General features: G+C 68.5%; 52 protein-coding genes, 2 pseudogenes and 1 riboswitch (1 of these 55 running past the window's edge). Of the genes and pseudogenes, 30 read left to right on the top strand and 24 right to left on the bottom strand.

The window, feature by feature from the left end:
* Nucleotides 1-732 precede the first annotated feature (732 nt).
* Nucleotides 733-1131: a RidA family protein gene (locus DK427_RS23715; protein ID WP_204165230.1), complete on the top strand. Its 399-nt coding sequence runs from the start codon at nucleotides 733-735 to the stop codon at nucleotides 1129-1131.
* Between the two features lie 63 nt (nucleotides 1132-1194).
* Here DK427_RS23715 and DK427_RS23710 read toward each other — a convergent pair whose 3' ends face one another.
* Nucleotides 1195-2508 (bottom strand): dicarboxylate/amino acid:cation symporter, encoded by a 1314-nt coding sequence (locus DK427_RS23710; RefSeq protein ID WP_109953527.1) that lies wholly within the window; start codon nucleotides 2506-2508, stop codon nucleotides 1195-1197.
* 180 nt (nucleotides 2509-2688) lie between these two features.
* On the opposite strand from DK427_RS23710, the gene DK427_RS23705 reads away from it, so the two are divergent.
* From DK427_RS23705 to DK427_RS23690, 4 genes are all read left to right on the top strand, one after another.
* Nucleotides 2689-3834: a threonine synthase gene (locus DK427_RS23705; protein ID WP_109953526.1), complete on the top strand. Its 1146-nt coding sequence runs from the start codon at nucleotides 2689-2691 to the stop codon at nucleotides 3832-3834.
* A complete protein-coding gene (locus tag DK427_RS23700) occupies nucleotides 3831-4505 on the top strand; it encodes a helix-turn-helix transcriptional regulator (protein WP_109953525.1) in 675 nt (224 codons plus the stop codon). Before DK427_RS23705 ends, DK427_RS23700 begins: the two co-directional genes overlap by 4 nt.
* A complete protein-coding gene (locus DK427_RS23695) occupies nucleotides 4505-5476 on the top strand; it encodes an ornithine cyclodeaminase family protein (protein WP_109953524.1) in 972 nt (323 codons plus the stop codon). Before DK427_RS23700 ends, DK427_RS23695 begins: the two co-directional genes overlap by 1 nt.
* Nucleotides 5477-5558: 82 nt before the next feature.
* Nucleotides 5559-6269 carry an HAD family hydrolase gene (locus DK427_RS23690; protein WP_281276968.1) on the top strand — a complete coding sequence of 237 codons (711 nt, stop codon included), beginning with the start codon at nucleotides 5559-5561 and terminating at the stop codon, nucleotides 6267-6269.
* On the opposite strand, the gene DK427_RS23685 is transcribed toward DK427_RS23690, so the two are convergent.
* The 3 genes from DK427_RS23685 to DK427_RS23675 form a co-directional block, all read right to left on the bottom strand.
* Nucleotides 6263-7390, bottom strand: coding sequence for an asparaginase (locus tag DK427_RS23685; RefSeq protein ID WP_245930691.1), 1128 nt, complete (start codon nucleotides 7388-7390; stop codon nucleotides 6263-6265). The two genes, DK427_RS23690 and DK427_RS23685, sit on opposite strands and share 7 nt — an antisense overlap.
* A 68-nt stretch (nucleotides 7391-7458) precedes the next feature.
* Entirely contained in the window at nucleotides 7459-7821 is a 363-nt protein-coding gene (locus DK427_RS23680; RefSeq protein ID WP_109953523.1) for a Rid family hydrolase, read from the bottom strand.
* 29 nt (nucleotides 7822-7850) lie between these two features.
* Nucleotides 7851-9026 (bottom strand): DSD1 family PLP-dependent enzyme, encoded by a 1176-nt coding sequence (locus DK427_RS23675; protein ID WP_204165348.1) that lies wholly within the window; start codon nucleotides 9024-9026, stop codon nucleotides 7851-7853.
* A 104-nt stretch (nucleotides 9027-9130) separates the two neighbouring features.
* On the opposite strand from DK427_RS23675, the gene DK427_RS23670 reads away from it, so the two are divergent.
* From DK427_RS23670 to DK427_RS27260, 5 genes are all read left to right on the top strand, one after another.
* Nucleotides 9131-10096, top strand: coding sequence for a LysR family transcriptional regulator (locus DK427_RS23670; RefSeq protein WP_109954348.1), 966 nt, complete (start codon nucleotides 9131-9133; stop codon nucleotides 10094-10096).
* Between the two features lie 339 nt (nucleotides 10097-10435).
* Nucleotides 10436-10525, top strand: a riboswitch (glycine riboswitch).
* A 307-nt stretch (nucleotides 10526-10832) separates the two neighbouring features.
* Nucleotides 10833-11567 (top strand): L,D-transpeptidase, encoded by a 735-nt coding sequence (locus tag DK427_RS23665; RefSeq protein WP_109953521.1) that lies wholly within the window; start codon nucleotides 10833-10835, stop codon nucleotides 11565-11567.
* A 12-nt stretch (nucleotides 11568-11579) separates the two neighbouring features.
* A complete protein-coding gene (locus tag DK427_RS23660) occupies nucleotides 11580-12203 on the top strand; it encodes a trimeric intracellular cation channel family protein (RefSeq protein WP_109953520.1) in 624 nt (207 codons plus the stop codon).
* A 125-nt stretch (nucleotides 12204-12328) separates the two neighbouring features.
* Complete coding sequence (locus DK427_RS27265; protein WP_245930690.1) at nucleotides 12329-13147, top strand: amidohydrolase; 819 nt, start codon at nucleotides 12329-12331, stop codon at nucleotides 13145-13147.
* On the top strand, nucleotides 13087-13743 hold the full coding sequence (locus tag DK427_RS27260) for a zinc-binding metallopeptidase family protein (protein ID WP_245930689.1): 657 nt from the start codon (nucleotides 13087-13089) through the stop codon (nucleotides 13741-13743). Before DK427_RS27265 ends, DK427_RS27260 begins: the two co-directional genes overlap by 61 nt.
* Here the strand turns inward: DK427_RS27260 and DK427_RS23650 are convergent.
* Nucleotides 13689-14010: pseudogene (locus DK427_RS23650) on the bottom strand (Ros/MucR family transcriptional regulator); the annotation flags it as partial. The gene DK427_RS27260 and the pseudogene DK427_RS23650 overlap by 55 nt on opposite strands.
* A 185-nt stretch (nucleotides 14011-14195) precedes the next feature.
* A complete protein-coding gene (locus DK427_RS23645) occupies nucleotides 14196-14639 on the bottom strand; it encodes a DUF6894 family protein (protein WP_109953519.1) in 444 nt (147 codons plus the stop codon).
* Between the two features lie 121 nt (nucleotides 14640-14760).
* Between DK427_RS23645 and DK427_RS23640 the strand changes: the two genes are divergently transcribed.
* Nucleotides 14761-15720, top strand: coding sequence for an AraC-like ligand-binding domain-containing protein (locus tag DK427_RS23640; RefSeq protein WP_109953518.1), 960 nt, complete (start codon nucleotides 14761-14763; stop codon nucleotides 15718-15720).
* Here the strand turns inward: DK427_RS23640 and DK427_RS23635 are convergent.
* From DK427_RS23635 to DK427_RS23625, 4 genes are all read right to left on the bottom strand, one after another.
* The gene (locus DK427_RS23635; RefSeq protein ID WP_245930688.1) at nucleotides 15631-16635 is read right to left on the bottom strand and encodes a VOC family protein; all 1005 of its coding nucleotides are present in this window, start codon (nucleotides 16633-16635) and stop codon (nucleotides 15631-15633) included. The two genes, DK427_RS23640 and DK427_RS23635, sit on opposite strands and share 90 nt — an antisense overlap.
* Before the next feature lie 39 nt (nucleotides 16636-16674).
* A complete protein-coding gene (locus DK427_RS26830; RefSeq protein ID WP_204165229.1) occupies nucleotides 16675-16833 on the bottom strand; it encodes a hypothetical protein in 159 nt (52 codons plus the stop codon).
* 126 nt (nucleotides 16834-16959) lie between these two features.
* On the bottom strand, nucleotides 16960-17889 hold the full coding sequence (locus DK427_RS23630) for a universal stress protein (protein ID WP_109953517.1): 930 nt from the start codon (nucleotides 17887-17889) through the stop codon (nucleotides 16960-16962).
* 118 nt (nucleotides 17890-18007) lie between these two features.
* The gene (locus DK427_RS23625; RefSeq protein WP_109953516.1) at nucleotides 18008-18454 is read right to left on the bottom strand and encodes a GreA/GreB family elongation factor; all 447 of its coding nucleotides are present in this window, start codon (nucleotides 18452-18454) and stop codon (nucleotides 18008-18010) included.
* 615 nt (nucleotides 18455-19069) lie between these two features.
* Between DK427_RS23625 and DK427_RS26825 the strand changes: the two genes are divergently transcribed.
* Genes DK427_RS26825 through rnk (DK427_RS23615) form a run of 3 tightly spaced genes read left to right on the top strand, consistent with a single transcriptional unit; the run spans nucleotide 19070 to nucleotide 20184 of the window.
* Nucleotides 19070-19222 (top strand): hypothetical protein, encoded by a 153-nt coding sequence (locus DK427_RS26825; protein WP_204165228.1) that lies wholly within the window; start codon nucleotides 19070-19072, stop codon nucleotides 19220-19222.
* A 15-nt stretch (nucleotides 19223-19237) separates the two neighbouring features.
* Nucleotides 19238-19660, top strand: a complete 423-nt coding sequence (gene rnk, locus DK427_RS23620) for a nucleoside diphosphate kinase regulator (protein ID WP_425452501.1) — start codon at nucleotides 19238-19240, stop codon at nucleotides 19658-19660.
* 5 nt (nucleotides 19661-19665) lie between these two features.
* Nucleotides 19666-20184, top strand: coding sequence for a nucleoside diphosphate kinase regulator (rnk, locus tag DK427_RS23615; RefSeq protein WP_425452500.1), 519 nt, complete (start codon nucleotides 19666-19668; stop codon nucleotides 20182-20184).
* A 330-nt stretch (nucleotides 20185-20514) separates the two neighbouring features.
* Here rnk (DK427_RS23615) and DK427_RS23610 read toward each other — a convergent pair whose 3' ends face one another.
* From DK427_RS23610 to attM, 6 genes are all read right to left on the bottom strand, one after another.
* Nucleotides 20515-22674, bottom strand: coding sequence for a tyrosine-type recombinase/integrase (locus DK427_RS23610; protein ID WP_109953515.1), 2160 nt, complete (start codon nucleotides 22672-22674; stop codon nucleotides 20515-20517).
* Nucleotides 22675-23433: 759 nt separating this feature from the next.
* On the bottom strand, nucleotides 23434-24186 hold the full coding sequence (locus DK427_RS23605; RefSeq protein WP_109953514.1) for an SDR family NAD(P)-dependent oxidoreductase: 753 nt from the start codon (nucleotides 24184-24186) through the stop codon (nucleotides 23434-23436).
* 3 nt (nucleotides 24187-24189) lie between these two features.
* Entirely contained in the window at nucleotides 24190-24621 is a 432-nt protein-coding gene (locus DK427_RS23600; protein ID WP_109953513.1) for a cupin domain-containing protein, read from the bottom strand.
* Between the two features lie 125 nt (nucleotides 24622-24746).
* Entirely contained in the window at nucleotides 24747-25532 is a 786-nt protein-coding gene (locus DK427_RS23595; protein WP_109953512.1) for an SDR family NAD(P)-dependent oxidoreductase, read from the bottom strand.
* A gap of 1 nt (nucleotide 25533) precedes the next feature.
* Nucleotides 25534-26379 (bottom strand): fumarylacetoacetate hydrolase family protein, encoded by an 846-nt coding sequence (locus DK427_RS23590; RefSeq protein ID WP_109953511.1) that lies wholly within the window; start codon nucleotides 26377-26379, stop codon nucleotides 25534-25536.
* A gap of 16 nt (nucleotides 26380-26395) precedes the next feature.
* A complete protein-coding gene (gene attM, locus DK427_RS23585) occupies nucleotides 26396-27181 on the bottom strand; it encodes an AttM family quorum-quenching N-acyl homoserine lactonase (protein WP_109953510.1) in 786 nt (261 codons plus the stop codon).
* 173 nt (nucleotides 27182-27354) lie between these two features.
* Here attM and DK427_RS23580 point away from each other — a divergent pair, with 173 nt between their 5' ends.
* Nucleotides 27355-27753 (top strand): acyl-CoA thioesterase, encoded by a 399-nt coding sequence (locus DK427_RS23580; RefSeq protein ID WP_245930686.1) that lies wholly within the window; start codon nucleotides 27355-27357, stop codon nucleotides 27751-27753.
* A gap of 111 nt (nucleotides 27754-27864) precedes the next feature.
* On the opposite strand, the gene DK427_RS23575 is transcribed toward DK427_RS23580, so the two are convergent.
* Together DK427_RS23575 and DK427_RS23570 are read right to left on the bottom strand one after the other, a co-directional pair.
* Complete coding sequence (locus DK427_RS23575) at nucleotides 27865-28380, bottom strand: MarR family winged helix-turn-helix transcriptional regulator (RefSeq protein WP_245931098.1); 516 nt, start codon at nucleotides 28378-28380, stop codon at nucleotides 27865-27867.
* Nucleotides 28381-28466: 86 nt separating this feature from the next.
* A complete protein-coding gene (locus DK427_RS23570; protein WP_109954343.1) occupies nucleotides 28467-30809 on the bottom strand; it encodes a bifunctional salicylyl-CoA 5-hydroxylase/oxidoreductase in 2343 nt (780 codons plus the stop codon).
* A 224-nt stretch (nucleotides 30810-31033) separates the two neighbouring features.
* On the opposite strand from DK427_RS23570, the gene DK427_RS23565 reads away from it, so the two are divergent.
* The 5 genes from DK427_RS23565 (at nucleotide 31034) to DK427_RS23545 (ending at nucleotide 36478) form a co-directional block, all read left to right on the top strand.
* Nucleotides 31034-32686, top strand: coding sequence for a benzoate-CoA ligase family protein (locus DK427_RS23565; protein WP_109953509.1), 1653 nt, complete (start codon nucleotides 31034-31036; stop codon nucleotides 32684-32686).
* Nucleotides 32683-33174: an acyl-CoA thioesterase gene (locus DK427_RS23560; RefSeq protein ID WP_109953508.1), complete on the top strand. Its 492-nt coding sequence runs from the start codon at nucleotides 32683-32685 to the stop codon at nucleotides 33172-33174. The genes DK427_RS23565 and DK427_RS23560 overlap by 4 nt, the downstream gene beginning before the upstream one ends.
* A 5-nt stretch (nucleotides 33175-33179) precedes the next feature.
* Nucleotides 33180-33593: a RidA family protein gene (locus DK427_RS23555; RefSeq protein ID WP_109954342.1), complete on the top strand. Its 414-nt coding sequence runs from the start codon at nucleotides 33180-33182 to the stop codon at nucleotides 33591-33593.
* Between the two features lie 2 nt (nucleotides 33594-33595).
* Entirely contained in the window at nucleotides 33596-34438 is an 843-nt protein-coding gene (locus tag DK427_RS23550) for an alpha/beta hydrolase (RefSeq protein WP_109953507.1), read from the top strand.
* Nucleotides 34439-34942: 504 nt separating this feature from the next.
* Nucleotides 34943-36478, top strand: coding sequence for a flavin-containing monooxygenase (locus tag DK427_RS23545; protein ID WP_109953506.1), 1536 nt, complete (start codon nucleotides 34943-34945; stop codon nucleotides 36476-36478).
* Nucleotides 36479-36501: 23 nt separating this feature from the next.
* Here DK427_RS23545 and DK427_RS23540 read toward each other — a convergent pair whose 3' ends face one another.
* Entirely contained in the window at nucleotides 36502-37536 is a 1035-nt protein-coding gene (locus DK427_RS23540; RefSeq protein WP_109953505.1) for an AraC family transcriptional regulator, read from the bottom strand.
* A gap of 217 nt (nucleotides 37537-37753) precedes the next feature.
* On the opposite strand from DK427_RS23540, the gene DK427_RS23535 reads away from it, so the two are divergent.
* From DK427_RS23535 to DK427_RS23495, 9 genes are all read left to right on the top strand, one after another.
* Nucleotides 37754-38218 (top strand): cupin domain-containing protein, encoded by a 465-nt coding sequence (locus tag DK427_RS23535; protein WP_109953504.1) that lies wholly within the window; start codon nucleotides 37754-37756, stop codon nucleotides 38216-38218.
* A 75-nt stretch (nucleotides 38219-38293) separates the two neighbouring features.
* Complete coding sequence (locus DK427_RS23530; protein ID WP_109953503.1) at nucleotides 38294-39277, top strand: SphA family protein; 984 nt, start codon at nucleotides 38294-38296, stop codon at nucleotides 39275-39277.
* A gap of 58 nt (nucleotides 39278-39335) precedes the next feature.
* Nucleotides 39336-40661: a methyl-accepting chemotaxis protein gene (locus DK427_RS23525; RefSeq protein ID WP_109953502.1), complete on the top strand. Its 1326-nt coding sequence runs from the start codon at nucleotides 39336-39338 to the stop codon at nucleotides 40659-40661.
* 32 nt (nucleotides 40662-40693) lie between these two features.
* Complete coding sequence (locus tag DK427_RS23520) at nucleotides 40694-40933, top strand: Lrp/AsnC ligand binding domain-containing protein (protein ID WP_109953501.1); 240 nt, start codon at nucleotides 40694-40696, stop codon at nucleotides 40931-40933.
* An 894-nt stretch (nucleotides 40934-41827) separates the two neighbouring features.
* On the top strand, nucleotides 41828-43156 hold the full coding sequence (locus DK427_RS23515; protein WP_109953500.1) for an MFS family transporter: 1329 nt from the start codon (nucleotides 41828-41830) through the stop codon (nucleotides 43154-43156).
* 209 nt (nucleotides 43157-43365) lie between these two features.
* Nucleotides 43366-45018, top strand: a complete 1653-nt coding sequence (locus DK427_RS23510; protein ID WP_109953499.1) for an acetolactate synthase large subunit — start codon at nucleotides 43366-43368, stop codon at nucleotides 45016-45018.
* 60 nt (nucleotides 45019-45078) lie between these two features.
* The gene (locus tag DK427_RS23505) at nucleotides 45079-46551 is read left to right on the top strand and encodes an NAD-dependent succinate-semialdehyde dehydrogenase (RefSeq protein ID WP_109953498.1); all 1473 of its coding nucleotides are present in this window, start codon (nucleotides 45079-45081) and stop codon (nucleotides 46549-46551) included.
* A gap of 109 nt (nucleotides 46552-46660) precedes the next feature.
* Entirely contained in the window at nucleotides 46661-48514 is a 1854-nt protein-coding gene (locus tag DK427_RS23500; RefSeq protein WP_109953497.1) for an ATP-binding protein, read from the top strand.
* A gap of 5 nt (nucleotides 48515-48519) precedes the next feature.
* Nucleotides 48520-49863, top strand: coding sequence for a sigma-54-dependent transcriptional regulator (locus DK427_RS23495; protein WP_204165226.1), 1344 nt, complete (start codon nucleotides 48520-48522; stop codon nucleotides 49861-49863).
* A gap of 248 nt (nucleotides 49864-50111) precedes the next feature.
* On the opposite strand, the pseudogene DK427_RS23490 reads toward DK427_RS23495, so the two are convergent.
* The 5 genes and pseudogenes from DK427_RS23490 to DK427_RS23470 form a co-directional block, all read right to left on the bottom strand.
* Nucleotides 50112-51117, bottom strand: a pseudogene (locus tag DK427_RS23490) (LLM class flavin-dependent oxidoreductase).
* 20 nt (nucleotides 51118-51137) lie between these two features.
* Entirely contained in the window at nucleotides 51138-51683 is a 546-nt protein-coding gene (locus DK427_RS23485; protein WP_109953496.1) for a cupin domain-containing protein, read from the bottom strand.
* Nucleotides 51684-51703: 20 nt separating this feature from the next.
* A complete protein-coding gene (locus tag DK427_RS23480; RefSeq protein ID WP_204165225.1) occupies nucleotides 51704-52642 on the bottom strand; it encodes an ABC transporter substrate-binding protein in 939 nt (312 codons plus the stop codon).
* The gene (locus DK427_RS23475) at nucleotides 52642-53739 is read right to left on the bottom strand and encodes an LLM class flavin-dependent oxidoreductase (RefSeq protein ID WP_109953495.1); all 1098 of its coding nucleotides are present in this window, start codon (nucleotides 53737-53739) and stop codon (nucleotides 52642-52644) included. Before DK427_RS23475 ends, DK427_RS23480 begins: the two co-directional genes overlap by 1 nt.
* 56 nt (nucleotides 53740-53795) lie before the next feature.
* Nucleotides 53796-54941 (bottom strand): acyl-CoA dehydrogenase family protein, encoded by a 1146-nt coding sequence (locus DK427_RS23470; RefSeq protein WP_109953494.1) that lies wholly within the window; start codon nucleotides 54939-54941, stop codon nucleotides 53796-53798.
* A gap of 611 nt (nucleotides 54942-55552) precedes the next feature.
* Between DK427_RS23470 and DK427_RS23465 the strand changes: the two genes are divergently transcribed.
* Nucleotides 55553-56357 carry the 5' portion of an ABC transporter substrate-binding protein gene (locus DK427_RS23465; protein WP_109953493.1) on the top strand. 287 nt of this gene lie beyond the right edge of the window, so 805 of the gene's 1092 nt are visible here — the first part of the coding sequence; it begins with the start codon at nucleotides 55553-55555; its stop codon lies off the right edge, out of view.

Genomic DNA, 56357 nt, shown 5'->3' with positions numbered 1-56357 from the left:
ACAGAGGCACCAAGCGGTCGGGTCCGCTCATCGCAACGGAATCGCCTACGCCACCAGCATACCGCACCACGACGGTACACGTTAGAACAAATCGTCAACGGCCTGCCGCTGTGGACAAGTGCGTGCAACAGCTCTGTGTACAATCGGCGCAGCCGCGGGAGCAGCCGAGCATGGATCGCAATCAGATCAATGACTTAGCTGAGGCTTGGCTGGGGCGCCAGGATTCTCACCCAGAACGACCTCAGCAAAAGACATCTACTAAATCATTGCAATTGCAGGCACTTTAGCTTTGTGCGCACACGCAGTGGATACGATCCTGCGCTCATTGCCAAGGGCGCGCTCTTGCAATCCACAGGCAGCTGAACGGCATCGCTTTCTTACTCACTCGGATTGATCTGAGGCATGTCGAGGATCAGCTGCGCGCCACGAGCTGAAGTTGGCTCGTCGCCCGGTAGCGGACATTCAGCTGCGCGAAGCTGCCCGTCCGATATCGACCCAAAGCGGGCCCTCAATACCTCCATTCCGGGCAGCCGCTAAGTCCAAGCCGTCCAACCTCAGTCCCAATGCCACCATCGGTCTCATTGGGCCCGCGTGTCACGGCATTCTAGCACGCACCGATTGGTTTGCAAAAAGTCCAGTTTCATACAATTAGTCAAGCCGCGGGAGAGTATAGCCGATGCGGTTGCTGCCTCCTGCTCGTGCCGTCGATCAGTCCCTCAGGTGGAGGCCACCATGAACCGTATGACAGCTCTTTCGACTCCGGCGGCACCCACGCCACTCGGTCACTACAGACAGGGGATGCGGGTTGCGGGGTTGGTGTATATGTCAGGGCAACTCCCAATCGTCCCTGGGATGCAGCCCGACAACCAGGCTGCCAGCTTCGAGCAGCAGGCCGAGCTCGTGCTCAGGAATTTTCTGGCGGTCGTCGCTGCGGCGGGCGCATGCCGCGAGGATGTGGTGAAAGTCACTGCCTACGTCGTCGGCTCGATGAACTGGCCGACTTTCAACCGCGTGTTCGCCGAGGCGTTCGGCGAGCACCGGCCAGCCCGATCAGTAGTACCGGTTCCCGAGCTACATCACGGCTACCTGATCGAGATCGACGGGGTTGCTCTGGAGCCGGCGGCGGCTTGAACCAACGCGTCGGGCGGAGGCCGCGCCGGCCTCCGCCCATGGCTCTCAGTAGTGCGTCGGTGATCAGGCAGCGACTGCCTGCTCGGTCACAGTCCCTTCGACTGCCAGCGTCGGCTCGCTCCCGGCCGGAACCAGTTCGTTCTCCCATTTGGCCACCGCAGCCGTGGCGATGCCGTTGCCGATGACGTTCGTCATGGTACGGCCCATGTCGAGGAACTGGTCGATACCGAGGATCAGGAGCAGACCTCCGGCCGGCAGGTCAAACATCGGCAAAGTCGCCGCGACGACGACGAGCGACGCGCGCGGCACGCCGGCAATTCCCTTGCTGGTGACCATCATGACCAGCAGCAGAGTCGCCTGCGTGGCGAAGCTCATCTCGATGCCGTAAGCCTGCGCGATGAACAGCGCTGCAAAGGCTTGGTACATCATCGAGCCGTCGAGGTTGAACGAATAGCCGAGCGGCAGCACGAAGCCGCTGATGCGCTCCTTGACCCCGAACCGCATCAGCTGCTCCAGCGTCTTCGGAAAGGCCGCCTCGCTGCTCGCGGTCGAGAAGGCGAGCAGCATCGGCTGACGCAGAAGCTTCAGCAGGTGGAACACCGGACGGCCGAGAACCACCATGCCCGCCCCGATCAGAACCAGCCAGAGTACGGCAAGCCCGAGGTAGAAGCTTGCGATGAAGTAGCCGTAGCTCACCAGGACTCCGATACCCTGGGTCGTGATCACGGCGGCGATGGCGGCGAAGACGCCGAGCGGCGCGAAGCGCATCACAAAGTCGGTGATGCGCAGCATGAGGTGCACCATTTCGTCGATCAGGGCCGCGGTGTTTCTCGCAAGCGAGTTCTTGAAGGCTGCCAGCGCGGATCCGAAGAAGATCGAGAAGATCAAGATCTGTAGGATCTCGTTGGTAGCCATTGCCTGCACGATGCTCGTCGGAAAGACGTGCGTGATGAAGTCCTTCAGATTGAGGCTGGAGGCCGCCAAGTTGGTCGTCGCGCCCGCACTCGGCAAAGGCAGGGTCAGCGACCGGCCCGGAGCGAACAGGTTGGCAAACAGCATCCCGAGGCCGAGCGAGATCAGCGAGGCTGAGATGAACCACGCCATCGAGCGGGCGGCGATTCGGCCGACGGCCCCGCCGGACGCGCCCAGGCTGGCGATTCCGGAGACGATCGTGGCGAATACGAGCGGGGCGATGATCATCTTGATCATGCGCAGGAAGATGTCCGTGACGATCGAGAAGTAGCCGGCGATGGCTTTCGCCTGCTCCGGCGAGGCGGCGAACCGATTGCACGCGTAGCCGACGGCGATGCCGGCGACGAGACTGATCATGATGAGATTTGTGAGCTTGTTCGTGCTCGCGGATGGACCGGCGTGCATGGATGTTTCTCCCTGTGGTCGCGAACTCCGGCGATCGGGATCTCGAGCCGGAAGACGGGAGGCGCAGCGTGCGTCCAGGTGGAACCCCGGACGGTCTGTCTGATTTACCCGTCATCTGGACATATCGTCCAATTATGGATATTTTGGCAAGAACATTTCCGATCCGCTCAGGAGGCCCGCATGATCCCCGCCAGCTACGTCGATCCCCGGGATGGGCGCCGTTATCCGCTGGACGTTCCGCGCTGGTGTTCGGACGAGCGCATGCCGCTCCTCGTCACCCCGGGTGCCGGCATCTCGCGGGACGACATCGAGAGTCGGACCCGCTCGCTCTGGCGCTACCGCGCATCCCTCCCGGTCGGCATCGCCGACCCGATCACGATCGGCGAGGGCTGCACCCCACTGGTGCAGCGGCCGTGGGGCGATCTGCGTCCCCTGTTCAAGCTGGAGTGGTTCAACCCTACCGGCAGCTTCAAGGACCGCGGTTCGTCGGTGATGCTCTCCTTCCTCCGCCAGATCGGCGTCGATGCCGTGCTGGAGGACAGTTCGGGCAACGGCGGCTCCTCGGTCGCGGGCTTCGGAGCCGCGGGCGGCCTGCGGGTGAAGATCCTGGCGCCGGCCTCCACGTCGCCGGCCAAGATCGCGCAGGTGCGCGCATACGGCGCCGAGGTGCAACTGGTCGAAGGACCCCGCGAGGAGTCGGAAGCCGAGGCTATCCGCCAGTCGGACCGAACCTTCTATGCCAGCCACAACTGGCAGCCGTTCTTCCTGGAGGGCACCAAGACGCTGGCCTACGAGATCTGGGAGGATCTCGGTTTCAAGGCACCCGACAACGTTGTCATGCCGGTCGGGGCGGGCAGCAGCCTGCTCGGCTGCGCCTTCGGTTTCCGAGAGCTCCTGAAGGCCGGCCAGATCGCGAAGCTGCCGCGCCTGTTCGCGGCGCAGCCGCTGAACTGTTCGCCGATTGACGCTAGCTTCCAGGCCGGCATGGATACTCCTGTCGCGCGCGCGGTGCATAAGACCATCGCCGAAGGCACGGCCATCAAGCGTCCGATGCGACTGGGCGAGATCATCGCGGCGATTCGCGAGAGCGAAGGCGGCACCGTCGCGCTGAGCGAGGAGGAGATCGTATGCGCCCTCGGCCGGCTCGCCCGGCAGGGCTTGTTCGCCGAGCCGACCTGTGCGAGCGCTGCCGCAGCTCTGGACAAACTGTCCAGCGCCGGCTCCATCAAGGCCGGGGAGACCACCGTGGTGATCGTCACGGGCACCGGACTGAAGGCCGCCTCCACTGTCGCCGACCTCGTGCAGCAGGACGAAAGCCGATCGTGACCAGGAAGAAGCCGGGACCGCCACGTTCAGTCGCCGCGGATCAGGAGGTCCTGTTCGCGCAACTCAGGCAGATCGCCCAAGGGCTTGGGGCGACCTTCGCGCCGTTCTGCGAGGTCGTGGTGCATGACCTGACCGATCCCAAGAACGCGATCGTCGCCATCCACAACAACCTGTCCGGCCGCAGGGTCGGTCAGCCGGCGACCGAACTCGGGCTCGCGCGCATCGCCGACCCGGACTATCCCCAGGTCGTTGCCAACTACGCCAACGCCTTCGCGGACGGGCGACAGGCCAAGAGCACGTCGATCGGCATCAAGGACGCAGAGGGCAACTACGTTGCCGCGCTCTGCCTGAACATCGACCTGACGCTGTTCCAGAGCCTCCAGGCGGCCATCGGGCAATTCACCCGGATCGACGCTCCGACTTCCGTCGAGGAGTCACTGAACCCGACCGGCGCCGACGCCATCCGGGCGCGCATCGACCAGTTCGCCGCCCGACTGGCCACCACGCCGCGCACCCTGAAGACCGACGAGCGGCGGGTCCTTCTTCGTGAGCTCAAGGACGCCGGCTGCATGGACGTGCGCCGGTCCTCGGAGGTCATTGCCGCCCATCTCGGGGTGTCGCGCGCTACCGTCTACGCCGATACCAAGCACCTCACGGACACGACCAGTTGATGCCGAGCGACGCAGAACTTTTGATCCTGTCCGGTCCGCAGGTCGAGCCGCTTCTGAACCCCACCGAGGTGCTTGAGGCCGTGCGCGCAGCCTTCGTACTGCACAGCGAGCGGCAGGGCCGAGTGTTCCCAGTCGTGCGCGAACACCTCGATACGGGCGGTGTGTTCGGCATCAAATCAGGCGACGTTCAGGCACGGGGCCTGCTTGGATTCAAGGCGGCCGGCTTCTGGCCGACGAACCGGGACCGGGGCAGCGAACCCCACCAAGCCACGATCATGCTGTTCGATCCGGCAACAGGCCGACCGACCTGCCTGATCGACGGCAACGCCGTCACCACGGCGCGCACGGGTGCGGCCGGCGCGCTCGGGATGCGGCATCTCGCGCGGCCCGACAGTGCCAGGCTCTGTATCTTCGGGACGGGCGTCCAGGCCCGGGTTCAACTGACACGGACGCTCGAGGTGCTTCCGGCGATCCGCGAGGTCCGCTACCTCACGGCCCAGGGTGAGCCGGACGCGGACTTCGAGGCGGCGTTCGCGCAGAGCCGGACGATACGGCATGTGACCAATGCGAGTGCCGCTGTCGCGGCCAGCAACGTCGTCATCACAGCCACCCCTGGGAACGGCCCTCTGTTCGCCGCAGAGGCCGTGCAACCCGGCACCCATATCAACGCGGTCGGCGCGGACACCAAGGGCAAGCGCGAACTGCCCCCCGGCCTTCTCGACAAGGCTCGCGTGGTGGTCGACGACCAGGAACAGGCCCACCGGATCGGCGAGAGCCAATGGTACGACCACCTCGACGTGACGGAGATCGGCGACGTGCTGACAGGCCGGGTACGTTTTGTGCGGGCAGCGACAGACATCACCGTTTTCGACATGACTGGTCTCGCCCTGCAGGACCTGACGGTCGCCGGAATGCTTGAGAGCCGTGCCCGCGACGGCGGTCACGGCACACGCACGCCATGGCCCTGGTAAAAAAGGGATGCTGTCGGCGGTCCGGATCGTGGGTTGATAGTTCGTGGCCCCGCTACTGATCCCAAGGAGGCCTGCTGCCGTCGTGTTCGACATGGACGGCCTGCTCTTCGACACGGAGCGCCTCTACCTCCAAGCGATGATCGAGAGCGTGGCCGCCCACGGCCATGAGATGACGGACGCCTTCTACAAGTCCATGCTGGGGCAGCCCGGGTGGGCGATGCGCGAGCGGATCCTGGCACACTATGGAGCTGCCTTCCCGTTGGATGGCGTGAGAGCGATGTGGCGCACCCGCTTCGGGGCGTTATGCGAGGACCACCTCGCCTTGAAGCCGGGTGTACCGGAACTGCTCGACTTGCTGCAGCGCCTGGATATCCCCTGCGCTATCGCAACCTCCTCGCGGCGCTATCGGGTCATGGAACACCTGCGTCGCCATGCGCTCGCCGACCGTTTCCGGCACGTCGTCGCGCAGGAGGACTACGCCCTCGGGAAGCCGCATCCGGCTCCCTATCTGACCGCCGCCCACCATCTCGGCGCCGAGACGTCGTACTGCCTGGCCTTGGAGGACTCGCACAACGGCGTCCGCGCCGCGGCCGCGGCCGGCATGATGACGATCATGGTGCCGGATCTGCTGACCGCGACCGAGGAGATCAGGGCGCTTTGCCTCGGCGTTGCGCGCGATCTCATCGAGGTCGCATCTGCCCTCGCTCGGTTTCCGGATGCGTCCGGTCGGGGCCGCACACTTGATGATGGGACGGCGAGGGTCGATTTCGAATCTGGACCCGTCTCTCAGTAAGTCGCGGCAAAGGCCTGCTGGACTTGGTCGGCGCCCGTAATGCCGTTGGCGACGAGCAGTTGCACGAGCACTCGGGCCTTCTGCGGGTTGAGATCGTAGGACACCACGAAGCCGCTCCTGTCGTCATCGACTTCGACGTTGCGGTTGACGAAGCCCGCTCCGACCCGGGTCGAGCGGACGACGATGACCCCCTTCTTAACGGCACGAGCGAGGGCGTCGAGCGCCGCCTTCGAGGCGCTGCCGTCGCCCTCGCCCGCGACGACGATGGCTTTGGCCCCGTTGCGGACGGCGTTATCGATCTGCAAGCCGTCCATGTTGCTGTGCGCATAGACGATCTCGACACGCGGCAGTTGCTCTCCAGTCGGCAGGTCGTAACTCGTTCCTGTCCGCATGGCGGGCGCGAGGAAACGGATGTGCGCCGGGTCGACATAGCCGAGCGGTGCGGCGTTCGGAGAGCGGAAGGTTTGGACGGAGGTCGTGTTGGTCTTGGTGACCCACCGGGCGCCGTGGATCTCGTCGTTCAGCACAACCATGACGTGACGGCCCCCGGCCTGCGGGCTCGCTGCGACCTGGACTGCTTGATAGAGATTGGATGGGCCGTCGGCACCGGTGGATCCACCCGGCCGCATCGCGCCGACGAGGACGACCGGCTTTGCCGAGCGGACCACGTTCTCGAGGAAGAAGGCCGTCTCCTCCATCGTATCGGTGCCGTGGGTGACCACGACGGCGTCGGCCTCGTCGCGGTCGAAGATCTCGTTGATCCGGCGCGCCAACTGGAACCAGATTTTGTCGTTCATGTCCTGCGAGCCGACGTTGGAGATCTGCTCGGAGCTGAGGTTGGCCAACTTCTCGATGCCGGGTACCCCCTTTAGGAGTTGCAGCCCGGTTACCGTCCCCGAGTTGTAGCCGATTGCCGAGCGCGGGTCGGCCGTGCCCGCGATGGTCCCGCCGGTGGCGAGAACGACGACGCGCGGCTGGGCCGCCGTCTGAGCAGCCTGATCCATGGCGGGCTTGGCTGCGGGAGCGTCCATCGCGAACCCGGCCGCGGGCAGGGTCAACGAAACCCCGAGCATCAGTCCGAGATGGATCTTGCCGCGCTTCGTCGTGGCTACGTTCGGCATGATCGTTTCCTCCCTAGAATGGACGAGGGTAAAAATTCCGCTCGCGTTGGCGTTGCAGGAGCCGCTTGTCAGGCCGCTGGGACTGCAGCGACGATGGCGATTTCGACCTTCGCGTTGCCCTGCAGGGCCGCCTGAACGCAGACGCGGGCCGGGAGCCGGCCCGGTACGACCCAGGCGTTCCAGACCTGATTGAACGCTGCGACGTCTCCGTCGACGTCCGCCAGCCAGATCGCAGCCGAGAGAATGTTCGACTTCTCGGTACCCACCCGGCGAAGTCTCGCATCCAGTTGTGAGAGAACCTGCGCTGCCTGATCCGCCACCGCGGCCGATACATCGTGCGGAAGAGCTCCAGAGATGTAAGCCAACCCATTGAAGACCACGGCGTCGGAGCGATGCTTAAGATCGTCGGGGTTATCGTAAGCGATTTGCATTTCGGTATTTCCCCCTGATGATTTCGTAACTACCAGCCATTGATGCGGTGCCAGATCGCGCCGACGCCGCCGGAGCCGTCGAGGACATGGTAACGGTCGTGCTGCGCTCCCGTCGCGCAGGCGTGGTTCGGCAGGATGCGCAGGCGCGCGCCGATCGCTAGATCCGGCAGGTCCGCCGCCGAGCCGGGGCGCAGCGCCACGATACCGTGCTCCTGGTTGGCGTCGCGGACGATCAGGTCGGGATAGGGACGCCGGTCGAGGTCGCAAACCACGCCGTAACCCTGGTCGACCCGCTGGCGCGCGGTGCCGCGGTCGCGCGACAGCGCCATCCAGCCGGCATCAGTGACGATCCAGCCCTTGGCGCGCTGGTGGCCGATCACGGTCGCGAGCACGCTGAGCGCGATGTCGTCCACGGCGTGCGAGCCGATCCCGGCCTGGAACAGGTCGCCGATCATGAAGACGCCGGCCCGCACCTCGGTCACGCCCGTCAGGTCGCGCGCATAGCGGGCAGTTGGCGTCGAGCCGACGCTGACCACCGGGCAGGGGAGGCCTGCTGAGCGCAGGGTCTGGGCCGCCAGCACGGCTGCGCGGCGCTCGGTCTCGGCGGCCTGCGCGAGCGCCTCGGGATCCTGCTCGATGGCGTAGCTGTCGCCGGCATGCAGCAGCACGCCGCGCAGGGCGCCGGCCTCGTGCAGGATTGTCCCGATCGCCCGCAAGGCCTCTGCGTCCCCCGGTGCCACGCCGGCGCGGTGCCCGTCGGCATCGACCTCGATCAGCGCGGGGATCGGATCGCCGGTCGCCCGGGAGCAGGCGGCGACCGCCAGGGCCTGCTCGGCGGAGTCAAGCACCACCGTGAGGTTGGCGCCCTCGGCTCGGATCCCCTGGACTCGGCCGAGCTTGGCTGGAGCGATGCCGACGCCGTAGATCAAGTCGCGCACGCCGCCCGCTGCTAAGTGCTCTGCCTCGCGCAGGGTCGAGACCATGGCGGGCCCCTCTGGCGCGGACATGGCGACGCGGGCGACGTCGAGCGACTTGGCAGTCTTGAGGTGCGGCCGGAACGCGACGCCGAGTCCGGCGAGATGCGCCTTCATCCGATCGACATTCGCCCGGAGCCGCGCCTCATCGAGGAGCAGGCAGGGCGTCTGAAGCGCGTCCAGCGTGACGGTGGACTTGGACGTCCCGCCGGCCCCTGTGGTTTCCGTCATCGACATGGTGCTTATTCCGGCGCGCCTCTCGGCCGGACAGGAACCACAGAACAGCCGCATCTGGCCATTAACGGCTTCTATGTTCTGCCTTAAGGTTGGGCTTAATGCTGACGACCGACGATCTTCGTTTCTTCGCCGCCATCGTTTGCGCGCCTTCGCTGGCTGCGGCCGCGCGCGACCTCAACGTCTCCGCGCCGGCTGTCACGCAGCGGCTGCGCGCGCTGGAGGAACGACTGGGCGCGCACCTCATCGTCCGGGCCGGGAGACAGCTCACGCTGACGGACGAGGGCGAACTGCTCGCGGAGCGCGGGCGCCGTGTTCTTGCAGAACTGAACGACCTCGACGAGGCCCTGGCCGAGCGGCAGGGGCACGTGAGCGGGCACCTGCGCATCATCGCGCCCCTCGGGTTCGGACGCCGCCACGTGGCTCCAGTGGTTGCGGCTTTCCAAGAGGCACATCCACGGATCAAGATTGATCTGGCCCTCTCTGATCGCATCGGAGGCGTGCCTTCGAGCACATGGGACATCGCCGTCCATGTCGGCGAGATCCAGGCGGCTACGCCGAGCCTGATCGTGCGAGGCCTCGCACCCAACGAGCGTTGGGTATGCGCGGCACCAAGCTATCTGGCCCGGCAGGGCGCGCCAACCGATCCGCACGATCTGCGTACCCATAGCTGCATCGCATTGCGCGAGAACGACGAGGACGTGACGCTATGGCGTTTCCGCTCCATTGACAGCGGCGCCGAGGAACGCGTCCGCGTCGCGCCCTCTCTGGCCAGCAACGATGGCGAGGTGGCGCGCATCTGGGCAATAGCCGGGCGTGGTATCGTCATGCGATCGGAATGGGACGTGGCGGACGACATCCGGGGAGGCCGACTGGTTCGGCTTCTGAAGAACCACACGCTGCCGTCGGCACCGATCGTCGTTCTTCTGAGCGCGCGGCAGGAGGCGCGAGCCGCCCGGATCGGTCGGTTCATCGATGCGCTCAAACAAACGTTGGACCCGACACCGTGGAGGAACATGGTTACGGACGTCCCTTGCATGAGCGTTGCCGCTCCTCAGTGCCGTTGAGATTTCTGGCAGTAGCTGCGCCTCGTCATTGTCCTCATGACAGGCACGCTGTCGGTCCGATCAGCGAGGTCTGCTTCTGTCGCAGGGACCGGAGCAAAGTTGGAGGCCAGCTTTCGGGCAGCGATCTGATGACAGCTAATGACCCCAACCGGACATTCGCTGGTGGCGCTGCGAAGGTCGGCTGGGCAGGAAATGCCGGACGTCGGACCGTGGACATACGCTGCGCCAGCGGCTCAGGCGCACTTGACCTTCGTGCCGCGGCACACATTTTCGATAGCAAGCTATCGAAAGATTGGCCCGATCCCACAGTTTGGCCATAAATCAACGGTCAAGGTGGGGCATAGACGAGCGGGAGAGAGCCGGTGCGAACCGGCCGCCGAAGGAGCAACCGCCCCGGAAACTCTCAGGCACCCGGACCGCTCGTTCGTTCAACACTCTGGAAAGCGGAGCTCGCGCTCCCGCCGATGGTGTAAGCCGAATCCTCGTCCGAGGCGCCGGCGAAACTCTCAGGCCGATGACAGAGGGGGCTCGCGCATGGCGCGCGAAGCGACCTCGGAGGCCTGCGCGATGACATCCCCATAGCCTGACACGCTGCGAGCCCATCGGCTCGCGCTGGCCTCACCGCATAGGGACCCGGCTCGCCCGCGAGCCGCAACGACGCTGCGCGCCCTGTTCGCATCGCGCAGGCGTGCCCGATCCCGTGCCGTCCTTCGAATACCAATCGGGATGTCGTCCCATGCTGCCCACACGCCGCTCCCTACTGCTGGCCGCCACCCTCCTGGCGCCCGCCCGCGCCCACGCCTTCTTCTGGGATACCGAGCCCGAAGCGCCGAAGGCCCCGCAGCCCGTCCACGCGCCGCGGAGCCGCGACACCTGGTATGTCGGCACGATCCCGGACGAGCCCTTCGACATCCCGAGGGTCGACCTCGCCCTCGTGCCACCGGAGTTCCGACGGCAGCTTGTGGACTACGACGGACTGGAGCGGGGTGGCACGGTCGTCATCGACACGCACCAGCGTTTCCTCTTCCTCGTCCGCGAGGACCGAACCGCTATCCGCTACGGCATCGGCGTCGGTCGAGCCGGCTTCACCTGGTCAGGCATCGCGGTGATCAAGCGCAAGGCGAAGTGGCCGGGCTGGCGGCCCACCGCGGCCATGCTGAAGCGCCGACCCGACATCCCGCGATACGTCGAGCCGGGGGTGAACAACCCGCTCGGATGCCGCGCCCTCTACCTCTACCAGGGCGAGCGGGACACGCTGTACCGCATCCACGGCACGAACGAACCTTGGACGGTGGGCGGTACGGATTCCTCGGGCTGCATCCGGCTCCTGAACGAGGACGTCCTCGACCTGTACGGCCGTGTCCCGCTCGGCACGACCGTGGTGGTGAAGACCACCCAACCCGAGATCCTGGTGCAGAGCGAGTGGGACGACCGTCCCCGCTCCGACAACCAGGTCCTGCTCTTCAAGTGACGGGCCAAGCCGATGTTCGAAACCGTTGCCGCGACCCTGGACTGGTTGGGCGTGATCGTCTTCACGGTCACCGGCGCCCTCGCGGCCTCCCGCAAGGAGATGGACTTCGTCGGCTTCGCCGTGCTCGGCACGGCGACCGGCATCGGCGGTGGCACCCTACGGGACCTGCTGCTTGGGCTGCCGGTGTTCTGGACGGGCCAGCCGGCGTACCTGCTGGCCTGCCTCGCCGTCTCGGGCGCGGTGTTCTTCACCGCCCACATCCCGCAATCCCGGTACCGATCCGTCCTGTGGCTCGACGCGCTCGGCCTAGCGCTGTTCGCCGTGGCCGGCGCGGAGCGGGCCTGGCAGGCCGGCGCGAGCGCGACGGTCGCCGTGGTCATGGGCGTAGTCACCGCGACCTTCGGTGGCGTGATCCGCGACCTGCTCGGCGGCGAGAGTCCCGTGATCCTCAGCCGGGAGATCTACGCCTCCGCGGCGCTTGCGGGGGCGGCGACCTTCGTCGGGCTGACGGCCTTCGGCGTGCCGCGGGAGGTCGCGCTCGGGGCCGGCTTCGGGGTCTGCCTCGCCGTGCGTGCCGCCTCGCTCCGCTTCGGCTGGGCGCTCCCGCGCTATCGTCCCCGGACCGCGGGCCCCTAGAACGGGACGTGATAAGCCCTCTCTCGACGAGGAGCAGCCAGGAGGCCGTTCCGGGAACGCTTCCGAAGCCTCGCCGTCGCGGCGCTGCTCGTCCTCTCCGGTCCCCATCTTGCGGGACAGGCGCGTTGCCCGGTCCCTCGGACGACCAGCTCACGAAGCTGGAGGCCATCTACCGGGACATCCACGCCAACCCCGAGCTGTCGATGCAGGAGCGGCGCACCGCCGGCATCGCCGCGCGCTGGCTGCGGGAGCAGGGCTTCGAGGTCACGGAGGGCGTGGGCGGCACCGGCGTCGTCGGGCTCCTGCACAATGGCGAGGGCCCGACGGTTCTCCTGCGTGCCGACATGGACGCGCTTCCGATGAAGGAGGACACGGGGCTTCCCTACGCGAGCGTGAAGACCGGCACCGATCCGGCGTCCGGCCGCGAGACCGCGATCGCGCATTCCTGCGGACACGATCTGCACGTGACCTGGCTGATGGGCGCGACGCAAATCCTCGCCGCGAACAAGGCCGGGTGGCGCTGCACCATCATGGCCGTGTTCCAGCCCGGCGAGGAGATCGGCGAAGGCGCTCGCGCGATGGTCGGCGATGGGATGATGAAGCGCTTCCCGAAGCCGTTCGTCACCCTCGGGCAGCACGTGCTGCCGTTCCCGGCCGGGCAGGTACGCCTCAAGAGCGGTCCCGTCCTCTCCCGCAGCGACAGCCTGAAGATGACGCTGTACGGCCGCGGCGGCCACGGCTCCGGCCCTGAATCCACCGTGGACCCGGTCGTGATGGCGGCGGCAACCGTGATGCGGCTGCAGACCATCGTCTCGCGCGAGGTCGCCACGACCGACGGTGCGGTGGTCACGGTCGGGTCCCTGCACTCCCGGATCAGTCCGACTTGCAGCTCAACATCCGCACCTTCGACGATCAGGTGCGGGACACGGTCCTCTCGTCGGTGAAGCGGATCGTCACCGGCGAGGCGTCGATGTCGGGTGCCCCGAAGCCGCCGCTCATCACCATGTTCGGGCCGTTCCCGCTGACGGTGAACGACGAAGACGCGACCGCCAAGGTGGCGGCCGCCCTGAAACGGCGTCTCGGCGACGAGCGGGTGCAGCCTTCCGGTAATGCCGCGGCCAGCGAGGATTTTACCGAGTTCGCCCGGGCCTGGGACGTGCCGTCCGTGTTCTGGTTCGTCGGCGGTACCGATCCGAAGCGCTACGCCGAGGCCGAGAAGGCCGGCACCCTGAACGAGCTTCCCTCCAACCACTCACCCGAGTTCGCCCCGGTCCTGAACCCAACCCTGCGCACGGGCGTCGAGACGATGCTCGCGGCGGCCGGCGCCTGGCTGGCTCCCACGGCCGCAAGCCCGCGCGCGCTGATGCCCCTGAAGGGGCGCACGCCTCGGGCTCAAGTGGATGCGCCGAGGAGCCCCTGGCGCAAGGTCGCGGTCAACCGGTCTTCTGACCGCGCTCCTTCGGCTTGCCGTCCTCAGCCCATCGCGCCTGGCCGTCCGAGGCCGATGGCCTTGGCCAGTGCGGAGCGCTGGGCCGCGTAGTTCGCCGCCACCATAGGGTAGTCCTTGGGCAGCTCGTAGCGCGCTCGATAGCCTTTGGGATCGAGCTCGTGGGCTGCGATGTGGCGCTTGAGGTTCTTGTAGGGCCTGCCGTCGATGAAGGAGATCAAAAACGTCCGGGGTGATGGATTTCCTGATCTGAGCCGGCGTCGGCTTCTCAAACGTCTCGACAGGCGCTGCGCACGCGGCCGATGCGACATCGCCCAACCCTCGCAGGGCGAGATGCACGTTCGCGATCAGGGACGGCATTGCGGCGGCGGGAAGGGAGTTGTTCGACACGTCGGCCGAGACAATCCCGCCGGCGAGTCGAGCAGCGCGGATGCCCGGTCGTGGTTGAAGTCCATCGAAGAATACTTCAAAAGCTCCTCTTGCATTCAGTCGCGTTGTCTCCGGATCCGGAAGTACAAGGCTGTAATACCGGGCGCCTGCGCCCGTTAAAGCCTGGGATGGGTCTTCGGGGCGAGGCGCCGCATCATCATTCGCCCGATAGCCCACCTCAGCATCTCGGCATGGTGCCGGAGGGAGGTGTCCCCATCCTCTTGGATGGCACCCTGCGCCGCGACGGCGTGGTTCGCAGCCCGGACCAGCGGGCTCGGCGTGCAGCCGTCCGCTTGGGGAAGACGCTCACCGGCAGACGCTTCCGTCATCTCGTCGATCGACACCTCGCCGCGCCCGACGAGCGTCGCGACGCGCTCCCCGGCTTCGTCTCGCACGTGGACTCCGATCAGGGCTGATCCGCCCCGGCGCAGCTCGTGCGCGAGCAGAGTGCCGAGGACACGTCGAACGTGACGTCGCGCGGCATCCAGGTCCGCAAGTTCGTGGCCCTCGTCATCGCGGACGGTCCCGACAACCTCGATGTCGAAATAGAAGCGCGGCACGCGTCCTCCGCCCGTCGTCGCGGGCGCCTCTATTCCCGCTGTCGATGGGCCATATTAGCCAGCAGGCAGGGTGCGGGATCGGCTTCCTCGGAATGGATTCTCGGCCGCACGAGAAGGCGTCATGCGAAAAATCTTTACGACGGTCGGCCTCCACCCGCGCGACCGCTTCGACTACTGGATGAGCGTCATCCGCCGAGACATCATCGAGAACGATGCTGTCCCGGCCCGGAGGAGAGCTTTCAGGGCGGAACTTCGCGCCGGCGCGATCGGCGGGATCAAGCTTGCGCTCGCACGCAGTTCGGAGCTTCGGATCTCGCACACGAAGCGCCACAGCGGCCAGCCCAGCGACGAGCAGCTCTTCGTCTTCATGCCCCTGTCGGGAACGAAGACCCTCCGTCAGAATGGCCGGCAGGCCGTGCTGGAGCCCGGGCAAGTCGCGCTGGTCGACCCGCGGCTGCCGCACGAGGGATGCTTCTCCGAGGATTCCGAGGTCCTCACGGTGATCATGGAGCGACGGGCGCTGGAGAGCCGCCTCGGGGCGATCCACGACCTGACGGCGCGTCCGCTCACCTCGGGCACCGCCGAGGGGAGGCTGGCGGCCGGATATCTGGCAATGCTGCCCCCTCAGGCCGGCCGATTGCGTTCGGCGGCCGAGGACATGGTCGAGACGCACCTGCTCGACCTCCTCGCGCTCGCGTTGGGCAAGGCCGCGGAACGGCGGGTATCGCCCGGCTCTTCGACCCGCTCGCTTGTCCGCATGAGGCTGCACGCGGCGATCGAGGAGATGTTGGCCGACCCCGGCCTGGACACGGAAGCGGTCGCGGCCGCCGCCGGCGTGAGCACGCGCCACGCCAACGCCATCCTGGCCGATGAGGACACGTCGCTGGGCCGGCTCATCCAGGCCCGGCGCCTCGCCCGCTGTCGGGACGCGCTTGAGGACCCGAGCCAGATGCACCGGACGGTGAGCGAGATCGCCTACGGCTGGGGGTTCTCAGACATGACGCATTTCGGCCGTCGCTTCAGGGCCGCCTACGGAATATTGCCCAGCGCGTGCCGTCGGCAGGCGCGCGCCCGGAGCTGAGAGCAGCGCCGAGCCCGGACCGTCGTCCCGGGCATGGGGGTGAGGCGCGAGCGCGTTCCCCACGGGTCCGCCACGAGGAGCGCGTCCCCGTCCTCGACCAGGGGCAGGCCGCCGTCCCGCCAGCACGTCCGCGCAGCCATCAGGATCGGCGCCTCGGCGCGCAGCTCGACCTCGGCGAGGCCGGTTCGTCGCGCCGTCGCGCACGGGGGCGCCGCGGCTGTTCCAGACGTTGCAAGCCAGCTGGTGATGATGGCCGCCAGCGCCGAGGAACAGGGCACCCGGATAGCGACACATGACGTCGAAGCCGAGGAGACCCGTGTGGAAGCCTTCCGCCACGTCGAGGCCCCCGACCTGCAGGTGGACGTGCCCCACTCTGCTGCCGGCCGGCATCCTGTCCCAGGGACCGGCGGCCGCATCGACGATGCCGGCACGGTCGAGCCGGTCGTTGCGCATCACGACCGTGCCGTTCGATGCCCATGTCCAGGCTTCGGCCGGGCGGTCAACGTAGATCTCGATGCCGTTGCCCTCCGGATCGTCGAGGTAGACGGCCTCGCTGACGAGATGGTCGGCGGCGCCCGTGAGCGTGATGCCGAGCTCGCCGGCGTGCAGGAGCCAGGCGCCGAGGTCGCCGCGGCCCGGCAGCAGGAAGGCGGTGTGGAACAGCCCCGCCTCCCGGGATGTCCACGGACGGGCCGCCGGATCCCGCCTAAGCGTGACTAGGACGGTATCGCCGACGCCGAAGCGCACCGTGCCGGCATCCCGCGAGACGGGAGCGAGCCCGAGGACGTCCTGGTAGAAGCGCGCGAGGGCGCTCGCGTCGCGCGCGATCAAGGTCACCGTGCCGATCCGGTAGGGCGCCTTGGCGAAACCGGTATCGAACCCGGCGTTGGCCGGTTCAGGTGTCGGGTTTCCCATGGTCGCCCTCCAGGATCGTTCGGGCCGCAGCTTCGCGTCTCACCGACGGGCGAAGAGCAGGACCACGGTGGCCGCCGCCGCGGCGACGAGGCCGGCCTCGATCGCGGCGGGCGTGCCGAACTGCCCGAGCCGGCGTGCCAGGCCCAGCACCAGGAGCATGAGGGCGATGGCCGTCGCCCGGGCGGCGATGATCCTCATCGAGCCTTCCTCGCCGAACCACGTGGTCCCGACGTTCGCGGATTGAACCGTGCCGCGTCGCGGTTTGCCAAGCCCGCCCACACGTGCGGCGGCGGCCGGCCTTTGAGGGGCGAGTCGCGTGGTCGCTCACGCGGTCACGACCCTCAAGGCCGGACGTTCGGCCCGGCCCGCCGAGGCGTGCGCGGATGGTCCTGACCCGCGCCCGGCACCGGACCGAGGCGGGGGGACCACCAGCACGTCCATGCCGCCTGCGGCGAGGACGTCCTCGGTGACGCTTCCCAGAAAGGCCTTCCGGATTCCGGCTCGGGCATGCGTGCCCATTACGAGGAGCTCCGAGGGCCTCCGCGCGGCAAGGCGAACGATGACCTCGTCCGGGGGCCCTTCCTCCACCCGCCTCGACCAGTTCCACCCTGCAAGACCGTCGGATTCGAGGAAGGCCTCGACCTCCTCGGCGAACGAGGACCGCCAGCTCTCGACGTAGCCCTCAATGTGCTCGCGCGCGATGCCAAACGCGGACAGCTTCGGCTTGCCCAGGGCCTCGAAGGCGTGGACGACCGTGACGTCGGCGTCGTCCGCGAGCCGGAGCGACGCCACGCTGCGCAGCGCCCGCGCCGAAGCTTCGGAGAAGTCGACCGGGACCACGATCCCGGTGTAGGGGCCCGCGGCGGACCGGCCGACGACGAGGACCGGGCATGCCGCGGCGCGGATCAGGCTGCGGACCGTCCGCCCGGAATCGCGCGCAGCCGTCCTATGGGGGACACCCACGACGATCAGGTCGGCCCCGTGAGCCGTTGCCGCGTCGAGGATCGCCTCGGGAGGACATCCTGCAATGACGAGCGGGCGGCACGCGACGCGAAAGAGCTCCGGCACGACCGCGATCTGCTCGATGGCCATGCGTTGCGCCTCGCGGAGGTCGCGCGCGACCTCCCGCGGGCGCGCGCCGTCCACCACGTGGACCAGGATGACGTCGCCCCCGCGCTGACCGGCGAGGATGCCGGCGCGTCGCACGGCCCGCTGCGAGCGAGGCGAGAAGTCGGTGGCGACGAGGATACGCATGGTCTCTCTTCTGCTCGGGTCGGCCGGCGCCGACGACGTGCACGATCCCTCCCGGGGCGGGCTGCCCCGGGTGTGGATATGTCATGACGGGCTCCTGTCTGGGACCGCGGGACCGGGGCTAGGCCTTGCGCGGGGCGAGCGTGCGGCCGGGGACCGGCTCGTCGACGAAGCGCCAGCCGATGCCCTCCACGGTCACCACGTGCTGGGTGCCGAGGCGGTTGTCGCAGAAGGGCATGCGGTCCCCCACGCGCAGGCCGAGCAGCGCCGTCCCGAGCGGGCACGCGGCCGAGAGCTCGTCGGGCAAGCTGGTGAGGTCGTGGGGGTGCACGAGGAGGTGGCCCCGCACGCCCGGCTCGTCGTCGAGCCGGTAGAGCACCCGGCAGTTCACCGAGACCACCTCGCCCGGCAGCGCGCGAGGCGGGCACAGGGTCGCGCGCTTCAGCTCCCAGAGCAGAAAGTCGGCGTGGCTCTCGCCGCGCAGGTAGGCGTCGAGGCCGAAGGTCACGAGCCGGTCGAAGTCGCGGGTCGTGACGGTGATGGGCGGAAGTTCATGGACCGCGTGCATCCTGGCACCTCACAGCATGACCGGCCGGCGCGGCCGGTGCGCGCACGGACGGCCCCGGCGGCGTCCGGGAGGGCGCCGCGCGAGCGAGCGGAAGGGTTGCTGGAGATCGTCCCTGGCCTCGGCCGCAGCCCGTGAAAGGGCCGGCGGAGCGCCAGGGCTACGAGCCTGCTTGCAGGCTGCCCGAGCGCGCCAGGAGGCGGATGCTCTGGAGGCGGTTCGACATGACACCCCTAACGTCGGGACCGCACCGCGCGGTGTCAAGCCGGGCCGAGGCACCCCGTCCGGGACTGGCGGGCGAGTTTGACAAGCGCTGCCGCTTGACCAATCCTGAAGGGGTCATGCCGTTCGACGCGACCCTCAACCGTGGCCTGCTCCGGGCAGGTAACCTGATCGCGGGCAAGTAGCCCCGAGCCGACGGTGCGTCTCCGCCCGTCCCGCTCGGGGTAGCCGGGACAGCTTCCGCGAAGCGCCCGAGGGTCGGCCGAGAGGCTCGACGGTACCCATTCCAGACCATGAGGCGCAGGCCAGTGGCACCCGATGCCGCCGGGTCCGCGTTCGCGCGACCGCGACGCCAGGACCCCGGCGTCGCGGCCTCGACTCGCGCAGGAGGCCCCCATGACCGACGACATGCCTGAGCCGTCCCCCGCTCCGGAACCTACCACCGACGATACCCGCGACCGAACGGTCGTTCCCCTGCTGCGGCCGCAGTTGAACCAGCCGCCTGTCCCGGCGGGCGAGGACGACGACCCCGGCCCGCGCGCCGCCTGAGCTAGGATTTGCGAGATGGATATGACGAGGAAGGCCGCCGGCGGCAGGAGCTTGCCGAAGATCAAGGTGACGGCGGAGGACCATGAGCGGTTGGCTGGGCTGGCGACGGCAGCCATGGACCGCATGCCGGAGGTGGCTGGCTACCTGGCGGACGAGCTCGACCGGGCGCAGGTCGTGCGGTCTGGAAAGGCCGCCGTCGGGTTCGTCCGGATGGGCTGCGAGGTCGAGTTCCGGGACGACACCACGGGCAAGGTCCAGGCGGTGACCCTCGTCTATCCCGGCGAGGCCGACATCGGCGAGGGCAGGATCTCGGTGCTGACGCCGGTCGGCGCGGCCCTGCTCGGCCTGGGCACGGGACAGTCGATCGACTGGGTGACGCGCACCGGCGCGGCGAAGCGCCTGACGGTGCTGGACGTGCGTGAGCCTGCCTTTGCCTGAACCGTATGCGAGGCCGCCGTGCCCGCAAACCGTCCTCTCCTGACGAGATCTCGATGTCCGTACCCGCCAGCTTTGAGGAACGACCGTCTCTGATCATCCCGATGACGGACCTGCGCTCGCTGCGCGCGGTGGTGGTCGCCGCGCGGCCGCCGCATCCGCGGGCGGAAGTGGCCGCCTGGCTGGCGGAGGAACTCGACCGCGCCACGGTGGTGCCTCCGGAGGCTGTACCGGCGAAGGTCGTGACCATGCACGCGCGGGTCGCGTACCGGGACGACGTCACCGACCACGTCGGGTGTGTGACGCTCGTCTATCCCGGCGAGGAGGATGCGGAGGTTCCGGCGGTCTCCGTCCTCTCGCCCGTCGGGGCCGCGCTCCTCGGCTTGTCTGAGGGGCAGTCGATCCGCTGGCGCACCGCATCGGGTGGATTACGGGGCCTGACCGCTGTGCGGGTCCTGTTCCAGCCCTACGAGGTCGCCGTGACGGGCGATCGCTTTCACGAGGCCGTCCGATTCCGGAGCCCGTAGTCCCGGTTGAGGCAGGCCCCCGGACCGGCCGGCCGTGGTCTCGACCGTGCGCCGCGCTCATTCAGGCTGGTGCACACGCCGCGTCCAGCTAGTAACTCAGCCTCCTCGTGCATGCCGTCGCCCGGAAGTGGCTGCTCCTAGATCATAAGCGGACAGTAAGCCGCGCAAGTTCGAAAGTCGTCTCCTGGCGCGTCTGAGACCTATGATCCGATCTGCGCCGATGTCCGTTTCTGAGATGCCGGAAGGCTACTGAATGGCCGATACTGAGCGCAAAACGGCACGTCGGCTTCAGCGAGCTTGATCACCGAAGCTGACGTGGCGCATGGGTCTTCAAGGCAGGTGAAGCGGCTTCTCGTTTCGGCGTGGACACGCTCTCGTATGCGGGGAGGAACGTCCAGCTCCTTTCGCAGCGTCCTTGCGCGCAGAGTGAGGAGACGATGACGAGAGGCATCGGCGGCGCGACCAACGTCCCTTTGCCGGTACTTGGTCCCCCAAAGAGCCGAGCATCAGCGATGGCCCAATGAGCGTCCAGTCATATGCGCGTAAATCCCGCGTAACTTCGGGAATGGCGGCAATGGCCGTTCGCAGATCTTCGGGCTTGAGCGTCTTCTTGTAGTTCCGTGAGTTCACGGTGGCGCCCTCATAGCCCATCATCGACTCGCGGATCGGATCGAGCACCAGCTTCCGGATCATCTCCGTATTGCCGAAATGCCGGAAGGAATGGAATGTCTTGTGCTCCTCACGGGCCGAGGGAACGGCTTCGTCCAGAACGACCGTCCAGCGCTTGTCGAACAGGTTCGACAAGGGCGTGTTCTCGCCAAACTGCGCGATCTCCGCGAAGATCAGATCGCTTCGTGCACCGGATCTGCCCCGCACATATTCCAGGAAGCCGAGGCGGATCAGCTCTGGATGGAGCGGCAGCGTCCGACGCGACACCGCGTTCTTGAGGCGCCGTCTGGGTGTCGGCCGGATCTTGAGCGTGGCCTGCTCCACATCGACGTCGCCGAGCTCGAGGTAGACCAGTTCGGACAGGCGCGCGCAGGTGTAGTAGCCCAGGAGCGGCAGCCAGTAGACGGCAGCGAAGATCTGCTGCCCCCGTGCGACCCGCAGCATATCCTCTTCCGAGGCCGTCGAGGTCCAAACGGGATGCGCGAACAGCGTCTCCACCTCGTCGACCTCAAAGGCCGGTCGCTTCTCTCCATCCCGTTCCGGGTCGATCAGCCGGAAGTCGCTCAGGAGCTCGACCTGCCCGATCGGGCGTTGCTTGGCGCGGCAGTACTTCGCGATCGTCGAGAGCTGGGTGATATGCCGGTTGACCGTCGCGGGACTGAGCCCAACCTTCTCGGCCTGACCCGCGGCCCTCATCGTTCGTCCACGCTCGACGAGATCTGCGATCGACAGATCCGCATCGCGTGAACTCTTGCCGTAGGATTTAGGCAGGTTCGAAAGGTTCTGGACGTAGGCAGCGAGATGCGCGTGCGTGATCCGCCGCAGGTCGTCGGTGCCGGCGATATCGCCCAGCATCGCCGCGACCGACCGATGCTGACGCTGGGTTTTCGCATCCCAGGTGGTGCCCTTGTGCGTGATGAGCTGTTCGACCACCTTAGTCAGCGAGTTCGTGACCGAACCGGAATCGGCTTCGCTTCCCTCACGCGCATCGTCCAGACCCGGTTGATCGACATCTGGGCTGTAATCGGTGGCGGCTGAAACGCGATCCTCCCCATCAAGCTCAGAAGCTCCAGACGATGGTCTTGCCGCTTCTTCCTGTGCGACGGGATCCGTTTTTAGAGGGTACGACGCAGGAATTGATGCCACGGGTGGATGGTTGCGGTCGGCCATGGGGTCTTGGTCGGGTGCCGGCTGGCCGACGGGCGCGGATTTGGGACTTGCCGGATCTGCATCGCTGCCCTCTGACTGAGGCGGCGTTGCCGGGGCCTGGACCTCGAAGTCGCCCCACTCGAAGCTGTCGGCCCCGTCGAACTCGGATGTGGCCCAGCCCAGCGTGCCACACGGCATCTCACCCCTGGCATGCGTCGCCGAGAGGTTGGCCCAGGCCTCCCGCGGATCGCGGCGAGCCTCGGCATAGGTCGTGGCGAACTCGCGCGAGACGTACCCCAAGACGGCCGCGAGGCCGCGCAGGCACTTTGTCAGTCCGGTTTCGGTCACGGGCTCGCCCATGCTGATCAGCATTGCCTGTAGATAGGCGCGAGGTGGCGTGAGCCGGCCGGTCTCGTCAGGACGTCCGAGATCGCGCAGGTAGCCGTTCACGATGCGGCGGCGGATCGCTCCGCGTTCCGTCAGGCTGAAGCCTTCCTGCTTCAGGCGCGCATCGAGTTCGCTGTCGTACCCCGCATCGAAACCGTCTTCGCCGGCGAGCGCCTGCAGACGCCCGAAGATGCGGTACTCTCGCGCACGCCTCTCCATCAGCGCCGGCCAGTCGCCGACGAGCGGATCACGCGGCGGATCGAGGTCGCGCCGCAGGCGCGTCAAGTGCGCGCTTCGCTCCCGGTCGACATAGGCGCGGAGATGGTCGTGGATCTGGCTGGTGGTGCGCCTGGCGGGATCGTCCCGAACGCGGAGGCTTTCCGCGTTGAGCGCCCAGCCGAGCGTGCGCGCACTGGATGGGTCGGTCGTGCCCAGGCTCAGAGCGACCGTGGCGGAACTCCCCTTAACAGAGGCACCAGTCGGTCGTGTCCGCTCATCGCAACGGAATCGCCTACGCCACCAGTATACCGCTCCGCGACGGTAGACGTTAGAACAAATCGTCAACGGCCTGCCCCTGTGGACAAGCGCGTGCAACAGCTCTGCGTACAATCGGCGCAGCCGCGGGAGCAGCTGAGCATGGATCGAAATTAGATCAATGACTTAGCTGAGGCTTGGCTGGGGCGCCAGGATTCTCAGCCCTACGCAGCAGGGTGCGACGGCAAGGGCTTGGACCCTCGATCGCCCGCCTCAGGCAGGGTTCGGACCTGCACAGTGGACCATCCGTGTGGACTTGGGTCAACGGCATGGCCTAGATGCCTCACAGCCTGACCCGGCCCGATCGCGCACCGGCGCCAACTCGTGAGATCCCGGACGCGAGCCAGGCGCCGGGACTGCATCAGCGGTCGGATCGCGCCATTTGGAGACCTTGAACTGTGGCTGGAAAGCTGACCTTGCGGGTCATGCTCGGTGAGATCGCAGCGCCGGCCGATGGGTCCGTCCCAGAATGGTGGTGCTCGACCCGTTCCTCAGATTTTGAAGCTCAGGTCAGACCTCGCCACCGGCCACCGCGATCGTCTGTCCCGTGATGGCGCTCGATGCCGCGCCGCACAGCCACGCGACCGCGTCGGCGACTTCCTCGGGGCGGACGAGGCGCCCTTGCGGGTTGTGGCGCACGAGCGAGGCCAGGGCCGCGTCGCGGTCCCGGCCGGTCGTTGCCACGATCCGCTCCAGGCTGTCGCCGACGATGTCGGTGTCGGTGAAGCCGGGGCAGACCGCGTTGACGGTGACGCCGCTGCGGGCGGTCTCCTGGGCGAGCGAGCGGACGAGGCCGACCACCGCGTGCTTGGCCGCGCAATAGGCCGAGACGTAGGGGTAGCCCTTCTGCCCGGCGGTCGAGGCGACCGCGACGATCCGGCCGAACCCCCGCGCCGACATGCCCGGCAGCACGGCTCGCGCGGCGTGGACGGTGCCGAACAGGTTCACGTCGAGCATCCGCTGGAACAGAGCCGGCTCGCTGCGGCCGAAGGGAGCAGACTCCGCCGCCCCGGCATTGGCCACGAGGATGTCGATGGGCGTGCGCGCGGCGATCTCCGCGAAGGCGCGGGCGACCGCCAGCCCGTCCGTCACGTCGAGGGCGAGCGCATGATGCGCGGCACCTTCGGTGACGGCCCGCCCCAGCGCCTCGGCATTGCGGCCGAGGATCGTCACGGTTGCCCCGTCGCGGACGAGGCGCTCGGCGATGGCGCGGCCGATGCCGCGGGCGCCACCGGTGACGACCGCGTGGCGAACGTTGTCCACAGCTCAGGCTCCGGGCCGGACGTAGCCGGGCAGGCTCGCATCCGTCACGTCGTCGAGGTTGACCACGATGTTCTCCGGCGTGCGCGCCGTCAGCCAGACGAGTTCGACGTCTCGGCTCATGTTCGCCTCCACGTGGGGCATGAAGGGTGGCACGAACACGAAGTCCCCCTCGCTCATGTCGATGTACTCGGCGTAGTCCGCGCCGAAATAGATCCGCGCCTGGCCTTTCAGCACGTAGCCGCCGGTCTCGGCCTCGCCGTGATGGTGCGGCAGCGAGCGGTAGCCCGGCTCGTTGCTGACCTTGCCGTACCAGATGCGCGTGGCGGGCGTGTGCTGCGGGCTGACGCCGGAGACGCGCACGGCGCCGCCGGACTGGCCCGTCCGGGTGTCCTCCTGGCCGGCACGGGTGACGATGGGTTTTACGTGATCGGACATGCGTATTTCCTCCGTTAGTGCGCATTCCGACGAAGTGGAAACCGGTTCGTCGCGAGAATGCGCGGCAAAACAAGAACCGAGAGACGCCGGCCTGATGCAATCAGGTCGGATACGGCTCTAGATGATCACAGAAGGCTGGTCTCAACGGCGACGCGGCGATAGGCGGCGCCCGCGGTGAAGCCGCCGTCAATCACGAAATCCTCCCCGGTGATGAAGCTCGCCTCCTCGCTCGCCAGGAAGCGGACGAGGCGAGCGACCTCGTCGGGCTCGCCCGCGCGACCCATCGGTGTCAGGCCGATCATCGGGGCGAGGTGTGGCGAGCCGGCGTTGAGGCCGGTCACGACGAGGCCGGGGCAGACCGCGTTGACGCGGATGCGGTCGGCCACGAGTTCCATCGCCGCGGTCTTGGTGAGCCCGCGCAGGCCCCACTTGCTCGCGGTGTAGGCCGGGTCGGCATGGCCCGAGAAGGCCGAGTTCGAGGCGATGTTGACGATGCTGCCGCCGCCCGCGTCGCGCATCGCGGGCGCGACCGCGCGGATGCCGAGGAAGGCGCCGGTGAGGTTGACGGCGAGCACCCGGTTCCAGGCGGTGAGATCGGTCGCCGCCACGCCGGTGCGGTTGATGATGCCGGCATTGTTGACGAGGATGTCGAGGCGCGAGCGCCACGCGAGCGCGCCCGCCACGAGCGCGTCCCAGCCCTCCGGCGCCGTGACGTCGGCGGCCTGGAAGCGAACCTCCAGCCCCTCGTCCCGAAGGCTCGTGGCATAGGTCTCGCCCACGTCGGCCAGCACGTCGCAGATCGTGACCGCGACGCCGGATTGCGCCAGCAGCCGCGCCTGCGCGGCGCCCTGGCCGCGGCTGCCGCCGGTGACGAGGGCGGCCTTGCCCCTGAGATCGGAAAAGGCGTCCATCTCACTCCACCTGGATCACGGCCTGATGCTGCTCGCCGAGCCCGTCGATGCCGAGCCGCATGGTCTGGCCGGGCCGCAGGAAGACCGGCGGCTTCTGGCCGAGGCCGACGCCGGGCGGGGTGCCGGTGGCGATCACGTCGCCCGGATGGAGGGTCATGAACCCGCTGATGTAGCTGATGAGTTCGGCGACGCCGAAGATCATTCGCGCGGTGGTGCCGGTCTGGCGGCGCACGCCGTCGACATCGAGCCAGAGGCCGAGGGCCTGCGGATCGGGCACCTCGTCCCGCGTCACCAGCCAGGGGCCGAGCGGGCCGAAGGTGTCGGCGCTCTTACCCTTGGTCCACTGGCCGCCGCGCTCGGACTGGAAGGCGCGCTCGGACACGTCGTTGACGACGCAGTAGCCGGCAACGTGATCCAGCGCCTCCGCCCGCGCGACGTGCTTGGCGCGGCGGCCGATGACGATGCCGAGTTCGACCTCCCAGTCGGTCTTCTGGGAGCCGCGCGGAATCTCGACAGCGTCGTTCGGGCCGCAGACGGCGCTCGTCGCCTTCATGAACAGCACCGGCTCGTCGGGGGCGGGCTTGCCGGTCTCGGCGGCGTGGTCGGCGTAGTTCAGGCCGACGCAGACGAATTTGCCGATGGCGCCGACGCAGGCGCCGATGCGGGGCGTGCCTTCCGCCAGCGGCAGGCGGGCGGGATCGAGGGCGCGCAGGCGCGCGAGGCTCTCGTCCGTGAGGAACGGCCCGGCGATGTCGGTCACGTGGTCGCGAAGGTCGCGGATGCGGCCCTCGGCGTCGAGGAGGCCGGGGCGCTCGGCACCGGGCTCTCCGTATCGCAGCAGCTTCATGCCGTGTCTCCGAGTGTCAGGTGAAGGCAGGGTATTGGGCCAGCCTCGGCCACAGGGCGGGGTCGTGCCCCGGCACCACGCGGGCCTGCGCCCGCTCGGCCACCGCGCGCAGCTTGGCGACGGAGCGCACCGCCTCGGTCACGGAGGTGACGGCGCCGGGCAGCGCCCGGTCCTCCCAGTGGTCCATCGTGTCGGCGGCATCGATCGCCAGCAGCGTCGCGCCGCGCGGGGTGCGCACGAGGAAGGATTGATGCCCGAAAGTGTGGCCAGGGGAGCGGATGCAGGTGATCACGCCGTCGCCGTAGAGATCGAAGAAATCGCCCCACGCCTCGTCGAGCAGGCACCAGTCGAGGCCCGGCCGGTCGAAATCGGCCCGAACGAAGGCGCCGGCGCAGAACCAGTCGGGCGCGAGCGCGTAGTCGAGCGCCGCGCGCTGGACGACGTGGCGGGCGTTCGGGAAGACGCCGATCGCGCCGGTATGGTCGAGATGGAGATGCGACAGCAGCACGGTGCGGACATCGGCCGGATCGAAGCCCGCCGCCCGCATCTGCGCCGCGCAATCCTGCCCCGGCGCGACGCGGGGCTCGAACACCTCCGCGACCGGTCCCCAATGCCCGCGCGGATCGGTGGAACAGACCGCCGGAAACCCGCCGTCGATCACCACGTGCCCGCGCGGATGCGTGACGAGGTACCACGGCACCGGAATCTCGAAGGGCTCGCCCAGGCCCTGGTTCAGGTAGATGTCCTGACGGCGGCAGCCGAGGCTGCCAGTCTGGAAGAGATGGAGGCGAATCTCGGACATCGTTCCTCCCGAACGGACGAGTCGTCTTTTGCTTCAAGATTGAAGCTTTCAACATAAGGCCGCCGCTGCGCCACGGTGTCAAGGGAAATTTCAAGCTTGAAGCTTGCCCCCGGTAGGAGCTTCGCCTAGGTTCCGTCGCAGCGGCGGGCGGCCCCGCGTTCGAGGACGAAGCCATGAGCGAGACATCGGTGCGGGACGCGGCGGACACCGAAAAAGCCCTGCCGCTGCTGCGCACCTTGACCCTGCCGTCGGAGGCGAATCTCAACGGCGGCGTGTTCGGCGGCTGGATCATGGCCGAACTCGACAAGGCCGCCGGCCTGCTCGGGATGCGGCGCGCGAAAGGCGCTTGCGCCACGGTCGCGGTCGAAAACCTGCGCTTCGTCGCGGCCTTGAAGGTCGGGGAGGAGTTCTCGGTCTACGGGCAGGTCGAGTCGGTCGGCCGCAGCTCGATGCGGCTCAAGCTCGACGGCTTCGCGGGCTCACCGGCCGGCGGGGAGCGGCGGCGCGTGGTCGAGGCGCTGTTCGTCTCGGTCGCACTCGATGAAGCGGGGCGGGCGCGGCCGGTGCCGTAACGGACGGTGCCCGGTGTCTGGTCCGGGCTTCACTCTGCTGACGGACGAGGGCTTGCTTGGAAGGAAGCCCGCCTTTCGAATGTTCAACAAGGTTTCACCTCGTTGAACATTCTATGCGCCCGCCCGCCGCCGGGCCGGTTCGCGAGGTTCGATCCGCCCCTGCGCCGAGCGCTTGAGCCGGGCGAGGCTGTCGGTCAAGGTCGCCGTCTCCTCGTCCGAGAGCCCGCCGAACAGCTCCTCGACCCAGCCGTGATGCGCCTCCGCCATGGTGCGGAAGGCGGCGCGGCCCGCATGCGTCAGGCGGATGATCTGGACGCGGCGGTCGGTCGGCGAGGGCTGGCGGGTGATGTAGCCGCTGACGAGGAGCTTCTCGACCACCGCGGTGACGTTGCCGGCCGAGACCATCAGGAGCTTGGAGGCCTCCCCGAGCACGAGCCCGTCCTCAGCCTTGTCGAGCTGGGCCAGCAGGTCGAAGCGCGGCAGGGTGAAGTCGAACTGCTCGCGCAGGCGCGAGCGAATCTCGTTCTCGATCAGCGTGGTGCAGGTGAGGAGGCGTAGCCACGCCCGCACCGCCGTGCGCGTGTCCCGCCCCCCGGTCGCCTCGTCACCTTCGACCGCCTCGCCCAAATCCAAGACCCCGGCCCGCTGAACGCTTCGGGCGTCATCAGCCCGATTTCGCGGGGCAACGCAAATGCGGGCGGCCACGCTCCCGTTCACGAGGCGACCGTGGCGGCTGGCGACCGCAGTTCGGCCCGGGTCTTGGGCCGCCCGCGCGCCTTGAGGTCTTCGAGGTCGGCCCGGTCGCGCACGGAATTGCGAAAAACCTGATCCTTGCCCGGCGCGTATTGCGGCGGGCAGTGGATGTCCTTCGCGCCGTACCAGGCGGCGGCCCGCAGGGTGAAGCCGGGGTCGGAGAGATGCGGGCGGCCGAGCGCCACGATATCGGCCCGGCCCGCCGCCAGGATGGTGTTGATCTGGTCCGGCGTCGTGATGTTGCCCACGCACATCGTCGCGGTGCCGGCCTCGTTGCGGATGCGCTCGGCGAACGGCGTCTGGAACATCCGGCCGTAGAGCGGGCGCGAGACCGTGGCGGTCTGGCCGGTGGAGACGTCGACGAGATCGACGCCGGCCTCGCGGAAGGCGCTCGCGATCGCAACCGAGTCCTCCGGCGTCAGACCGCCCTCGGCCCAGTCGGTCGCCGAGACGCGCACCGACATCGGCTTATGCGCCGGCCACGCCGCGCGCATCGCGATGAAGACCTCGAGGGGGAAGCGCAGGCGGTTCTCGATGTTGCCGCCATAGGCGTCGGTGCGGTGGTTGGTCAGCGGAGAGAGGAAGCTCGCCAGCAGGTAGCCGTGGGCGCAGTGCAGTTCCAGCATGTCGAAGCCGGCGCGCTCGGCCCGCTCCGTGGCCAGGACGAAGTCCGTGATTACCGTGTCCATGTCGGCACGATTCATTTCCCGTGGCACGGTGCTGTCGGGAAAGTACGGAAGGCTTGAGGCCGACATCACCTCCCAGCCGCCCGCTTCGAGCGGCCGGTCGATGCCCTCCCACATCAGCTTGGTCGCGCCTTTGCGCCCGGCATGGCCGAGCTGGAGGCAGAAATTCGTGGCCGATTGGGCGTGGACGAAGTCCACGATGCGGGCCCAGGCCGCCTCCTGTTCGTCGTTCCACAGCCCGGCGCAGCCCGGCGTGATGCGGGCGTCGCGCGCGACGCAGGTCATCTCGGTGAACATCAGGCCCGGCCCGCCGATGGCGCGGGAGCCGTAATGGACGAGGTGGAAGTCGTTCGGCACGCCGTCTTGCGCGGAATATAGGCACATCGGCGACATCGCCACGCGGTTGGGGACCACCATCTCGCGTAGGCGCAGCGGCTGGAACATCGGCGCGGCGGGCTCGTCGAGCGGCACGTCGAAGCCCTGCTTCCGGACGCCCTCGGCGAAGGCGCGGTCCATCCGCGCGACGAAGCCGGGCGCCCGCAGGCGCAGGTTGTCGTAGGTGATGGCCTTGGCCCGAGTCATCGCCCCGAAGGCGAACTGCACAGGCTCGAAATCGAGGTAGCGCGCCACGTGCTCGAACCAGACGAGCGAGACGTCGGCCGCGTGCTGGATCTTCTCCACCTCCTCGCGCCGCCCCTTCTCGAAACGGGTCAGCGCCGCCGGAACCTCGGCTTCGGCCACCAGCGCCTCGTAGAGGGCGATGGCGTCCTCCATGGCAAGCTTGGTGCCGGAGCCGATCGAGAAATGCGCGGTCGCCTTAGCGTCGCCCAGCAGAACCCGGTTGCCGCGCACCCAGCGGGCGTTGCGGATCATCGGGAATTGCCGCCAGATCGAGCGGTTGGTCAGCACCTCGTGCTCGCCGAGGAAGTCGGCGAAAACCTGGCACATGAAGGCGGCGGAGCCCGCCTCGTCGAGCCCACCCAGCCCCGCGCGCTCGAAGGTGTCCGGGTCGGTCTCGAACACCCAGGTCGACCGCCCGCGCTCGTACTGGTAGGCGTGGGCGATGAACGGGCCCCACTCGGTCTCGCGAAACAGGAACGTGAAGGCGTCGAGCGGCCTCGTCGAGCCCATCCAAACGAAGCGGTTCGGGCGCAGATCGACCGAGGTGCCGAAATGCTCGGAATGGCGCTGCCGGTAGGCGCTGTTGATGCCGTCGGCGACGACCACGAGGTCGTGGTCGTCGAAATCCTCCGCATCGACTTCCGTCTGAAAAATCATCTCGACGCCGAGCGCGCGGGCGCGCTCCTGAAGGATGGTGAGCAGCGTGGCGCGGGCGCAGCCGCAGAAACCGTTGCCGCCTATGCGGTGCACCTCGCCCTTCACGTGGATGGCGATGTCGTCCCAGTAGGCGAATTCTTCCGTGATGCGGGCGTAGCTCTCGGGGTCGTAGCGCTCGAAGATGTCGAGGGTGGCGTCCGAGAACACCACGCCGAAGCCGAACGTGTCGTCGGCCCGGTTGCGCTCGTAGACGGTGATCTGCGCGTCGGGAAACCGCTTCCTGACCAGGATGGAGAGGTAGAGCCCCGCTGGCCCGGCGCCGACGACGGCGATGCGCAGGGGCTTGCGGCTCGTCTCGTTCGGGCGAAGGCCGGAACCGTCGGCAACCGCGCTGGTGACATCTCCCATCGCACCCTCCCAAGAAGACAGACCCGCGGATCGGCTTCCGCAATATGTTTCAGGCTTAAAGCATATTGCGCCCGGAGGCAATATGCTTTAAGCCTAAATCATTCCGGCGGACGACGCGGTCCGGCCGGCCCGCACTCGAACGCGAGGGCCTCACCGTGGATGCGACCTCCGAGCCGGCCAAGGCGATCGACACCTTCGCCCGCGACCACCTCCCCCCGCGCGACTCCTGGCCCGACCTGATCTTCGCGCTGCCGGAATTGCGATATCCGCGCCGCCTGAACTGCGTGACGCACCTCCTCGACCGCTGGATCGCGGAGGGCCGCGGCCATGCCCTGTGCCTGATTGGCGAACATGAATCGCTGACCTACCGGCAATTGCTCGAGCGGGTGAACCGCATCGCCAACGTGCTGGTGAACCGGCTCGGCCTCAAGCCCGGCAACCGCGTGCTCCTGCGCTCGGGCAACACGCCGATGATGGTGGCGACCTACCTCGCCGTGCTGAAGGCCGGCGGCGTGGTGGTGGCCACCATGCCGCTGCTGCGGGCCCGCGAGATTGCCTATCCGCTCGAAAAGGCCCGCATCGCCATCGCTTTGTGCGACCATCGCCTCGCGCAGGAGATGGAGGGCGCCCGCGCCCACGCGCCGGGGCTGGAGCGCATCGTGTACTGGGGCGGCGGGCCGGATTCGCTCGAAGCCCTGATGGCCGGCGAGAGCCCGGCCTTCACCGCGGCCGACACCGCCGCGGACGATGTCTGCCTCATCGCCTTCACCTCGGGCACGACCGGCGAGCCCAAGGGCGCGATGCACTTCCACCGCGATCTGCTGGCGATCTGCGACACCTATGCCCGCCACGTGGTGCGCGCCGGGCCCGACGACCGCTTCATCGGCTCGGCGCCCTTCGCCTTCACCTTCGGCCTCGCCATCATCCTGTTTCCGATGCGGGTCGGCGGCTCGGCGGTGGTGCTGGAGCGGGCCGGGCCCGAGGATCTGGCGCTGGCGATCGGGCGCGAGCGAGCGACCATCTGCTTCACCGCGCCGACCGCCTACCGGGCGATGCTGGCCAAGCTCGCCGCCTACGACCTGTCGTCGCTGCGCCGCTGCATCTCGGCGGGCGAGTCGCTCAGCCGCGCGACCTTCGACGCCTGGAAGGCCGCCACCGGCCGGACGCTGCTCGACGGCATCGGCGGCACCGAGATGCTCCACATCTACCTCGCCTCGCCCGAGGACGAGGTGCGCCCCGGCGCCACCGGCCGCCCGGTGCCGGGCTACGAGGCCCGCGTGGTGGACGAGGCGGGCCGCGAGGTTCCTCCCGGCACGATCGGTCGTCTTGCCGTCCGCGGCCCCACCGGCTGCCGCTACCTCGCCGACCCGCGCCAGGGCAGCTACGTCGTCGATGGCTGGAACTATCCCGGCGACAGCTACCTCATGGATGAGGACGGCTACTTCTGGTATCAGGCCCGCTGCGACGACATGATCGTCTCCTCCGGCTACAACATCTCCGGGCCGGAGGTGGAGGCGGTGCTCCTGCGCCATCCCGACGTGCTCGAATGCGCCGTCGTCGGCGCGCCCGACCCCGAGCGCGGCACCATCGTCAAGGCTTACGTCGTCCGTGCCCCCGGTGCCGAGGCCCCGGCCAAAACGTTGCAGGACTTCGTCAAGGCCGAGATCGCGCCCTACAAGTATCCCCGCGCCGTCGCCTTCGTCGACAGCCTGCCCAAGACCGCCTCCGGGAAGATCCAGCGCTTCGCCTTACGCCTGCGCGCCGTCGAAGAGGCTGCCGAGCCCGCGCCCCTGGTGGTGACGGCATGAGCGCTCCGGCCCGCGCGGCGCCGCCGGCGCGAGCGGATCAGGCCGGCCTGTTCGGCGCGCCGGTGCGCGTGCGCTTCTCGCACTGCGATCCGGCCGGCATCGTCTACTTCCCGCGCTGGTTCGACCTGCTGAACGGCGTCGTGGAGGACTGGTTCACCAACGCGCTCGGGCTCGATTACCAGGCCTTCCACCAGACCCGCGGCATCGGCCTCGGCTACGGACACGCCGAGGCCGACTTCCTCCGGCCCGGCTTCTGGAACGACCGTCTCGACGTGTTCGTGCGGGTCGCCCGCGTCGGCGGCGCCTCGCTCGACCTCGCGGTGAGCGGGTTTCGCGACGACGCGCCCGTGATCGCCGCCCGCCTCGTCATCGTCACCACCTCGCTCACTGAGCGCCGCGCCATTCCCCTTCCCGACGACCTGCGTGCGGCGGCCGAGCACTACCGCGACGGCCAAAGCCTTCCGACAGCATCCGGAGACACCCCGTGAGCATCATGACCGACATCCGGCCGCAAGGCGCCGCCATCCTGCAGCCCGCCGGCTGGCCGGCGCCCCGCGGCTACGCCAACGGCATGGCCGCCACCGGCCGGCTCGTCGTCACCGGCGGCGTCGTCGGCTGGGACGCGGACGAGCGCTTCCCCGAGGGGATCGTCGCGCAGGTGCATCAGGCGCTCAGCAACATCCGGGCGATCCTGGCCGAGGCCGGCGCCGAGCCGCACCACCTCGTGCGCCTGACATGGTACGTCACCGACATGGACGCCTATCTCGAAGCCCGCCGCGATCTCGGCGGCGTCTACCGCAACGTATTCGGTGCGCATTTCCCGGCCATGGCGCTGGTGCAGGTGGTGCGCCTCGTCGAGCCGCCGGCGCTCGTCGAGATCGAGGCGACCGCCGTGGTGCCGGAGTGACGATGACGCCCGAGGACCGCGACCGGCTCGACCGCGAGTACAACGCACGCGCCAGCGTCCCGAGCTTCGAGACGGAGTACGCCCGCTACGTCGCGGCGAGCGTCGAGGCGGTGTCGCGCCTGGAGCGGGTGGCGGACCTCGTCTACGACACGGCCTCGGGCCAGACCCTCGACCTCTACCCTGCAGGCCCAAGCAGCCCGCTGTTCCTGTGGATTCACGGCGGCTACTGGCGTGCCCTGTCGAAGGACGACAACGCCTTCCCGGCCCTCGGCCTCGTGCCGAACGGCGTCTCGGTGGCGGTGATGAACTACGCGCTGGCCCCCGCCGCCGATCTCGACGAGATCGTGCGCCAGACCCGCACAGCGCTGGCGTGGCTGCAAGCCGAGGCCGGCCGCTACGGCTTTGAGGGGCGCCGCATCCATGTCGGCGGCTCCTCGGCCGGTGGGCATCTCGGGGGCATGCTGCTGGCCAGCGGTTGGCAAAATGCGTTCGGCGTGCTGGAGGACGCGGTCGCCTCCGGGCTGCTGCTCTCGGGCCTGATGGATCTGGAGCCGTTGATCCACACCCACATCAACGCCTGGATGCGCCTCGACCCCGAGGCGGCCCGCCGCAACAGCCCACTCCACGTGATTCCCGGGCGCTCGCGGGCGCAGCTCCTCGCCTCCGTCGGCGGGCTGGAGAGCGACGCCTTCAAGGACCAGACCGAGCGCTACCTCCGGGCCTGGACTGGGGCCGGCCATGTCGGGCAGCGGATCGCGATGCCGGGCTACAACCACTTCGACATCGCGCTGAGCCTGCGCGAGCCGGACGGAACGCTGGCCCGCGCCGTCGCGGCTCTGTGCTGAGGTCGGGAGGCGCCGACCGGCTCCGCCATCCACCCCCCTCATCCTGAGGTACCGCGTCAGCGGCCTCGAAGGAGGGCTCAAGGGATCGCAACGACTGCCGGAGCCCTCCTTCGAGGCTCCGCTTCGCTCCGCACCTCAGGATGAGGGGGGTGGAGGGAATGAATCCGTCAAACAGGCCCAGAGAAGAAACAACCCGGCCCCATGATGGGCCGGGTTTTTCGTGTTCGGCCGATCAAGAAGAAGCCAAATCTTGAGCACAGGCTGCGTTCCGAGCAGGCAATCTGCCCGATATATTGCACATGCTCACGGCCATGCCGCAACGCAACAACACCAAATCCCAACAAATCACCCGGAAAAGAGGCCAAATATTTGAGTTTCCGGCGCATTGCTGCGTAATCCGGATAGTCGCCACGTGTACGGGATAGCTCCGCGGGCGGCCTGAGATGACATTTCCTGCATGAGGAACGCCCCGAACGGGGCACCCGAGCGAGGAGGGTCACGATCATGGTCACGCAACGCAACGTCTGCGTCATCGGCTCCGGCATCAGCGGGCTCGCCGCAGCGAAAGCCTTTCGCGAGCGCGGCCACCGCGTCACGGTGATCGAGCGCGGCCCCGATCTCGGCGGCGTGTGGGATCCGTCGCGCTCCTATCCCGACGTGAAGACCCAGACCCCGAAGGGCATCTACGCCTTCAGCCAGATGCCGATGCCGGCCGATTACCCGGAATGGCCCTCGGGGGGCCAGGTTTTCGCCTACCTGCGCGCCTATGCAGAGCGCTTTGGCCTCATCCCCCTGATCTGGTTCGGCCAGTCGGTGAGCGCGCTGAAGAAGCGCGCCGACCGCGGCTGGGACGTGACGGTGGCGGGCGCCGACGGTGCGAGCCGGACCGAGGCTTACGACTTCGTCGCCCTCTGCACCGGTCAGTTCAGCCAGAAGAACAAGCCGGTCCATCCGGGCGCCGACGACTTTCGCGCGATGGGTGGGGCGATCTTGCATTCGAGCGAGCACACCGACGCCGAATCGGTGCGGGGCAAGCGGGTGATCGTGCTCGGCTACTCAAAATCGGCCACCGACGTGGCGGTGAGCGCGGTCAAGCACGGCGCGGAAGGGGTGACGCTGGTCTATCTGGATCCGGCCTGGAAGATTCCCTACTTCTTCGGCGGGCTGATCAACTTCAAGAACATCCTCTATTGCCGCGCGGCGGAATCGATGTTCCTGCCCTTCAACGCCGGCCCGGTCCGCCGCCTGGTGCAGCGGCTCGCCACCCCGCTGATCTGGGCGAACTGGCGCGCGCTCGAGACGCTGCTCAAGACCCAGTTCAAGCTGAAGAAGAATGGCCTGCTGCCCAAGACCCGGATCGAGGACGACATCCACTGCAACCTCGCCGTCGAGACGCCAGGCTTCTACAAGCTGGTCACCGAGGGCAAGATCCGCACGATCCAGGGCACCATCGCGTCCTACGAGGGCAAGAGCGCGGTGCTGACCGGGGGCCAGCGCGTGCCGGCCGACCTCGTGGTGATGGCCACCGGCTGGCGCCAGGAGATCCCGATCCTCGACGCCTCCGACCGGGCCAAGCTCATCGACGCGGACGGCCAGTACAAGCTCTACCGGATGATCGTGAACCCGGACCTGTCCGATCTCGGCTTCGTCGGCTTCAATTCGAGCTTTGCCACCAACCTCTCGGCGGAACTCGGCGCCAACTGGCTGGTGCGGTTCATGGACGGCCAGCTCGCGCGCCAGCCGAGCCGGGCGCAGATGGAGGCGGGCATCGTCCGCTCGCTCGCGTGGCGGCGCGGCGAGCGCCCCTCGGCCAAGGCCTATGGGGGCCTCTGCATCGCGCCCTACCACAACCACCACTTCTCGGGGCTTCTGGCCGATATCGGCGTGCGGACCCGCGAGGGCAATCCGATCACGGCCGCGTTCCTGCCGCTGCGCCCCCCGGTCTACGCCGAACTCCTCAAGCGGGCGCCGGCCTATCAGGCGGTCGCCGCGCCCCAGCCCGCCGGTCTCCGGGCGGTCGAGACGCCGCGGGCCGCCTGAGCCCGCGCGACCGGCGCCGCGCCTCAGCGGTGCCGGTTGCGCAGGGTGTGGGACGGCACCTCGCCGAAGCGGTCGCGGTAGGCGGCCGCCGCCCGGCCGAGATGGTTGAGACCGACCGCGAGCGCGAGGTCGCCGACCTTGGCCTCCGGATCGGAGGCCAGCAGCAGCGCCCGCCAGCGGTCGAGGCGCTGGGCCAGGATGAAGTCCGAGATCGTGCTGTCCCGGAACTGGCGAAAACCGTCCTGAAGCGAGCGGATGCTGACCCCCGCCTCCTCGGACAGCTGCGGCAGCGTCAGAGCGGAGTCGAGATGCGCGCGGACATACTCCTCGGCCCGGCGCACGTGGGACGGCGCCACCGACACAAGTTGCGGCCGCAGCAGGGTGCCGCTGCCTTCCGCGTGCTCCAGCATGTGCCCGACCAGCAGGGTGACGAAGGCGGAGGCGAGTTCGCTCTCGAACACGTTCGTGCCGCAAGCCGGCTGCGTCCGGCTCTCGGCGAGGTGCTGAAGGAGCTTGGCCTGGGACAGGATCGCCGCCCCACGCGGACGCCGCAGATCGATCGCCGGATCGAAGCCGAAGGGCTTCGGGATGCGGTCGAGGACGCGCACGATATGCTCCTCCGCGAGGTCGCGCGGCACGAGGATGATCAGCTTCTCGCAACCGGCCTCCCACACCATCTGGGTCGGCAGCAGCGGCGAGAGCAGGGTCGCCCGCTCGATGTCCGCGATCGTTTCGTGCGGCCCGCTGCGCACCAGGGCCGCGCCCGCGAGCGGGATCTGCAGCAGGAAGAACCGGTCGAGGAAGCCGGGATCGATCTCAACTTCCGCGCCGTAGGTGACGTAGTTGATGGTCAGGCCCCCGAAGCCCACCGTGTGATGGCGCGCCTCGAACAGGGAGGCGGCGTCGGCGCCCACCGGAATCAATCGGTGCGGGCAGAAGATCCGGCCGATCCGGTCGCGCGCCGCCTCGGGGTCCCGGGTCTCGACCAGCGCGTAGCGGGCAAGCGGACGGGAGGCATTCGGCAGGTGTCTCGGGTCGCGGGTCGCGTCGTCGTCCATGGTCCCATCGGTCGTCCAGGCCCATCGCCGGATGGTGCCTGTGGCAGCAAAACCAGCACAAGGGCCCTCGCGCGGCAGGACCCGCTTTTCCTGCGCGATCCGGATAGCCGGCTCGTGAATGGGATAGCCGGACCGAGGCCGAAACCTGACTATTTCTCCAAACAGGCCGCCGTTATTCAGAATTGACAGCCCAGAAAATCAGCAAAGCGAGGAAAAGATGAGCGACATCGGACCACTTCCGGCTGGCATCACCCGAGCCGGCGAAGGAGTCGACGGGACCGTCTGGAACGTTCTCGGCCACACCTACTGGTTCAAGGCGAACAGCGACAGCGCCTTCTCGTTCGAGACCTACGATCCGCCGGGCACCTTCGTGCCGCCGCACATCCACCCGACGCAGGACGAGTTCATCTACGTGCTGGAAGGCACCTTTGACCTCTATCTCGACGGTCAGTGGCTCCAGGCGAAGGTCGGCGACCTCGTCTGCATGCCGAAGGGCAAGCCGCACGCCTATTACAACCGCACCGACAAGCCGAACCGGGCGATCTTCTGGGTCAGCCCCGGCCGGCGGCTGAAGGAGCTGTTCGACCAGCTCCACGACCTGACGGATCCGGAGGAGGTCGTGCGCCGCTCCGCGACTTGCGAAGTCGATTTCCTGCCGCCGGGGTCGGTGCCGGGCGCCTGAGCCCCGCTCCATCCACACCGCGCCCGTCCGCCGGGCGGGCGCGCCGAGCGACGAACGCGAAACGAGGGGGCAGACATGACGAAACGGGTGGCAGCACGGCGGGGGAGGATCGCGGCGCGCGCGCGGCGGGCAGCTTTGGCCCTGGCGGCAACCGTAGGGTTCGCCGCACCGGCCCAGGCCTACGACCTGCCGAACCTGAACCTCGGCTTCACCAGCTTCCTCGACGGCGCGCCGCCATCCGGGCCCGGCTGGTATCCGAACCAGTATCTCCAGGTCTATTCGGCCGGGCGCCTGACCGACAACCGCGGGGCCAGCCTCGGCCTGCCGCGGGAGAACGTCAGCGCCTTCGTCAGCCTGACCCAGCTCCTCTACGTCTCGCCGATCAAGATCGGCTCCGGCGCGCTCGGCATCGACATCATCGTTCCGGCGATCATCGATTCGCGTGCAGACGACGGCCTCGGCGGCGCGGTGCTGAAGGCGCGCCAGGGCATCGGCGACCTGCTGATCGGCCCGTTCATCCAGTTCGATCCGATCATGGGCGAGAAGGGGCCGCTGTTCGTCGGCCGCATCGAGGCGCAGATGATCCTGCCGACCGGGCGCTACGACCCGAATGCGGCGGTCAACCCCGGCTCGAACTTCTTTTCGTTCAACCCCTACGTCGCCGGCACCCTGTTCCTGACGCCCGACTGGACCGTCTCGGCGCGGTTCCACTACCTCTGGAACGCCTCGAACGACCGCCCGAACGTCGGCTTCGGCCCGACCGCGGTGACGACCCAGGCCGGTCAGGCCCTGCACGCCAACTTCGCCAGCGAGTTCAGCGTGACGAAGGAGCTGAAGCTCGGCGTAAACGGCTACTGGCTGCAGCAGATCAGCGACACGCTCGCCAACGGCGTCGCGGTGCCGGGCCGGCGCGAGCGCGTCTTCGCCCTTGGACCTGGCGCGCTCTACGCGATCAACAAGGACAATTTCCTGTTCTTCAACGCCTATTATGAATTTGGCGCGCAGAATCGGCCGGAAGGCCAGCGCTACACAATGCGCTGGGTCGGCCATTTCAACTGAACGCCTCCGACGACGCGCCTGATCCGTCGGCCGGACGCATCGTCGACAAGGAACCGCCATGTCCGAGTTCGCCGCCCGCCTGTCGCTCTACGGACTGACGTCGGACCGTCTGGCTCGGGCCGCCCGCCTCGCGACGCCGCTCGGCGGCGTGATCGACGGGGCCGTGGAGGCCTATGTCGAAGCGGCCGGGCGCATGCCGAATGTCGGCCCGATCTTCGAGCGTCACGGTGCGGAGATCGCCGGCCGCCTCCGGGCGCATTTCAGGATGCTCCTGTCGGGCGTGATCGATGCGGCCTACGCGGGGCGGTCCGCCGAATTGGCGGGCTGGGAAGCCGAACTCGGCCTCGACGCCCGCGCTCGCGCGATGGCGGGCAACGCGCTCCTGTGCGCCTGCCTCCCGGCCCTGGCGCGGCGCAGCCCGCTGGGCTCCCGCTCCGTCGCCGAGCAGGGCGCGCTGATCGCGCAGCTTCTCGCCTTCGACCTCGCCTCCACCATCACGGCGCATCACGAGGCGGCACAGGCGAGCGCGCGGCACCGCTACGAGAGCCTGACGCGCGATCTCGCTGCGTTCGGAACCGGCATGGACGGCGTCAGCGCCACGGTTCAGGAGACCGCATCCGCTCTCTCGGACTTCTCGGCGAACCTGAAGGCCACGGCGGGGACGTCCGAGATCGCAACCGAAACGGTCGCCCACGCGCTCGAGGCTGCATCCTCGAGTGTCGGCGTCGCCGCTCAGGCCGCCGACCGCATCGCCGCCTCGAATCGGGAGATCGGCGCCATCAGCGACCGCGGCTCCGCCGCAGCCACCGAGACGCTCGGTCAGATCGCAACGGCGAGCCGTTCCATGGACGGCTTGCGGACGGCCCTGTCCGAAATTTCCAGCGTCAGCACGCTGATCGGCGGGATCGCGCGGCAGACCAACCTGCTCGCCCTCAATGCCACGATCGAGGCCGCGCGCGCGGGCGAGGCGGGTCGGGGCTTCGCGATCGTCGCCGCCGAGGTCAAGTCACTCGCGGACGAGACGGCCGCGGCGACCACCCGGATCGAACGCCTCGTCGGCGACGTCGGCAGCGCGGCGCAGGCCACCGACGGCGACCTCGACGCGATCCGTGGCACGATGGGCATCCTGCGCGACACGTCGCAGGGCCTCACCGCGGCCGTGCGCCAGCAGACCGACGACGCGCGACAGATCGCCGAGGCCGTCCGCGACGCCTCGACCGTCACGCGGCGGGCGCATCACGAGGCCGAGAACATCGCGACCTCGGCCGCGCGCGGCGTCGGCATGGCCGACGATCTCACGGTCTGGACGGAAAAGCTCAAAACCACGGCCGACGCGCTGCGGGAGACCGTGGACGCCTTTGCGCACAACCTGCGACGGGCCTAAAACACAGACCGGCCGATCGCCAGGAGAGGTGCATGAAGACGTTCTTCGTACAGATCAAATGCGAAATCGGAAAAACCTACGAGGTCTCCGACAGCCTTCTCTCCATGAATTTGGCATCGGAAATTTATTCGACCGCCGGACGATTCGATATCATGGCGAAATTTCATGTCGACAACGATATCGATATCGGACTGTTCGTCAACGATTTCCTGCTGAACCTCAAGAATGTCAAGGATTCCGAGACGATCATTGCTTTCAAGGCATTCCTCTGACGAGGTCGTCCTCGCTCAGGAGATGGACCGAGGAAGAAGCCCGACACCAATCGCGGCGAGCCGCGGGTTGGGTACAATCAGCGGCGAGTCATTCTCTAGCTTCATTGATGGCAGATGATGAACCGAACGAGATCATCTCCTCTATCATATCAATATATCAAAACTTTTGCCGCAAATGATCATCTAATGAATTAAAAGCCCTGGCCAGCCGGAAAAGATCAAACCATCCAGAAGCAGACCTTCTCAGAGTCCGTTTTGGGTCGGGAGCGGCGGTTCAGCGCCTATCAGCCCAAGGTTGGCTCATGGCGCACAGCCGAACAAGTGCGTGCGAACTCCTGACCCCTTGCAGCGCTTCGGAAGGTCCGCTTCGAGGCTGGTGGGGTAGAGGTCCAAGGCCGGGTCGGGTGGATATCCGCCAGTCCGCTTTCGGGCGTAGAACAAGCGAAGGCGGACGCTCGGCGGTTAGCGGTAATTGGCCGAAGACCGAGAAACTGCTTCGAGTCGAGCGAGAGCAGAGTTCGGAGAGATGCTCGTCTTGGGAAGAGGCGGGAGTATCCGTTTGGCAGCGAAGGGTGTTTCGAAGCCTTTTGCCAGGCCTCTTGGGTCCGCAAACAGCCCCCTCACGTCCGCAGGCGACAGCGATCGGCGGAATCTCGCCGAAGGCCAAATGCCAAACGGCGGAAACTTGCCGAACAGCGACAGGTTAATCGGCGCCAAATATATGATTTTACACGTACTTCTCGAATTTTCTGACTTGGCATCGCCGTTGCCAATGCCGTGCTACGCGTCTCGATGATGCTGCCCAAAGAGGCCGAAGGCCCAGGGGAGTGGAAGCGCGTCGATCCCGCCCCGCCGCAGATGCGGGGTTAGTGGCATGAAGATGGGAGAACGCACATGAATACGGCTGTCCCGGCGGTGACGGGATCAATCCCGACCGTCGAAACCTCTGATCGGCAGAAGATCAAGGCCATCGTCGCCGCCTCCTCCGGCAATCTCGTCGAATGGTACGACTTCTATGCTTACGCCTTCACCTCGATCTATTTCGCCTCGGCGTTCTTCCCAAGCAGCAGCCCGACCGGCCAGCTCCTGGCGACGGCCGGCATCTTCGCCGTCGGCTTCTTCATGCGGCCGCTGGGCGGCTGGATCTTCGGCCGCATCGCCGACCGGCGTGGGCGCAAGTCGTCGATGGTTTTCTCGGTGCTGCTGATGTGCGCCGGCTCGCTGATGATCGGCCTGCTGCCGACCTACGAGACCATCGGCGTGCTCGCGCCCGTCCTGCTCCTCGTCGCGCGGCTTGCGCAGGGGCTCTCGGTCGGCGGCGAGTACGGCACGGCTGCGACCTACATGAGCGAGGTCGCCGGCAAGGGCCGCCGCGGCTTCCTGTCCTCGTTTCAGTACGTCACTTTGATCGGCGGGCAGCTGCTCGCGGTGCTCGTCGTTTTCGCCCTCCAGCACGCCCTGACCGGCGAGGAGATGCGGGCCTGGGGCTGGCGCGTCCCGTTCCTGATCGGCGCCGCCGCCGCGGTCGTTGCGATGATGCTGCGCGGCTCGCTGAAGGAGTCGATCTCCCAGGAGACGATGAACAGCAAGGAAGCCGGTTCGCTGCGGGCCCTCATGCAGCACAAGCGGGCGCTGCTGATCACGCTCGCCTTCACCATGGGTGGGTCGCTCTACTTCTACACGATGACGACCTACATGCAGAAGTTCCTCGTCAACACGGTGAAGCTCGACCTCAAGGCGGTTTCGACGGTGATGACCCTAGCGCTCATCGTGTTCATGCTGCTGCAGCCGCTCTTCGGTGCCCTGTCGGACCGGATCGGCCGGCGCAACAACATGATCCTATTCAGCGGCCTCGCCACCCTTGGTGCGGTGCCGCTGCTCTCCTCGCTATCGCTGGTGACGAGCCCCTACGCGGCCTTCGGGCTGATCCTGACCGGCCTCGTGATCGCGACCTTCTACACCTCGATCAGCGGCGTGGTGAAGGCCGAACTCTTCCCGGCTGAGGTGCGGGCGCTCGGAGTCGGTCTGCCCTACGCCATCGCCAATGCGATGTTCGGCGGTACGGCGGAGTATGTCGCGCTCTCGTTCAAGTCCTATGGCAACGAGAGCCTGTTCTTCTACTACGTTGCCGCCATGGCCTCCGTCGCCTTCCTGGCGTCGCTCTGGATGCCCGACACCCGCAAGTACGGCTATCTCGACGGCAACGGCCGGATGAAGGACTGAGGACCGGCACACCGGCCGGGGATCTGCACGATCTCGGCGAGAGGGGTCCCGGCCCGAAGCGGCCGGGACCGGGAAGACGAGCGCTGCACCGGCAAGCACCAGGCGGCGATGATCCGACCCCTCCGCCCCCTGCCACCGGTCCCGGGCAGCGTCGCCACGACCTCCGCATTCTCTGTCACCGAACAATCGAAGAAGAATTGGTCGCTCCCATGTCCAAAGGTTCAGATCTGCTCGTGCAAGCGCTGGAGAACGAGGGCGTCGACCGCGTCTTCGGCATCCCGGGCGAGGAGAACCTCGACATCGTCGAGTCCCTGCGCACCTCGAAGATCGAGCTCGTCCTGACCCGCCACGAGCAGGCCGCAGCCTTCATGGCCGCGACCTACGGGCGGCTCACCGGCAAGCCCGGCGTCTGCCTCGCCACGCTCGGCCCGGGCGCGCTCAACTTCTCGACCGGCGCCGCCTACGCGCATCTGGGCGCCATGCCGATGATCATCATCACCGGCCAGAAGGGCATCCTCTCCTCGCGCCAGGCCCGCTTCCAGATCGTCGACGTCATCGCCTCGATGAAGCCGATCACCAAGATGGCGCGCCAGATCGTCTCCGCCTCCTCGATCCCCACCATCGTGCGCGACGCCTTCCGGGTCGCCATGGAGGAGCGGCCCGGCCCGGTCCTCTTGGAGCTGCCCGAGGACATCGCGGCCGAGGAAGCCGATTCGTACACGGTGCCCTCCCACCCGATCGACATCCCGGTCGCCCATCCGAAGGCGATCGAGCGCGCCGCCGAGATGATCGTCGCGGCCAAGCGCCCGCTGGTGATGCTGGGCGCGGCCGCCTCCCGCCCGCGCTCGACGAGCGACCTCGGCGGCTTCGTGCAGCGCACCGGAATCCCGTTCTTCACCACCCAGATGGGCAAGGGCACGGTCGCGCACGGCACCCGCCTCTACATGGGCACCGCCGCCCTGTCGGAGCGCGACTACGTGCACGAGGCGATCGACGCCGCCGACCTCATCATCGCCATCGGCCACGACACGGTGGAGAAGCCGCCCTTCTTCATGGGCCAGCCGGACCAGAAGGTGCTGCACATCAGCTACACCCCGGCCAATGTCGAGCAGGTCTACTACCCCGACGCCGAGGTGGTGGGCGATCTCGGCCCCACCCTGAAGCTGCTCGCCGACCGGCTGGAGGACAGGCTGCCGAACGCGGGCGCGTTGCTGCCGCTGCGCGAGCACATCCTGTCCCGCATCGCCGACCGGGCCGACGAGGACCGCTTCCCCGTCACCCCGCAGCGGCTGGTGCGCGACGTGCGCCGGGTGATCCCCGAGGACGGCATCGTCTGCCTCGACAACGGGATGTACAAGATCTGGTTCGCCCGCAACTATCGCACCTACGTGGCCAACACGCTGCTGCTCGACAACGCGCTGGCCACGATGGGCGCGGGCCTGCCCTCGGCGATGATGGCGGCGCTGCTCTACCCGAAGCGCCGTGTCATGGCGGTGTGCGGCGACGGCGGCTTCATGATGAACAGCCAGGAGATGGAGACGGCCGTGCGGCTCGGCCTCAACCTCGTGGTGCTGATCCTGGACGACTCGGCCTACGGCATGATCCGCTGGAAGCAGGCGGTGGACGAGTTCCCGGATTACGGCATGACCTTCAAGAACCCGGACTTCGTGAAGTACGCCGAGTCCTACGGCGCCACGGGACACCGGGTCGGCGCGGTCGAGGATCTGGGGCCGACGCTGGAGAAGGCGTTCCAGGCCGGCGGCGTCCACCTCGTGGCGGTGCCGATCGACTACTCGGAGAACACCCGCGTGCTCGTGAAGGAGCTGCGCGAGAAGGTGAAGGACGCCGCACCCACTGAGTGAGCGACGTCCGCCAGACCCGTCATCGCCTGAACCCGTCGAAGCCCCCGAGGGAATCCGACTATGCCTGAGACCGAGACCCTGTCCCTGAAGGACCCGAGCCTGCTCGTCGATGCCTGCCTGATCGGCGGCGAATGGTCGAAGAGCGGGTCCGGGTCGATCGAGGTGACGAACCCCGCCACCGGCGCGCTCATCGCGCGGGTGCCCAACATAGGCGCCGAGGAGACGCGCCGGGCGATCGAGGCGGCGCACGCGGCCTATCCGGCCTGGCGCGCCAAGACCGCCGCCGAGCGCGCGACGCTGCTCAAGAAGCTCGCGGCGCTGATCACCGAGAACCAGGAGGATCTCGCCCGCATCCTCACCGCCGAGCAGGGCAAGTCGCTCGCCGAGGCGCGGGCCGAGGTCACCATGTCGGCGGGCTACGTCACGTGGTTCGCCGAGGAGGCCCGGCGCGTCTACGGCGAGGTCATCCCCTCGCCCTGGCAGAACCGGCGCATCCTCGTCACCAAGGAGCCGGTCGGCGTGGTGGGGGCGATCACGCCCTGGAACTTCCCGTCCTCGATGATCGCCCGCAAGCTCGCGCCGGCACTCGCCGCCGGCTGCCCGATCGTGATCAAGCCCGCCGCCCAGACGCCGCTCTCGGGCTTGGTCTGGGGCCTGCTCTGCGAGCGGGCCGGCATCCCGGCGGGCCTCGTCTCGATCCTCACCGGCTCGGCCCGGGCGATCGGGGGCGAACTCACCGGCAACCCGCTGGTGAAGAAGGTCACGTTCACGGGCTCGACCGAGGTCGGCAAGCTCCTGATGAGCCAGGCCGCCGGCACGGTGAAGAAGGTCTCGATGGAACTCGGCGGCAACGCGCCCTTCATCGTGTTCGACGATGCCGACCTCGACCGGGCGGTCGAGGGCGCGATGCTGGCCAAGTACCGCAACTCGGGCCAGACCTGCGTCTGCACCAACCGGGTGCTGGTGCAGGACGGCATCTACGACGCCTTCGCGGAGAAGATGGCGGCGGCGGCCAAGGCCCTGAAGGTCGGCAACGGCGCGGAGGAGGGCGTGGTGCAGGGCCCGCTCATCGACCACGCCGCGGTCGAGAAGGTCGAGGCGCATATCCGCGACGCCACCGCCAAGGGCGCGCGGGTGATCGCGGGGGGCCGCCGCCACGCGCTCGGCGGCTCGTTCTTCGAGCCGACCGTGCTGGTCGACGTGGTGCCGGGCATGGATGTCGCGAAGGAGGAGACCTTCGGGCCGCTGGCGCCGCTCTTCCGCTTCCGCGACGAGGCGGAGGCGATCGCGATGGCCAACGACACGGAGTTCGGGCTGGCCTGCTACTTCTACACGCGCGATCTCGGGCGGGTCTTCCGGGTCTCAGAGGCGCTGGAATACGGCATGGTCGGCGTCAACGAGGGCATCATCACCACCGAGGTGGCGCCCTTCGGCGGCGTGAAGGAGTCGGGCGTCGGCCGCGAGGGCGGCCACCAGGGCATCGACGACTACCTGAACACCAAGTACGTCTGCGTCGGCGGCCTCGGCGCCTGAGAGCTCTCCGACTTCGCTGGGGGTAAGGGTCGGCTTTCGCCCGCGGCGCGTGGGGCGTGGTGTGCGACACCGCTGGCGCGTATGCTCGCCCTCGTCAGGATGCCGCCCGATGAACGTCATAGCCAGCGTCGCCCGGGCGGTTCCGCGAAAGCTCACCGGGCCGGGTCCGGTGCTCAGGTCGATCTGGCTGTGGCGGTGGATCTTGGCGGCCATCACGCTCGTGGCTACCCTCGTGGTCTTCGCGTTCACTCTGGAGGCAGGCCTCGACCTGGCCCGTCGCCAAGCGCGCCAGCGCCTCGTCATTACCGAGGCCGTGCTGCGGGCGGCCGTCAACCGGTACGAGTATCTGCCCACGGTCCTCGCCCTCGACACGCAGGTGCAGGCCCTCCTCGAAGCCGTCGATGCGCCGGACCGCATCGCCGCCGTCAACACCAAGTTCGAGGCCGTCGCGGCGACCTCGAACGTCTCGGCCATCTACCTCCTGGATGCCGACGGCTTGACGCGCGGCGCGAGCAACTGGAACCGGCCGCTCAGCTTCATCGGGGCGTCCTACGCCTACCGGCCCTACTTCACCGCGGCCAAGACCACTGGCGTCTCACGCTATTTCGGCGTCGGCACGACAACCGGCCTTCCCGGCCTGTTCGTCGGCAAGGCCGTTTCCGGACCGGACGGCCGGGTCGTGGGGATCGTGGTTGTCAAGGTCGATTTGGAGGGACTGCAGGGTGAGTGGCGGGCGGCCGGCGAGCAGGTGCTGGTCTCGGACGCCGCCGGCGTGGTCTTCCTCGCGAGCGAGCCGGCGTGGAAGTATCGCCCGTTCCACCCGGTCGGCGTGGCCGATGCGGCGCGGATCCAAGCCGAGCGACAATACGGCGACAGTACCCTGCAGCCCCTTCTCGACGGCGAGCAGGCGGACCTCGCGGGCGTCATTGATCTGCCGGTCGAGGGCCGAACCGTCAGCGGGCTCGTGGAGCGCGCGGCGATGCCGGATCTGTCCTGGACGGTCTGGTACGTGACGCCGACTGGACCCGCCCTGCGACAGGCCTTGCTCGCGGCCCTGGTTGCGGCGATCGCCTGCTTGGCCCTGGCTTTCGCCCTGGCTGCCCGGAGCCAGCGGCAACGACGGCTGCAGAGCGAGCGGGCGATGCGCCTCTCCCTGGAGCAGCGCGTCGCGGATCGTACCCAGGCCCTGAGCGCCGCCAACGACCGCCTTCGCGGCGAGGTCGCGGAGCGGGAGCGCGCCACCGCGGCGCTACGGGCGACCCAGGACGAGCTGATCCATGCCGGCCGCCTCGCCGCGCTGGGACAGATCTCGACGGCCATCAACCACGAGATCAACCAGCCGCTGGCAGCCCTGCGCACCTTCCTCGCCAGCACGGCGAAGTTCCTGGAACGTGGCGATCTCGCGACGGTGGAGCGGAACCTCGAGCGGATGACGCAGGTGACGCAGCGCATCGGCGAGATCATCCGCCACCTGAAGGCCTTCGCCCGCAAGACCGGGCCGGAACATCGTGAGCCGGTAAGCTTGCAGGCGACAGCGGAGGCCGTCCTGGATCTGCTCCAGGCCCGCATCCGGTCCGAGGGAGTGACCGTCACCTGCGCGATCCCCGCCGAGGCCTTCGTGCAGGCGGAGCCGGTTCGCTTGGAGCAGGTCCTGCTGAACCTGATCGTCAACGCCCTCGACGCGATGCGGAGCACGCCCGAGCGCCTGCTTCATTTGACCGGTGCGCGCGAAGCGGATGGCACCTGGCGCCTCAGCGTCGCCGATAGTGGCGGCGGGATTGCGAAGGAGCACATGGGGCAGGTCTTCGATCCCTTCTTCACCACGAAGTCGGCCGGCGAGGGCCTCGGCCTCGGCCTATCGCTGTCCTCGCTGATCGTGCGCGATCTCGGCGGCAGCATCGCCGCCGCCAACGACGAGCGCGGCGCGGTGCTCGCCATCGTCCTACCTGCGGCGAAGGGGTAAGCGCGGTGGTGGGTCGGGCGGCGCGTGTCCTGTTCGTGGACGACGAGGAGACGGTGCGCGAGGCGCTGCATCAGTGGCTGACCCTCGCCGACTTCGAGGTCTCGACCTTCGAGGAACCGCGGGCGGCGCTGGGCCTTATCGACGAGTCCTTCCCCGGCATCCTCGTCAGCGATATGCGGATGCCGGGCATCGACGGCCTCGAAGTCCTCGAACGGGCGCTCGCCCGCGACCCAGACCTGCCGGTCCTCCTGGTCACCGGGCACGGGGACGTGCCGATGGCGGTCGAGGCGATGCAACGGGGCGCCTACGACTTCATCGAGAAGCCCTTCGTGCCCGAGCGTCTGGTCGATGCGATCGGCCGCGCCTGCGAGAAGCGCCACCTGACCCTGCGGTTGCGCAGGCTCCACGCCGTCGATGATGCGCAAGGCATCGAGAGCCGCCTCATCGGCACGTCGCGGGCGATGGAGAATCTGCGGCGCGAGGTGCTCGGCCTCGCCGCCACCCCGGTCAACGTCGTCATCAACGGTGAGACCGGTTCCGGCAAGGAACTGGTCGCCCAGTGCCTCCACGCCTTCTCCAGCCGGCGGGACGGCCGCTTCGTGGCGGTCAATTGCGGCGCCATCCCCGACACGATGATGGAGAGCGAGCTGTTCGGCTTCGAGGCCGGCGCCTTCACGGGCGCGCTGAAACGCCGGGTCGGCAAGCTGGAATACGCCCATCGCGGCACGCTCTTCCTCGACGAGATCGAGGCCATGCCGCTTGCTGGGCAGGTGACCCTCCTGCGGGTGCTCCAGGAGGGCAGCCTGGAGCGGCTCGGCTCGAACGCGACGGTGCCGGCCGACCTTCGCACCGTCTGCGCGAGCAAGGTCGATCTGCGCGCGCACTCAGCCACCGGGCAGTTCCGGGCCGACCTCTACTACCGCCTCGGCGTCGCGGAGTTGCGGATCCCGCCCCTGCGGGAACGGCGCGAAGATATCCCATTGCTGTTCGAGGTCTTCGCGACCCGCGCCGCCGAGGCGCATGGCCGGACGGTGCGCCCCCTCAGCGCCCGGCTCATACAGGATCTCGCGGCGCGCCCGTGGCCCGGCAACGTCCGCGAGTTGCGCAACGCCGCTGAGCGCTACGCCTTCGGCCTCGATCAGCTTGACGGGTCGCAGGAGGCGGCGACGGGCGAACCGCAACCCCTGTCGGCACGGGTCGACGCATTCGAGCGCGATCTGATCCGCCACACCCTGCAAGAGACTCGGGGAAACATCGCCGAGGTCATGCGCCTGCTCGACCTCCCCCGCCGGACCCTGAACGAGAAGATGCAGCGCTACGGGCTGAACCGCGCCGATTTCACCGAGTGAGCGACCGCCGCCGAATAAGTCGGACGTGCAGCTCAAGGCGTGTCCGCTTTCAGGTTTGTGGGGCACGCGGTCCGAGCGTCTGGGTTGGGTCGAAAGCATGCTTTGATGCCCGCTCGTGGGCGGACATTCCGCGATCGACCTAACACAGTTATCTAGATTGGCAAGCAATGATGGCCGTCAGCAAACGCATGGGGAACCCCGGTTTTAGCGCCCATGCTGCCCGGATGCTCTAGAAGCCTCGAGGCGGCTCAGTGGAAGAAGCGGTTGCCCGGCCGCGGCAGGCCAAGATGGTTGCGTAGCGTCGTGCCCTCGTACGCCGTACGGAACAGGTTCCGCCTCTGCAACTCGGGCACGAGGCGGTCGACCACGTCGTCGAGACCTTCCGGCAAGAACGGGAACATTACGTTGAAGCCGTCGCAGGCGCGTGTCTTCAGCCATTCCTCCATCCTGTCGGCCACCTGAGCGGCGGTGCCGACCATCTGAAGGCCGCCGTAGCCGCCGACCTTACGGGCGAGATCGCGCACCGTTGCACCGGTGCGGCGCGCGTAATCGACGATCTGGGCCTGCCCGCTCTTGCTCGCATTGGTCTCCGGGATCTCGGGCAGCGGCGCGTCGAGATCGAAGACCGAGGTGTCGGTTCCGAGGCGCACCGAGAGGTTGGCAAGCCCACTGTCGGGATGGACGAGGTCGTCGAGGCGCGCCTTCTTGGCTCGGGCCTCCGCTTCCGTCTCGCCGAGCACCACAAAGAATCCCACAGACCCGTCACCACGTCGAAGAACTCGCGGGCCCGCGCGTAGCGCACCGCGTGCTCGAGATGCGCGTCGCGCCCAAAATTCAGCGCCTCGTCGGGGTTGCTAGAGGTGACGAGGTTCCAGCCAGCGCGGCCCCGCGAGATGTGGTCGAGCGAGGCGAACCTGCGGGCCACGTGGTAGGGCTCGTTGTAGGTGGTCGATGCGGTGGCGATCAGGCCGATGCGCTCGGTCAGCACGGCGAGCGCCGGCAGGAGCGTCAGCGGGTCGAACGAGGTCACGGTGGCCGAGCGGCGCAGGGCCGCCTCCGGCATGTACATCACGGCCAAGTGGTCGGCCATGAAGAAGGTGTCAAACTTCGCCGCCTCCAGGCGCCGGGCGAAGTGCGCCAGATGCTCGAAGTTGAAGTTCGCGTCCGGCCAGCCGCCCGGATAGCGCCACCAAGCGGCGTGGATGCCCACCGGGCCATGAAGGCGCCAAGATGCAGGCGGCGGTCCTGGCTCATGCGTGCGCTCTCCGGCCCTATCAGGGATGCTTGTGGATGGGATCGACCCAGTAGACGGTCTCGGGTGCCTCGGCCGCTGCGACGTCCGGCAAGTTGACCACGACCGCCTCGTTATCGGAGCGCACCAGCACGCAGTGCAGGGGCTCGTCGGTCGAGGCATTGATCTCCTGGTGCGGCACGTAAGGGGGCACGAAGATGAAGTCGCCGGGCCCCGCCTCGGCGACGTATTCGAGCCGTTCGCCCCAGCGCATGCGGGCGCGGCCCGAGACGACGTAGATCACGCTTTCCAGCGCGCCGTGGTGGTGCACCCCGGTCTTGGCGTCGGGCTCGATCGCCACGGTGCCGGCCCAGATCTTCTGCGCGCCGACCCGGGCGGCGTTGACCGCCGCCTGCCGGAACATGCCGGGTGTCTGGGCGGTGTTCGGGTCGAGCCGGTCGCCCGGAATCACCCGCACTCCGTCGTGCTTCCAGCGCTCGGACGCGGCGTCCTGCCCGTGGGTATGGTCGTGCTTGTGCCCGTGGTCATGATCGTGGTTGTGCGTGTGGCCGTCGCCGGGATCGTGCATGTGGCTTCCTCCGGCGCCGATCATCGCACGGCCGCGAGCGCTTCGGAAAACCCGGGATCGAGGATCTTCTCGGCCCGGGGCGCACGGGCCTGCGGGATCAATCCGGCGCGGACGTACAGGTCGATGATGCGCTGCTCGTCAGCGATCACCGCAGCGTCGATCGGCACCGCGCGGTATTGCGCCCGCCCGAACCAGCGCAGCGGCACGGCCTCAGGCAGGCCGATCAGCTTCGACCAGACGGCGGCGTAGGGGGCCGGGTCGTTCAGCGCCCAGGCGCGGGCGCGGGCGAGGCGTGCCGCGTAGTCGGCGAGCAGGGTGCGCTTGGTCCTGAGCGCCGCCTCGCTCGCCACCGCGAAGCTCAGGCCCGGCGTGATGCCGTTGCCGTCGCGCACCACGCGCACGAGGCCGGCGAGCTCGGCCGCCGAGGTGTAGGGCTCCCAGGTCGCCCACGCATCGACCGCGCCGGAGGCCAGCGCGAGCTTGGCGTCGGCCGGCGGCAGGAAGTTGAAGCGCACGCTGTCGGCCGGCAGGCCGGCCTCCTCCAGGGCGGCGAGCACGATCTGGTGGCCGATCGAGCCGCGGTTGGTGGCGATGCGCTGGCCCTTCAGGTCCGACACCGTGCGGATCGGCGAATCGGGGCGGACCAGGATCGCGAGCCCGTCCTGCCGGTTGCGGAAGGCGAGGAAGGCCCGGACCGGCACGCCGGCCGCGGCCGCGAAGGTGAAGGGCGCGTCCCCCACCCCACCCGCGTCGATGGCGCCGGCGTTGAGCGCCTCCAGAAGCGGCGCCGCGGCCGCGAACTCGGCCCATTCGAGCCGGTAGTGCAGACCGTCGAGGACGCCCGCAGCCTCCATCAGAGCGCGGGCGTTGCCGCGCTGATCGCCGACGCGCAGCACCTCCTCAGCGCGGGCGGACAGGACGGTCAGCAGCGCCGTCAGGGCGAGGACGAGGGCGCGCATCAGGCGGCCTCCGCCGTGCCGCCGCGACGCGCGAGCAGGTCCCGGAAGGCCGGCAGCAGCGCCCGCCCGTACTGGAGCGCGTCCTCCAGCGGGTCGAAGCCGCGGATCAGGAAGGTGCGCACCCCGAGGTCGTGGTAGTCGAGGAGCGCGTCCGCCACCTGCTCGGGCGTGCCGACGAGGGCGGTGGAGTTGCCGGCAGCACCCGTCTCCGCGGCGATCGCCGTGTAGAGGCGCTTGTCGAGGCGCGGTCCGGAGGCGGCCGCCGCGAGCAGGCGGCGCGAACCCTCGTTCGGGGGCGTGGCCGCGGGGCCGAGCCCCCGGGCCGCCCGTACGGCCCGCGTCCGCGCCAGGATGTCGTCCGCCCTCGCCCAGGCCTCCGCCTCCGTCCCGGCCAGGATCGGCCGCACCGAGAGACTGAAGCGCGGGGCGCGCCCGTGCCGGGCGGCCTCGGCGCGCACGCGGCCGATCAGCTCGCGCACCTGCGCGTGCGTCTCGCCCCAGAGCGCGTAGGTGTCGGCGTGGCGCCCGGCGACCGCCAGGGCCGCGGGCGAGGCCCCGCCGAAATAGACCGGGATCCGCGTGACCGGCCTCACCTCCGAGAAGCCGCCCGCGACCCGGTAATGCGCGCCCGCGTAGTCGAAGGGCGCGTCCGAGGTCCAGGACAGGCGGAGGATGTCGAGGAACTCGCCCGTGCGGGCATAGCGCTCGTCCTTCGTGAGGTGGTCGCCGTCCTTGGCGAGGTCCCGATCGTCCCCGCCGCTGATCGCGTGGATCGCCACGCGCCCGCCGGTGAGCTGGTCGAGGGTCGCGAACTGGCGCGCGGCCACCGTCGGCGCGACGAAGCCGGTGCGGTGGGCGATCATCAGGCCGACCCGCTCCGTCACCGCCGCGACCGCTGCGGCCACGAGCAGCGGGTCGGGCGCGGTGGAGTAGGCGGCCACGAGGACGCGGTCGAAGCCGCCCCACTCTTGCGCCTGGGCGAGCAGGCGCAGGTAGTCGCGGTCGATCGCCGGCCCCTGCGGCGCGCGCGTCTCCGAGACCTCGCGCGGGGCGACGAAGCCGATGAACTCGGTTCTCTCAGGCGGAAGCAGGCTCATGGTGTCGTCCTCGAAGGGGTCCGCAAAGGGGTCCGCGAAGGGGTCCGCGACGCGGATCAGAGGCCCAGCGCGGCGCGGCCGGCGGCGGCCCGAACGGCGTCGCCCTGCGGCCAGTGGATGCGCGCGCAGAGCACGTCACGCAGGTGCCGCTCCAGCGGGTTAGCCCGCGCGAGGGCGGCGTTCCCGCAGAGCTCGGTCGCCCGCTGCACCGCCAGGATGGCGTTCTCGGTGACAGTGACCTTCACGAAGCCGGCCTCGCGCGGGGCCGGCGGCGCGCCCGCGTCGGTCTCGGCGGCGAGCCCCCGGACGAGGCGCGCGTTGACCGCGAGCAGGCGCTCGTTCTCGCCCACCGCCTCGTGGAAGCGGGGCAGGCTTGCCAGCGGCGCGCCGAGGCTGCCCGGTCGGCGCTCGCGCAGGAAGCGGACGAGCCAGTCCTGGGCTGCCCGGGCGACGCCGTCGTAGAGCGCCGCGAGCAGGGTGCAGCTCCAGGCCTGCTGCAGCGCGTCGGGGGCCTGCCAGCCGGCGGGCGGACGCAGGTCGACAGCGTTGGCGCCCGGCACGGGGACGTCCTCGAAGATCACGTCGTGGCTGCCCGAGGCCCGCAGGCCGAGATGATCCCAGGTCTCCACGATCCGGATGGCGGGCGCGCCGAATGGCACGAGCAGGTTGCCGATCCTGGGCTCCGGCTCGTCGGTGCGCACGAAGACGAGACCGTAGGCGAGCGCCGGGGCGCCGGTGGAGTAGATCTTGCGGCCCGTGACGCGCCAGCCGTCGCCGTCGCGGCGGGCCACTGTCTCGGGCAGGCCGCCGCGGGCCGGGGTGCCAAGCTCCGGCTCGACCCGCAGGGCGTTGATGAAGGCGCCACTGAGAGCCGCGTCCCGCCCGACCGCGTCGGCAAGGGCGCGCGGCCAGGGCGAGCCCACCTGGTGGATCAGGCCGTGCTGGAGCAGTGTCATCGCCAGGACGAGGGCGGTGGCCGGGTCGCCAGTCCCGATCCGCCCGACCACCTCCGCGGCGCGCCCGAGGCCCGCGCCGCCGCCGCCGAGCCGCCGCGGCACCGTGAGCGCGACGAGCCCGGCCTCGTGCAGAGCCGCGAGGTTGGCGTGCGGGAAGGCGCCGCTGCGGTCGTGCGCGCCCGCATGGACGGCGAAGCGTTCGGCGAGCGTGCGGGCGGGATCGGGCGGAGGAACGGCGACGGTCATCGGAGATCGGGAGGTTGCGGAGCGCTTCGGCGGAGGCCAGGAGCCACCTCCCCAAGGGTCGGGCCGGAGCGGGCGATCGTCAACGAAGTCGATTTCTAAAGATCGGGTTGGCGGAAGAACATTCCTCGCGTTACCTGCCGCTGCGCGAGGCTAAATGCGCGATTCCGTATCGATGGCGCGCAATATATCTTCCCTTGAACATGGGGCGTCGATGGCGGCATCCATGCGTGGCGAGGCTAGAGCCGTTGCGTTGACGCGCTCTCTTGCGCCGAACCGGCATCCACTTCGGCGGAGAGCGCTTTAACGGCCGGAGGTGCGGGCGCGCGGCCCGTTGAACGGCGCACGACCCCTACACATAATGGTCTCCGGCCGGTGATGAGAACGTTCTCGCGCTGTCGCCCCGATCGAATAGACTCCTTTCGCGGATGATCGCGAATGAGAATACGCTTTCGTTGACATCGCGATCGCGTGATTGAACACTGAATGCATCGGCTCCGCCAGAGAGCCGCTCCCGGAACGACGCCGATACGTCGCCCGAGCCATCGGGCGCTTCCGCTCGCGCCGTTCGTCCGCACGACCCGCCGCCCTGCCCGCGGCATCCGGAGACCATCATGACCGACGAGCCCCAGCGCCCCGGCATCGCGCCGTCGCGCCGGTTCCTGCTGAGCGCGGGCGCCGCCGCAGCGGCCCTGCCCTTGTTCGGCATGGGCACCGGCCGCGCCTGGGGGCCGGGGCCGGACCTGCCCTTCGATCCCGGCCCGCTCTGCCGGCCTGCCGCCGCGGAGGGGCCGGCGGAGGGGAGCGGCCCGCTGAAGCCGATCAAGCTCGCCTGGAACGCCACGGCGATCTGCACCGCCGCGGCGCCGCTCGCCAAGGAGCGGGGCATCTTCGCGCGCCACGGGCTCGACGTGGAGTTCGTCAATTTCGGCGGCTCGACCGAGGCGCTGCTGGAGGCGATCGCCACCGGCAAGGCCGATGCCGGCATCGGCATGGCCCTGCGCTGGCTCAAGCCCCTGGAGCAGGGCTTCGATGTGAAGATCACCGCGGGCCTCCACGGCGGCTGCCTGCGTCTGCTCGGCGCGAGGTCGGGCGGCATCACCGAGGTCGCCGCGCTCAAGGGCAAGACCATCGCGATCAGCGACCACGCGAGCCCGGCCAAGAACTTCTTCGGCCTGCTGCTCGCGAAGGCCGGGATCGACCCGGAGACGGGCGTCGAGTGGCGGCAGTACCCGGCCGACCTCCTCAACCTCGCGGTCGAGAAGGGGGAGGCCCAGGCGCTCGCCGATTCTGACCCGCGCACCTGGATCTGGCTGAAGAACCCGAACTTCACGGAGGTCGCCACCAACCTCTCAGGAGAATATGCCGACCGCACCTGCTGCGTGGTCGCGGTGCGGGGCAGCCTGATCCGCAACGACC

It is taken from the genome of Methylobacterium radiodurans, from assembly GCF_003173735.1.
Taxonomy (GTDB): Bacteria; Pseudomonadota; Alphaproteobacteria; order Rhizobiales; family Beijerinckiaceae; genus Methylobacterium; species Methylobacterium radiodurans.
The sequence above is the reverse complement of the archived record's forward strand: the minus strand, read 5'-3'. Positions and strand labels throughout refer to the sequence as shown.

What these genes read in the sequence shown, in the direction of transcription:
- DK427_RS23715 (WP_204165230.1), top strand. Translation starts at nt 733, where the DNA reads ATGAACCGTATGACAGCTCTTTCGACTCCGGCGGCACCCACGCCACTC.
- DK427_RS23710 (WP_109953527.1), bottom strand. Translation starts at nt 2,508, where the DNA reads ATGCACGCCGGTCCATCCGCGAGCACGAACAAGCTCACAAATCTCATC.
- DK427_RS23705 (WP_109953526.1), top strand. Translation starts at nt 2,689, where the DNA reads ATGATCCCCGCCAGCTACGTCGATCCCCGGGATGGGCGCCGTTATCCG.
- DK427_RS23695 (WP_109953524.1), top strand. Translation starts at nt 4,505, where the DNA reads ATGCCGAGCGACGCAGAACTTTTGATCCTGTCCGGTCCGCAGGTCGAG.
- DK427_RS23685 (WP_245930691.1), bottom strand. Translation starts at nt 7,390, where the DNA reads ATGCCGAACGTAGCCACGACGAAGCGCGGCAAGATCCATCTCGGACTG.
- DK427_RS23680 (WP_109953523.1), bottom strand. Translation starts at nt 7,821, where the DNA reads ATGCAAATCGCTTACGATAACCCCGACGATCTTAAGCATCGCTCCGAC.
- DK427_RS23675 (WP_204165348.1), bottom strand. Translation starts at nt 9,026, where the DNA reads ATGACGGAAACCACAGGGGCCGGCGGGACGTCCAAGTCCACCGTCACG.
- DK427_RS23670 (WP_109954348.1), top strand. Translation starts at nt 9,131, where the DNA reads ATGCTGACGACCGACGATCTTCGTTTCTTCGCCGCCATCGTTTGCGCG.
- DK427_RS23665 (WP_109953521.1), top strand. Translation starts at nt 10,833, where the DNA reads ATGCTGCCCACACGCCGCTCCCTACTGCTGGCCGCCACCCTCCTGGCG.
- DK427_RS23660 (WP_109953520.1), top strand. Translation starts at nt 11,580, where the DNA reads ATGTTCGAAACCGTTGCCGCGACCCTGGACTGGTTGGGCGTGATCGTC.
- DK427_RS23640 (WP_109953518.1), top strand. Translation starts at nt 14,761, where the DNA reads ATGCGAAAAATCTTTACGACGGTCGGCCTCCACCCGCGCGACCGCTTC.
- DK427_RS23635 (WP_245930688.1), bottom strand. Translation starts at nt 16,635, where the DNA reads ATGGGAAACCCGACACCTGAACCGGCCAACGCCGGGTTCGATACCGGT.
- DK427_RS26830 (WP_204165229.1), bottom strand. Translation starts at nt 16,833, where the DNA reads ATGAGGATCATCGCCGCCCGGGCGACGGCCATCGCCCTCATGCTCCTG.
- DK427_RS23630 (WP_109953517.1), bottom strand. Translation starts at nt 17,889, where the DNA reads ATGCGTATCCTCGTCGCCACCGACTTCTCGCCTCGCTCGCAGCGGGCC.
- DK427_RS23625 (WP_109953516.1), bottom strand. Translation starts at nt 18,454, where the DNA reads ATGCACGCGGTCCATGAACTTCCGCCCATCACCGTCACGACCCGCGAC.
- DK427_RS26825 (WP_204165228.1), top strand. Translation starts at nt 19,070, where the DNA reads ATGACCGACGACATGCCTGAGCCGTCCCCCGCTCCGGAACCTACCACC.
- rnk (WP_425452501.1), top strand. Translation starts at nt 19,238, where the DNA reads ATGGATATGACGAGGAAGGCCGCCGGCGGCAGGAGCTTGCCGAAGATC.
- rnk (WP_425452500.1), top strand. Translation starts at nt 19,666, where the DNA reads ATGCGAGGCCGCCGTGCCCGCAAACCGTCCTCTCCTGACGAGATCTCG.
- DK427_RS23600 (WP_109953513.1), bottom strand. Translation starts at nt 24,621, where the DNA reads ATGTCCGATCACGTAAAACCCATCGTCACCCGTGCCGGCCAGGAGGAC.
- DK427_RS23595 (WP_109953512.1), bottom strand. Translation starts at nt 25,532, where the DNA reads ATGGACGCCTTTTCCGATCTCAGGGGCAAGGCCGCCCTCGTCACCGGC.
- DK427_RS23590 (WP_109953511.1), bottom strand. Translation starts at nt 26,379, where the DNA reads ATGAAGCTGCTGCGATACGGAGAGCCCGGTGCCGAGCGCCCCGGCCTC.
- attM (WP_109953510.1), bottom strand. Translation starts at nt 27,181, where the DNA reads ATGTCCGAGATTCGCCTCCATCTCTTCCAGACTGGCAGCCTCGGCTGC.
- DK427_RS23580 (WP_245930686.1), top strand. Translation starts at nt 27,355, where the DNA reads ATGAGCGAGACATCGGTGCGGGACGCGGCGGACACCGAAAAAGCCCTG.
- DK427_RS23560 (WP_109953508.1), top strand. Translation starts at nt 32,683, where the DNA reads ATGAGCGCTCCGGCCCGCGCGGCGCCGCCGGCGCGAGCGGATCAGGCC.
- DK427_RS23555 (WP_109954342.1), top strand. Translation starts at nt 33,180, where the DNA reads ATGACCGACATCCGGCCGCAAGGCGCCGCCATCCTGCAGCCCGCCGGC.
- DK427_RS23550 (WP_109953507.1), top strand. Translation starts at nt 33,596, where the DNA reads ATGACGCCCGAGGACCGCGACCGGCTCGACCGCGAGTACAACGCACGC.
- DK427_RS23545 (WP_109953506.1), top strand. Translation starts at nt 34,943, where the DNA reads ATGGTCACGCAACGCAACGTCTGCGTCATCGGCTCCGGCATCAGCGGG.
- DK427_RS23540 (WP_109953505.1), bottom strand. Translation starts at nt 37,536, where the DNA reads ATGGACGACGACGCGACCCGCGACCCGAGACACCTGCCGAATGCCTCC.
- DK427_RS23535 (WP_109953504.1), top strand. Translation starts at nt 37,754, where the DNA reads ATGAGCGACATCGGACCACTTCCGGCTGGCATCACCCGAGCCGGCGAA.
- DK427_RS23530 (WP_109953503.1), top strand. Translation starts at nt 38,294, where the DNA reads ATGACGAAACGGGTGGCAGCACGGCGGGGGAGGATCGCGGCGCGCGCG.
- DK427_RS23525 (WP_109953502.1), top strand. Translation starts at nt 39,336, where the DNA reads ATGTCCGAGTTCGCCGCCCGCCTGTCGCTCTACGGACTGACGTCGGAC.
- DK427_RS23520 (WP_109953501.1), top strand. Translation starts at nt 40,694, where the DNA reads ATGAAGACGTTCTTCGTACAGATCAAATGCGAAATCGGAAAAACCTAC.
- DK427_RS23515 (WP_109953500.1), top strand. Translation starts at nt 41,828, where the DNA reads ATGAATACGGCTGTCCCGGCGGTGACGGGATCAATCCCGACCGTCGAA.
- DK427_RS23510 (WP_109953499.1), top strand. Translation starts at nt 43,366, where the DNA reads ATGTCCAAAGGTTCAGATCTGCTCGTGCAAGCGCTGGAGAACGAGGGC.
- DK427_RS23505 (WP_109953498.1), top strand. Translation starts at nt 45,079, where the DNA reads ATGCCTGAGACCGAGACCCTGTCCCTGAAGGACCCGAGCCTGCTCGTC.
- DK427_RS23500 (WP_109953497.1), top strand. Translation starts at nt 46,661, where the DNA reads ATGAACGTCATAGCCAGCGTCGCCCGGGCGGTTCCGCGAAAGCTCACC.
- DK427_RS23485 (WP_109953496.1), bottom strand. Translation starts at nt 51,683, where the DNA reads ATGCACGATCCCGGCGACGGCCACACGCACAACCACGATCATGACCAC.
- DK427_RS23480 (WP_204165225.1), bottom strand. Translation starts at nt 52,642, where the DNA reads ATGCGCGCCCTCGTCCTCGCCCTGACGGCGCTGCTGACCGTCCTGTCC.
- DK427_RS23475 (WP_109953495.1), bottom strand. Translation starts at nt 53,739, where the DNA reads ATGAGCCTGCTTCCGCCTGAGAGAACCGAGTTCATCGGCTTCGTCGCC.
- DK427_RS23470 (WP_109953494.1), bottom strand. Translation starts at nt 54,941, where the DNA reads ATGACCGTCGCCGTTCCTCCGCCCGATCCCGCCCGCACGCTCGCCGAA.